45 protein-coding genes, 1 tRNA gene and 1 pseudogene (1 of these 47 running past the window's edge) are annotated in these 57,671 nt (G+C 69.1%); 38 read left to right on the top strand and 9 right to left on the bottom strand.

The genetic code is table 11. The features are described from left to right. Positions 1–7 precede the first annotated feature (7 nt). The 19 genes from ACZZZB_RS19755 (at position 8) to ACZZZB_RS19665 (ending at position 22,299) form a co-directional block, all read left to right on the top strand. Positions 8–1,942 carry a primosomal protein N' family DNA-binding protein gene (locus tag ACZZZB_RS19755; protein ID WP_463530519.1) on the top strand — a complete coding sequence of 645 codons (1,935 nt, stop codon included), beginning with the start codon at positions 8–10 and terminating at the stop codon, positions 1,940–1,942. Between the two features lie 28 nt (positions 1,943–1,970). After that, positions 1,971–2,900 carry a methionyl-tRNA formyltransferase gene (gene fmt / locus ACZZZB_RS19750; protein WP_463530518.1) on the top strand — a complete coding sequence of 310 codons (930 nt, stop codon included), beginning with the start codon at positions 1,971–1,973 and terminating at the stop codon, positions 2,898–2,900. Beyond that, the gene (locus ACZZZB_RS19745) at positions 2,897–4,384 is read left to right on the top strand and encodes an RsmB/NOP family class I SAM-dependent RNA methyltransferase (protein WP_463530517.1); all 1,488 of its coding nucleotides are present in this window, start codon (positions 2,897–2,899) and stop codon (positions 4,382–4,384) included. The genes fmt and ACZZZB_RS19745 overlap by 4 nt, the downstream gene beginning before the upstream one ends. Positions 4,385–4,394: 10 nt before the next feature. Then, positions 4,395–5,063, top strand: coding sequence for a ribulose-phosphate 3-epimerase (gene rpe / locus ACZZZB_RS19740; RefSeq protein WP_121290668.1), 669 nt, complete (start codon positions 4,395–4,397; stop codon positions 5,061–5,063). A gap of 65 nt (positions 5,064–5,128) precedes the next feature. Continuing rightward, positions 5,129–5,392 (top strand): phosphoribosyl-ATP diphosphatase, encoded by a 264-nt coding sequence (locus ACZZZB_RS19735; RefSeq protein ID WP_064293847.1) that lies wholly within the window; start codon positions 5,129–5,131, stop codon positions 5,390–5,392. Between the two features lie 76 nt (positions 5,393–5,468). After that, on the top strand, positions 5,469–6,308 hold the full coding sequence (gene hisG / locus ACZZZB_RS19730; RefSeq protein WP_137241676.1) for an ATP phosphoribosyltransferase: 840 nt from the start codon (positions 5,469–5,471) through the stop codon (positions 6,306–6,308). A gap of 47 nt (positions 6,309–6,355) precedes the next feature. Further along, positions 6,356–7,120: an imidazole glycerol phosphate synthase subunit HisF gene (hisF, locus tag ACZZZB_RS19725; protein ID WP_463530516.1), complete on the top strand. Its 765-nt coding sequence runs from the start codon at positions 6,356–6,358 to the stop codon at positions 7,118–7,120. Then, positions 7,117–7,506 (top strand): phosphoribosyl-AMP cyclohydrolase, encoded by a 390-nt coding sequence (gene hisI, locus ACZZZB_RS19720; RefSeq protein WP_079705938.1) that lies wholly within the window; start codon positions 7,117–7,119, stop codon positions 7,504–7,506. Before hisF ends, hisI begins: the two co-directional genes overlap by 4 nt. Positions 7,507–7,519: 13 nt before the next feature. Further along, positions 7,520–8,212 (top strand): Trp biosynthesis-associated membrane protein, encoded by a 693-nt coding sequence (locus tag ACZZZB_RS19715; protein ID WP_085510892.1) that lies wholly within the window; start codon positions 7,520–7,522, stop codon positions 8,210–8,212. Between the two features lie 115 nt (positions 8,213–8,327). Then, the gene (locus ACZZZB_RS19710) at positions 8,328–8,558 is read left to right on the top strand and encodes a DUF6704 family protein (RefSeq protein WP_079705940.1); all 231 of its coding nucleotides are present in this window, start codon (positions 8,328–8,330) and stop codon (positions 8,556–8,558) included. A 2-nt stretch (positions 8,559–8,560) separates the two neighbouring features. Continuing rightward, positions 8,561–9,337, top strand: a complete 777-nt coding sequence (gene trpC, locus ACZZZB_RS19705; protein ID WP_137241675.1) for an indole-3-glycerol phosphate synthase TrpC — start codon at positions 8,561–8,563, stop codon at positions 9,335–9,337. Beyond that, positions 9,334–10,584 (top strand): tryptophan synthase subunit beta, encoded by a 1,251-nt coding sequence (gene trpB, locus ACZZZB_RS19700; protein WP_463530515.1) that lies wholly within the window; start codon positions 9,334–9,336, stop codon positions 10,582–10,584. The genes trpC and trpB overlap by 4 nt, the downstream gene beginning before the upstream one ends. Continuing rightward, entirely contained in the window at positions 10,581–11,393 is an 813-nt protein-coding gene (gene trpA, locus ACZZZB_RS19695) for a tryptophan synthase subunit alpha (RefSeq protein ID WP_463530514.1), read from the top strand. The genes trpB and trpA overlap by 4 nt, the downstream gene beginning before the upstream one ends. Before the next feature lie 75 nt (positions 11,394–11,468). Beyond that, complete coding sequence (gene lgt, locus ACZZZB_RS19690) at positions 11,469–12,482, top strand: prolipoprotein diacylglyceryl transferase (RefSeq protein WP_079002517.1); 1,014 nt, start codon at positions 11,469–11,471, stop codon at positions 12,480–12,482. 118 nt (positions 12,483–12,600) lie between these two features. Beyond that, positions 12,601–17,163, top strand: coding sequence for a glutamate synthase large subunit (gltB, locus tag ACZZZB_RS19685; RefSeq protein WP_463530513.1), 4,563 nt, complete (start codon positions 12,601–12,603; stop codon positions 17,161–17,163). After that, the gene (locus ACZZZB_RS19680; protein WP_085510898.1) at positions 17,156–18,613 is read left to right on the top strand and encodes a glutamate synthase subunit beta; all 1,458 of its coding nucleotides are present in this window, start codon (positions 17,156–17,158) and stop codon (positions 18,611–18,613) included. The genes gltB and ACZZZB_RS19680 overlap by 8 nt, the downstream gene beginning before the upstream one ends. A gap of 92 nt (positions 18,614–18,705) precedes the next feature. Beyond that, entirely contained in the window at positions 18,706–20,121 is a 1,416-nt protein-coding gene (pyk, locus tag ACZZZB_RS19675; RefSeq protein WP_079705946.1) for a pyruvate kinase, read from the top strand. 114 nt (positions 20,122–20,235) lie between these two features. Continuing rightward, positions 20,236–21,576, top strand: a complete 1,341-nt coding sequence (locus tag ACZZZB_RS19670; RefSeq protein WP_202938421.1) for a CoA transferase — start codon at positions 20,236–20,238, stop codon at positions 21,574–21,576. A gap of 60 nt (positions 21,577–21,636) precedes the next feature. Continuing rightward, a complete protein-coding gene (locus ACZZZB_RS19665) occupies positions 21,637–22,299 on the top strand; it encodes a histidine phosphatase family protein (protein ID WP_137241669.1) in 663 nt (220 codons plus the stop codon). Here the strand turns inward: ACZZZB_RS19665 and ACZZZB_RS19660 are convergent, their stop codons facing one another. Further along, entirely contained in the window at positions 22,300–22,572 is a 273-nt protein-coding gene (locus tag ACZZZB_RS19660) for a hypothetical protein (protein WP_137241668.1), read from the bottom strand. A gap of 223 nt (positions 22,573–22,795) precedes the next feature. Continuing rightward, positions 22,796–22,876, bottom strand: a tRNA-Leu gene (locus ACZZZB_RS19655). Between the two features lie 54 nt (positions 22,877–22,930). On the opposite strand from ACZZZB_RS19655, the gene ACZZZB_RS19650 reads away from it, so the two are divergent. Beyond that, positions 22,931–23,536: an ANTAR domain-containing response regulator gene (locus ACZZZB_RS19650; RefSeq protein ID WP_064296913.1), complete on the top strand. Its 606-nt coding sequence runs from the start codon at positions 22,931–22,933 to the stop codon at positions 23,534–23,536. A 74-nt stretch (positions 23,537–23,610) separates the two neighbouring features. On the opposite strand, the gene ACZZZB_RS19645 is transcribed toward ACZZZB_RS19650, so the two are convergent. Continuing rightward, positions 23,611–24,033, bottom strand: a complete 423-nt coding sequence (locus ACZZZB_RS19645; protein WP_137241667.1) for a hotdog fold thioesterase — start codon at positions 24,031–24,033, stop codon at positions 23,611–23,613. Positions 24,034–24,088: 55 nt separating this feature from the next. Between ACZZZB_RS19645 and polA the strand changes: the two genes are divergently transcribed. The 16 genes from polA to ACZZZB_RS19565 all read left to right on the top strand — a co-directional run bounded on the left by polA (position 24,089) and on the right by ACZZZB_RS19565 (position 45,790). Next, positions 24,089–26,749 (top strand): DNA polymerase I, encoded by a 2,661-nt coding sequence (polA, locus tag ACZZZB_RS19640; RefSeq protein WP_463530512.1) that lies wholly within the window; start codon positions 24,089–24,091, stop codon positions 26,747–26,749. Positions 26,750–26,804: 55 nt separating this feature from the next. Further along, on the top strand, positions 26,805–28,481 hold the full coding sequence (locus ACZZZB_RS19635; RefSeq protein ID WP_463530511.1) for a DUF885 domain-containing protein: 1,677 nt from the start codon (positions 26,805–26,807) through the stop codon (positions 28,479–28,481). Next, a complete protein-coding gene (locus ACZZZB_RS19630) occupies positions 28,478–29,464 on the top strand; it encodes an epimerase (RefSeq protein WP_137241665.1) in 987 nt (328 codons plus the stop codon). Before ACZZZB_RS19635 ends, ACZZZB_RS19630 begins: the two co-directional genes overlap by 4 nt. A 174-nt stretch (positions 29,465–29,638) precedes the next feature. Further along, positions 29,639–31,096 carry a 30S ribosomal protein S1 gene (gene rpsA / locus ACZZZB_RS19625; protein WP_056005690.1) on the top strand — a complete coding sequence of 486 codons (1,458 nt, stop codon included), beginning with the start codon at positions 29,639–29,641 and terminating at the stop codon, positions 31,094–31,096. Positions 31,097–31,217: 121 nt separating this feature from the next. Continuing rightward, positions 31,218–31,847: a dephospho-CoA kinase gene (coaE, locus tag ACZZZB_RS19620; RefSeq protein WP_463530510.1), complete on the top strand. Its 630-nt coding sequence runs from the start codon at positions 31,218–31,220 to the stop codon at positions 31,845–31,847. A 68-nt stretch (positions 31,848–31,915) separates the two neighbouring features. After that, positions 31,916–33,982, top strand: coding sequence for an excinuclease ABC subunit UvrB (gene uvrB, locus ACZZZB_RS19615; RefSeq protein ID WP_463530509.1), 2,067 nt, complete (start codon positions 31,916–31,918; stop codon positions 33,980–33,982). A gap of 79 nt (positions 33,983–34,061) precedes the next feature. Next, positions 34,062–36,953, top strand: a complete 2,892-nt coding sequence (uvrA, locus tag ACZZZB_RS19610; protein ID WP_463530508.1) for an excinuclease ABC subunit UvrA — start codon at positions 34,062–34,064, stop codon at positions 36,951–36,953. A gap of 1 nt (position 36,954) precedes the next feature. After that, positions 36,955–38,880, top strand: coding sequence for an excinuclease ABC subunit UvrC (uvrC, locus tag ACZZZB_RS19605; protein ID WP_290368182.1), 1,926 nt, complete (start codon positions 36,955–36,957; stop codon positions 38,878–38,880). 34 nt (positions 38,881–38,914) lie between these two features. Further along, a complete protein-coding gene (gene rapZ / locus ACZZZB_RS19600) occupies positions 38,915–39,796 on the top strand; it encodes an RNase adapter RapZ (protein WP_064296920.1) in 882 nt (293 codons plus the stop codon). A gap of 124 nt (positions 39,797–39,920) precedes the next feature. Then, a complete protein-coding gene (gene whiA, locus ACZZZB_RS19595; RefSeq protein ID WP_064296921.1) occupies positions 39,921–40,898 on the top strand; it encodes a DNA-binding protein WhiA in 978 nt (325 codons plus the stop codon). A gap of 155 nt (positions 40,899–41,053) precedes the next feature. Next, a complete protein-coding gene (locus tag ACZZZB_RS19590; protein ID WP_064296922.1) occupies positions 41,054–41,680 on the top strand; it encodes a superoxide dismutase in 627 nt (208 codons plus the stop codon). A 124-nt stretch (positions 41,681–41,804) separates the two neighbouring features. Then, entirely contained in the window at positions 41,805–42,812 is a 1,008-nt protein-coding gene (gene gap / locus ACZZZB_RS19585; RefSeq protein WP_064296923.1) for a type I glyceraldehyde-3-phosphate dehydrogenase, read from the top strand. Positions 42,813–42,948: 136 nt separating this feature from the next. Then, complete coding sequence (locus tag ACZZZB_RS19580; RefSeq protein WP_463530507.1) at positions 42,949–44,166, top strand: phosphoglycerate kinase; 1,218 nt, start codon at positions 42,949–42,951, stop codon at positions 44,164–44,166. After that, entirely contained in the window at positions 44,154–44,957 is an 804-nt protein-coding gene (gene tpiA / locus ACZZZB_RS19575; protein WP_194600604.1) for a triose-phosphate isomerase, read from the top strand. Before ACZZZB_RS19580 ends, tpiA begins: the two co-directional genes overlap by 13 nt. Positions 44,958–45,092: 135 nt before the next feature. After that, on the top strand, positions 45,093–45,341 hold the full coding sequence (gene secG / locus ACZZZB_RS19570; protein ID WP_056005661.1) for a preprotein translocase subunit SecG: 249 nt from the start codon (positions 45,093–45,095) through the stop codon (positions 45,339–45,341). A gap of 86 nt (positions 45,342–45,427) precedes the next feature. Beyond that, positions 45,428–45,790: an RNA polymerase-binding protein RbpA gene (locus ACZZZB_RS19565; RefSeq protein ID WP_064296926.1), complete on the top strand. Its 363-nt coding sequence runs from the start codon at positions 45,428–45,430 to the stop codon at positions 45,788–45,790. An 85-nt stretch (positions 45,791–45,875) separates the two neighbouring features. Here ACZZZB_RS19565 and pgl read toward each other — a convergent pair whose 3' ends face one another. The 6 genes from pgl to tkt are packed head-to-tail and all read right to left on the bottom strand — an operon-like array spanning position 45,876 to position 54,025. After that, positions 45,876–46,664, bottom strand: coding sequence for a 6-phosphogluconolactonase (gene pgl / locus ACZZZB_RS19560; RefSeq protein WP_194644628.1), 789 nt, complete (start codon positions 46,662–46,664; stop codon positions 45,876–45,878). Next, complete coding sequence (locus tag ACZZZB_RS19555; RefSeq protein WP_079705959.1) at positions 46,664–47,626, bottom strand: glucose-6-phosphate dehydrogenase assembly protein OpcA; 963 nt, start codon at positions 47,624–47,626, stop codon at positions 46,664–46,666. Before ACZZZB_RS19555 ends, pgl begins: the two co-directional genes overlap by 1 nt. Next, positions 47,623–49,167 (bottom strand): glucose-6-phosphate dehydrogenase, encoded by a 1,545-nt coding sequence (gene zwf / locus ACZZZB_RS19550; RefSeq protein WP_064296929.1) that lies wholly within the window; start codon positions 49,165–49,167, stop codon positions 47,623–47,625. The genes ACZZZB_RS19555 and zwf overlap by 4 nt, the downstream gene beginning before the upstream one ends. Positions 49,168–49,190: 23 nt before the next feature. Further along, on the bottom strand, positions 49,191–50,804 hold the full coding sequence (locus tag ACZZZB_RS19545; protein ID WP_463530506.1) for a glucose-6-phosphate isomerase: 1,614 nt from the start codon (positions 50,802–50,804) through the stop codon (positions 49,191–49,193). Then, complete coding sequence (tal, locus tag ACZZZB_RS19540; RefSeq protein ID WP_159878827.1) at positions 50,801–51,910, bottom strand: transaldolase; 1,110 nt, start codon at positions 51,908–51,910, stop codon at positions 50,801–50,803. The genes ACZZZB_RS19545 and tal overlap by 4 nt, the downstream gene beginning before the upstream one ends. Positions 51,911–51,934: 24 nt before the next feature. Beyond that, positions 51,935–54,025 carry a transketolase gene (gene tkt, locus ACZZZB_RS19535; RefSeq protein ID WP_064296932.1) on the bottom strand — a complete coding sequence of 697 codons (2,091 nt, stop codon included), beginning with the start codon at positions 54,023–54,025 and terminating at the stop codon, positions 51,935–51,937. Between the two features lie 377 nt (positions 54,026–54,402). Here tkt and ACZZZB_RS19530 point away from each other — a divergent pair, with 377 nt between their 5' ends. After that, positions 54,403–55,323 carry a heme o synthase gene (locus ACZZZB_RS19530; protein WP_064296933.1) on the top strand — a complete coding sequence of 307 codons (921 nt, stop codon included), beginning with the start codon at positions 54,403–54,405 and terminating at the stop codon, positions 55,321–55,323. Between the two features lie 4 nt (positions 55,324–55,327). After that, a pseudogene (locus ACZZZB_RS19525) lies at positions 55,328–57,671 on the top strand (DEAD/DEAH box helicase); it runs 205 nt beyond the window's last position.

Below are 57,671 nucleotides of genomic sequence, written 5' to 3'. Positions count from 1 at the left end.
CGCCAGGGTGGTACTCGACTCCCCGTTGCCACAGCTCGACCATCTGTTCGACTACGCCATTCCCGACGAGCTGGCCGATGACGCCGTGCTCGGCGCGCGCGTCTCGGTCCCGTTGCGCTCGGCCGGGCGGTCGGCGAACGGGTTCATCGTGGACCTCGCCGACTCGAGCGAGTTCGGCGGAGCGCTCAGCCCGCTGAGCTCGGTCGTGTCGTCGGTACCGGTCCTGACCCCGACCCTGTGGACGCTCGCACGCCGTATCGCGGATCGCAGCGCCGGCAGCGCGATGGACGTCCTGCGTCTCGCGATCCCGCCGCGACAGGTCCGGGTGGAGAAGACCTGGGCCGCCGCGACCCCGCCGGAGCCTCCGTCGGTCGAGCGGCGCACCGTCCCGGGGTTCGCCCCCGGCACCCTCGACCGCCTCGCGCCGGGGGAGCGGTACGCGATCAGCGCGATCCCCACCCTGACCGCGACGAGCGCAGGCGTCTGGCTCCCGGACTGGTCCTTCACGCTGGCGGCTCTCGCCGTGAACCAGCTGGCCGAGGGCAGGAGCGCGATCCTGTGCGTCCCCGACTACCGGGACGTCGAACACCTCCTTGCGGCGCTCGACGACCTCGGTGTCGGTGCCGCGGTCGCGAGAGCCGACGCCAAGCAGACCCCCGCTGCTCGCTACCGCTCCTACCTGGACGGACTGCATCCGGTGCCGCGGATCGTCGTCGGCAACCGGTCGGCCGTCTATGCACCGGCGCACGACCTCGGACTCATCGCCCTCTGGGACGACGGCGACCCCCTCCACCAGGAGCAGCTCGCCCCCTATGTGCACGCACGCGACGTCGCGCTGACCCGGCAGGAGATGAGCGGATCCGCCCTCGTCTTCGCCGCGCACTCACGCAGTACCGAGACGCAGCGACTCGTCGAACTCGGCTGGCTGCACGAGGTCGCACCGACCCCGCCGATACGACCGAGAGTCGTCGTGTCCCGGGCGAGCGGAGACGACGCCATGACGAGCCAGGCGAGGATCCCGTCGAGCGCGTGGCGCGCGGTCGACGAGGCACTGCATCACGGACCCGTGCTGGTCCAGGTCGCGCGGCCAGGGTACGCGCCGCACCTCGCCTGTCGACGGTGCGGGACGAGGGCCCACTGCTCGGTGTGCCACGGTCCACTCCAACTCGCCACTGCCCGTTCGCAGCCCTCCTGCCGGTGGTGCGGTCACCTCGCGGCAGGGTGGTCGTGCGAGACCTGCCACGACACCGCGTTCCGCGTCACGGCCGCCGGCACCGGCCGGACCGCCGAGGAACTGGGCCGGGCGTTCCCCCGGCACCGGGTCGTGGTGTCGGACGGCGACGCCCCCAAGTTCGAGGTCGGCCCGGAGCCGGCGCTGGTAATCGCGACCCGAGGCGCGGAGCCCGTCGCGGCGGGCGGCTATGCCGCCGTCCTGCTGGTCGACGCCGACCGCATGCTGGCGCGGGAGTCACTCCGTGTCGCCGAGGACTGCCTGCGATGGTGGTCGAACGCCGCAGCCCTGGCCGCTCCACGCGCGCCGGTGCTGCTGATCGGCGTCGAGGCCCCCGTGGCGAACGCCTTCGCCCTCTGGCAGCAACCGCGGTTCGCGAGTGAGGAGCTCGCCGAACGCAGAGAGCTCGGGTTCCCACCCGCGGTCCGGAGCGCGACCCTCACCGGCACCCGCGACGCCGTCGATGCCGCTCTCACCGCGCTGCCCGCCGAGTACCGGAGCCGCGTGCTCGGCCCGACCGTCGACGAAGCGGGCGACAGCGTCGCGATCCTGCGGGTCGACTACGGCCATGCCAGGGCGGTCGCCGAGCAGTTGCGGGCGACCGTCGTCGCGCAGGCGGCGAAGCGTCGACGGCCGACCCCCGGCAGGCGGGCACCGAAAGCCCCGCCTACACTCAGAGTACGATTCGACGATCCGGAGATGCTGTCATGATCCACCCCGTCCACGAAGTCCGAACCGCATGAGGCTGGTCTTCGCCGGCACCCCCGCCGTCGCCGTCCCGACGCTCGACGCCCTCGTCTCGGCCGGGCACGAGATCGCGGCCGTCGTGACTCGACCCGACGCCCCGCTCGGCCGCAAGCGGGTCCTGACCCCGTCGCCGGTGGCAGCGGCCGCCGAACGGCTCGGGCTCCCGGTCATCCGCGCTGCACGTCTCGACGACGACGCGACCGCGCGGATCGTCGCGCTCCGTGCGGAACTCGGCGTGATCGTCGCGTACGGCGGGCTCGTCCGCGAACCCCTCCTGTCCGCGCCGGCGCAGGGTTGGATCAACCTGCACTTCTCGCTGCTGCCGGCCTGGCGCGGCGCGGCTCCCGTCCAGCGCTCTGTGATGGCCGGAGACGCGGTCACCGGTGCGTCGGTCTTCCAGCTCGTGCCGGCTCTCGACGCCGGAGACGTCTTCGCGACGGTCGAGACGCCGCTCGGCGAGGGCGAGACCTCGGGGGAGCTCCTCGACCGCCTCGCCGAGCTCGGCGCACCGCTCACCGCGGAGGTCGTCGCCGCCATCGCCGCCGGCACCGCGGTCGCGGCCCCGCAGCAGGGCGAGGTGTCGCTCGCGCCGAAGCTCGACGGCCAGGACGGTCGGATCGTCTGGGACCGCCCCGTCGCCGACGTGTGGTCGCAGATCCGCGGGGTGACCCCCGAGCCGGGCGCGTTCACCCTCCTCGACGAGGCACGGCTGAAGGTGCACCGCGCCGTCCCCGCGACGACCATGCCGACGGACCCGCCGGCGCCCGGGACGATCGTGTCCGCCGACGGCCTCGTCCTGGTCGGCACGGCGGACACACCGTTGCAACTCCTGCAGGTGCAGCCGGCCGGACGCACGGCGATGCCAGCCGCCGACTGGTGGCGCGGTGCGTCCGCTGGAACCGATCGGCTGGTCACCGCGTGAGCGGCCAGCAGCCCGAGGGCCAGCGCCGCCGCGACCGACGGCCCCGCGACGAGGAACCCCGACGCGGACGCCAGCGTCCCACCCGGCCCCGTGACTCGGCGACCGTGCAGCCGGCACGCCGAGTGGCCTTCGACGTCATCCACGCCGTCAGCACCTCGGACGCCTACGCGAACCTCCTCCTGCCGCACCGGCTGGCCGAGGCGAAGTTGAGTCCGGCGGACGCCGGCCTCGCGACCGAGCTGACGTACGGCACCCTCCGCCGACGCGGGTACTACGACCGCGTCATCGCGCACGCGGCCAAGCGTCCCGTGACCGAGATCGACGACGCGATCCTCGACGTCCTGCGGCTCGGTGCCCATCAGCTGCTCTCCATGCGCGTCGCAGGCCACGCCGCCGTGAACGAGTCGGTCGAGCTCGCCCGGTCCGCCGGGTCGCGGTCCGCGGCCGGCTTCACCAACGGTGTCCTCCGTACCATCTCGCGGACCGAACCGGCCGAGTGGGAGCGGATCCTGCTGGGTGAGGTCACGAACGACACCGATCGCCTGGCCGTGAGCACCGCCCACCCGTCGTGGGTCGTTCGGGCCATCAGGCAGGCGCTCGACCTGCAGGACCGCGGCGACGAACTCGAGGACGCGCTGGCCGCGGACAACCTCGCCCCGCAGGTGAACCTCATCGCACTCCCGGGGCTCGCCGACCGGCCCGAGGACGCCGAACCGAACCGGTTCTCGCCGTACGGCTTCCGCAGCGCCGGCGGCGACCCGGTGCAACTCGTCGGGACCGGCGGCGGGCGCCTCCGCGTCCAGGACGAGGGCTCGCAGCTCGCCGCGCTCGCGCTGACCCGCGCGGTACCGGTCCGGTCCGGCGAGCGATGGCTCGACCTCTGTGCGGGGCCGGGTGGCAAGGCGGCGCTGCTGGCCGCCGAGGCCCTCGCCGGGGGAGCGCGCCTCGACGCGAACGAACTGGTCCCCGCCAGGGCCCGTCTCGTGGAGCGCGCCCTCGCAGGTGTCCCGCTCGACGTGTCGGTCTCGACCGCCGACGGCACGACGCTCGCGGCGGCGCATCCCGGGACCTACGACCGCATCCTCCTCGACGCCCCGTGCACCGGGCTCGGCGCGCTGCGACGACGACCGGAGGCGCGGTGGCGGAAGACGCCGAAGGACGTCTCCGAACTGACCCGACTGCAGGGCTCACTGCTCGATGCAGCCATCACCGCGCTCGCTCCCGGCGGGATCGTGGCGTACGTGACGTGTTCACCACATGTCGGTGAGACGGCACTGATCGTGGAGAGCGCCCTGCGAGCCCATCCCGGGATGGAGCGGCTCGACACCTCCGCGGTGCTCGACCAGGTCACGACCGAACCGCTCGACGCCGCGGCGCCCGGTGGCGCGGTCCAGCTCTGGCCGCACCGCCAGGGCACCGACGCCATGTACATCGCGCTGCTCCGCAAGCCCGCGGAGTCGGCCGGACCCGCTGTCGATCGATAGGCTCGAGCACATGTCCGCGCGCATCAACCCGAGCATCCTGTCCGCCGATTTCGTGAACCTCCAGGCCGACCTGGAGCGGATCGCGAGCGCCGACCTCGTCCACGTCGACGTCATGGACAACCATTTCGTCCCGAACCTCACGTTCGGTCCGCAGATGGTCGGTCGCATCCAGGACGTGTCTCCGGTCCCGCTCGACGTCCACCTCATGATCTCGGACGTCGATCGATGGGCTCCCGGCTACGCCGAGCTCGGGGCGTACTCGGTGACGTTCCACGCCGAAGCCACCAGCGACCCCGTCGCCCTCGCCAGACGCCTGCGTTCCATCGGGGCACGTGCCGGGATCGCCGTGAAGCCCGGCACGCCCATCGAGCCGTACCTGGAACTCCTGCCGGAGTTCGACCAGGTGCTCGTCATGACGGTCGAGCCGGGGTTCGGCGGACAGTCGTTCATGCCGGAGACCATGCCGAAGCTGCAGGCGCTGTCAGCCGAGGTCGCGCGCACCGGTCTCGACGTCTGGCTCCAGGTCGACGGCGGGATCTCCGCGGACACGATCGGGATCGCGGCCGCCGCCGGTGCCGACACCTTCGTCGCGGGGTCGGCCGTCTACAGCGGTTCCGATCCTGCCTCGAACATCGCGCTCCTCCGGGCCGCAGCCGAGGCGTCGACGCACACACACTGACTCGGCTGGCCGGTCGAGCGCCCCCGCGGTGCGCGCCGCCGCCCGGAACCGGTACCCTGGAGCACGTGAAAACCTTCGACGAGCTGTTCGACGAGCTGCGCCTGAAGGCCGAGACCCGGCCGGAGGGTTCCGGCACCGTCCGCGAACTGGACACAGGTGTGCACGGCATCGGGAAGAAGATCGTCGAGGAGGCCGCCGAGGTCTGGATGGCGGCCGAGTACCAGAGCGACACCGAGACGGCCGAGGAGATCTCGCAGCTGCTCTACCACGTGCAGGTGATGATGGTGGCGAAGGGGCTCACCCCCGCCGACGTCTACCGACATCTGTAGGAGCACGTCGCGGCGCATGCGCCGCGCCTCCTGATCACCCTGTCGAGACACCATCGCACAACACGAAAGTCACCCCATGCTGAGAGTCGCCGTGCCCAACAAGGGCTCGCTGTCCGAGACCGCCGTCGAGATGCTGCAGGAGGCCGGCTACGCGACCCGTCGCGACACCAAGGAGCTCCACGTCGTCGACGCACGGAACGACGTCGAGTTCTTCTACCTCCGTCCGCGCGACATCGCGACCTACGTCGGTTCCGGCGCCCTCGACATCGGCATCACGGGGCGCGATCTGCTTCTGGACTCGCACTCCGCCGCGACCGAACTCGCCGAGCTGGGCTTCGGCGGCTCGACGTTCCGCTTCGCCGGTCCGGCCGACGAGTTCTCCGAGCTCTCCGATCTCGCGGGGAAGACGGTCGCCACCAGCTACCCCGGCCTCGTCGGCAACTTCCTCCGCGACGCCGGAGTGGATGCGACGCTCGTCCACCTCGACGGTGCGGTCGAGTCGGCCGTCCAGCTCGGGGTCGCGGACGCGGTGGCCGACGTCGTGTCCACCGGCACCACCCTTCGGAAGGCCGGCCTCGGCATCTTCGGCCCGGTGATCCTCGACTCCACCGCCGTGCTCATCGCGTCGCCGGAGACGAAGCCCACCACGGCCACGCTCATCCGCCGACTGCAGGGCGTGCTCGTCGCGCGGCAGTACGTGCTCGTCGACTACGACCTCCCGGTCCGGCTGCTCGAGCAGGCGACCGCCGTCGCCGGTGGCATCGAGTCGCCGACGGTCTCGCCGCTCCGCGATCCCGAGTGGGTGGCGGTCCGGGTCATGATCCCTCGCGGCGACGCGAACGACGTCATGGACCGCCTCTACGAGCTCGGCGCACGCGCCATCCTCGTCACGGCCATCCACGCCGCCCGACTCTGAGTCGCCCCTCCATCATCACCCGTCCCAGTCGCATTGCGGAGGCCTCCGTGTCACTCGCCACCCGAGTCATCCCCTGTCTCGACGTCGCCGACGGGCGCGTCGTGAAGGGCGTCAACTTCCTCGACCTCCGCGATGCCGGCGATCCGGTCGAGCTCGCGAAGCGCTACGCCGAGCAGGGCGCCGATGAACTGACCTTCCTCGACGTCACGGCCACCGTGGCCGAACGCGACACCACCTACGACCTCGTCAGCCGCACCGCCGAGCAGGTCTTCATCCCGCTCACGGTCGGCGGCGGGGTCCGCTCGACCCAGGACGTCTCGCGGCTGCTGGCCAGCGGAGCGGACAAGGTCGGCGTGAACAGCGCCGCGATCGCCCGGCCGGAGTTGCTGGGGGAGATCGCCGACCGCTTCGGCGCTCAGGTCCTCGTCCTCTCCCTGGACGTGAAGCGACACGCCGGCAGCGCATCCGGATGGATCGTCACGACACACGGCGGCCGACGAGAGACCGAACTCGACGCGCTCGCCTGGGCGACCGAGGCGATCGAACGCGGTGCGGGCGAGCTGTTGGTGAACTCGATCGACGCCGACGGCACCAAGGCCGGGTTCGACACCGAGCTCATCAGCGCCGTGCGCGAGATCAGCCGGGTTCCGGTCATCGCGTCCGGGGGAGCAGGCCGCCTCGCCGACTTCCCACCCGCGATCGCCGCGGGTGCCGACGCCGTCCTCGCCGCGAGCGTCTTCCACAACGGCGAGTTGACGATCGGCCAGGTCAAACAGGAACTCGCCGACGCCGGTTGGACGGTGCGGGCATGAGCGCGGACATCACCATCCCGGTGGGCGCCGACCCGGAGACCGCGATCGGCCAGCTCACCTTCGACGCGCAGGGCCTGCTCCCCGCGATCGTGCAGCAGTGGGACTCACGCGAGGTGCTCATGCTCGGGTGGATGGACGCCGAGGCCGTCCGCCGGACGATGACCGAGGGTCGGGTCACCTACTGGTCCCGGTCACGACAGGAGTACTGGCGCAAGGGCGACACCTCCGGCCACGTGCAGTTCGTCCGGGCGCTCGCCTACGACTGCGACGGGGATACCCTGTTGGTGGAGGTCGATCAGCACGGCGCCGCCTGCCACACGGGCACGCGCAGCTGTTTCGACGGCCGGAGCCTCGACGTCGTCGCAGCGCCATCGCCGACACCATGAATCGAGTTGGAGCATGACCGAGAGCACCGCAGCACCCCAGTCCGGGCCGGTGGAGCCGCCGAGGCCCGACGAACCGTCCGAGGCTGACGAGCTCGAGTCCAGGGCTCTCCGCAGTCGTCAGCGCCGCCTGAAGACCCTGCTCCTCGTCACCGCCGTCCTCGCCGACGCGCTCATCCTCGCAGCGTGGACCCAGACCTGGCTCTCGATCAGCCTCGTGGGCGTCGGCCCGCACTCCGGCGCGCTCGACGTCGTCGGCTCCGTCGCCGCTCCCGCCCTGTCCGCACTCGCGCTCGCCGGTCTCGCCCTCGTCGCGGCGCTGGCCATCGCCGGGCCGGTGTTCCGCATCATCCTCGGCCTGCTGGAGGCCGTGATCGGCGCCTGCGTCATGATCTCGTCGATCGCGGTGCTCGCCTCGCCGGCGACCGCGGGCGCGGCGGCCGTGACCGAGGCTACGGGCGTCGCCGGAAGCCAGTCGACCATCGACCTCGTCGCGGCGACCACGCTCACCGCCTGGCCGGCGATCACCCTGGTGCTCGGCGTCGTGCTCGGACTCGCCGGGCTCGCGACCGTGCTCACCCACCGCCGGTGGCCCGGTCCGTCGAAGAAGTACCAGGCGGTCCGGTTCACGCAGGTCGAGACGGCCCCGAGCGCCGACCCGGTGGGCGCCTGGGACGACCTCAGCCGCGGCGACGACCCGACGCGCTGACCGCTCCGCCGAACCACGACGGCACCCCGGGCCACCTGGGAACTCGTGGCCCACGCACGGAACCGCGCACCGCTTGCCGGTACACTGGAACCCGCACTCGCACAGAAGGAGAACCATGAGCACCGACCCCTCGGACCCCGGCCACGGACACTCGCCCGCCGCCTGGACGGCCGTGATCATCATGTTGGTCGCGTTCGCCGCCGGTACGGTCTTCTTCTGGCTCGACATGCCCGTCCTCGTCTGGGCCTCCGCCGGCGTCCTCCTCCTCGGGTGGATCACGGGCGGTGTCCTCGCCAAGGCGGGATACGGCGTCGGCGGGTCCAAGACCGTGGCGAAAGAGCACTGAACATGCTCGCCGACCTCATGGCCGGCGCGAAGGAGGACGCTCTCGGGCGCCTCGCGGGCCGTCCGGCTGCAGTCGTCGAAGCCGCTGCTGTCGAGGCCCCTCCGGCCATCGACGCCCTTGCTGCGCTCGCCCCGGCCGACCAGGTCAAGATCATCGCCGAGGTCAAGCGGTCCAGTCCGTCCCGCGGCGCGTTGGCCGACATCCCCGACCCTGCGCTCCTCGCCTCGCTCTACGAGCAGGGTGGTGCCAGCGCGGTCAGCGTGCTGACCGAGGGTCGCAAGTTCGGTGGTTCGCTGCAAGACCTCGAGGCCGTCCGGGCCGCGATCCGCATCCCGGTCCTACGCAAGGACTTCATCTCCCTGCCGTACCAGGTGTTCGAAGCCCGGGCATCCGGCGCCGACCTGGTCCTCCTGATCGTCGCCGGACTCGACCAGGCCACGCTGTCGTCGCTGCACGAACTCGTCCTGCAGCTCGGCATGACCCCGCTGGTGGAGACCCACTCCGCCGAGGAGCTGGCCAGAGCGAGCGACATCGGTGCCCGGCTCATCGGCGTCAACGCGCGGAACCTCAGCACCTTCGAACTCGACCCACACCTCTTCGGATCGTTGACCGACCGTTTCCCCGCCGACGCCGTCAAGGTGGCCGAGTCAGCTGTGCTCCGCGCCGCCGACGTCGCCGCCTACCGACGTGACGGCGCCGACGTCGTCCTGGTCGGCGAGGCGCTCGTCACCGGCGACCCCGTCGCCACCCTCGAACAGTTCCTGGGAGCCACCGCATGATCATGTCACCAGCCACCCCCGCCCACGCGGAACCGACGCACCTCCGAGACGAAGCCGGTCCGTTCTTCGGCGACTTCGGCGGACGCTACATGCCGGAGGCGCTCATCGCCGCGGTCGACGAACTCGCGACGGCCTACGAGGCCGCCAAGGCCGACGAGAGCTTCCAAGCCGAGCTGACGACGTTGCTCCGCGACTACGCCGGCCGCCCGTCGATCATCACCGAGGTGCCACGCTTCGCCGCATCGGCGGGTGGTGCACGCATCTTCCTCAAGCGCGAGGACCTCAACCACACCGGCTCGCACAAGATCAACAACGTCCTGGGCCAGGCGCTCCTCACGAAGCGCATCGGCAAGACCCGCGTCATCGCCGAGACGGGGGCCGGTCAGCACGGTGTGGCCACGGCCACCGCGGCCGCACTCTTCGGCCTCGACTGCACGATCTACATGGGCGAGGTCGACACCGAGCGTCAGGCGCTCAATGTCGCCCGCATGCGACTGCTCGGCGCGACCGTCATCCCCGTGACGACGGGCTCGCGGACTCTCAAGGACGCCATCAACGAGGCGTACCGCGACTGGGTCGCGTCGGTCGAGACCACGAACTACATCTTCGGCACCGCGGCGGGCCCACACCCGTTCCCGGTCATGGTCCGCGACTTCCAGAAGATCATCGGAGAAGAGGCCCGCGCACAGCTCCTCGAGCTGAACGGTTCACTTCCCGACGCGGTCGTCGCCTGCGTCGGTGGCGGCTCCAATGCCATCGGCATCTTCCACGCCTTCCTCGACGACGCGGACGTCGCGCTCTACGGAGTCGAGGCTGCCGGCGACGGCGTCGACACCCCACGGCACGCCGCGTCCATCGGCCGCGGTCGTCCGGGTGTCCTGCACGGTGCCCGCACCTTCGTCCTCCAGGACGACGACGGCCAGACCGTCGAGTCCCATTCCATCTCCGCAGGCCTCGACTACCCGGGCGTCGGACCGGAGCACGCCTGGCTCGCCGACACCGGCCGGGCGACGTACGTCCCCGCGACGGACGCCGAGGCGATGGAGGCCTTCCGACTCCTGAGCCGCACCGAGGGGATCATCCCCGCGATCGAGTCCGCCCACGCACTGGCCGGGGCCATCGTCCTCGGCAAGGAGCTGGGCCCCGAGGCGACCATCCTGATCAACCTCTCCGGGCGCGGAGACAAGGACGTCGAGACGGCTGCCACCTACTTCGGGCTCCTCGACGAAGCCGGGCGGAACGCATGACCGCCCCGGCCACCGACCACACGACGGTCTCACCGGTCGCATCGGCGATCGACGCCGCCGCCGTCGACCGTCGCGGCGCCCTCATCGGGTACCTCCCCGTCGGATTCCCCGACCTCCAGACGAGTATCGACGCCGCCATCGCGCTCGCGCAGAACGGCGTCGACGTCCTCGAGCTCGGCGTGCCCTACTCCGACCCCGTCATGGACGGAGCGGTCATCCAGGCCGCGACCATGACCGCCCTCGCGGAGGGGTTCCGGTTGCGCGACGTCTTCACGGCGATCAGCGCCATCCGCGCCGCCGTGGACGTCCCGGTCCTCGTCATGACGTACTGGAACCCGGTGCTGCAGTACGGCGTGGAGCGGTTCGCCTCCGACCTCGCCGCGGCCGGCGGAGCCGGGCTCATCACCCCCGACATCACCCCCGACGCCGCGGCGGACTGGCTGGACGCCAGTGAACGACACGGCCTCGACCGGGTCTTCCTGGCAGCACCGACCTCGAGCGACGACCGCCTGTCGCTCGTGACCGAACGGTCCCGCGGCTTCGTGTACACCGTCTCCACGATGGGCATCACCGGTGCCCGGCAGGACCTCGACGCGGCCGCGAAGACCCTCGTCGGTCGTCTCCGCACGGCGGGGGCACAGCACGCGTGCGTCGGCATCGGCATCTCGACCGCGGAGCAGGTCCGCTCGGTCCTCGAGTACGCCGACGGAGCCATCGTCGGCTCTGTGTTCGTCAAGGCTCTCGCCGACGGCGGCGTCCTGGCGATCACCGAGGTCGCCCGTTCACTCGCGGCCGGCACCGCCCGCTGAGGGTATCCTCACCACGTCCGCGATGCTGAAAGCCGTACACTCGATCAGAGTTCGTAACGAAAGGCGACCACTGCAGTGATTGCACCCCTCAGCATCCCGAGCCCGAACCCGGACATCGCGACCTTCAGCGTGGGCCCGTTCACGGTGCACATGTACGCGCTCTGCATCATCGCCGGGATCATCGCCGCCACCATCCTCACCTCCCGGCGGCTGACGAAGCGCGGTGCCGAGCCGGGCATCGTGCTCGACATCATCCTGTGGGCCATCCCCTTGGGGATCATCGGTGCGCGGATCTTCCACGTCCTGACCCACCCCGGCGACTACTTCTACCCGGGTGCCGACCTCCTGCGGACGCTCTACATCTGGGAGGGCGGCATCGCGATCTTCGGTTCGCTCATCGGCGGAGCGGTCGGCGCCTACATCGGCTGCCGCATGACGGGGATCCGGTTCTGGACCTTCGCCGACGCCCTCGCGCCCGGCCTGCTGCTCGCCCAGGCGTTCGGTCGCCTCGGCAACTACTTCAACCACGAGCTCTACGGGCTCCCCACGGACCTGCCCTGGGGCCTCGAGATCGAGGCCAGCAACCCAGCGTTCCCGATCGGTCTGCCCGCCGGCACGCTGTTCCACCCCACGTTCCTGTACGAGATCATCTGGAACCTGCTGGGGGTGGCCGTCATCCTCTGGATCGGACACCGCTTCAACCCGCAGTGGGGCCGCCTGTTCGGTGTCTACCTCATCTGGTACGGCGCCGGTCGCACGGTCTGGGAGACCATCCGGATCGACCCGAGCGAGTACCTCTTCGGCATCCGCGCCAATGTCTGGGCCGCGATCCTCGCGATCGTCGTCGGACTCGCGATCATCGTCATCCAGTCGCGTCGCCACACGGGTGCCGAGCCGTCGCCGTACGTCCCCGGCCGTTCCTGGGCCGATCCGAAGGCTGCGGTAGACTACTACGACACCGACGCGGAGAACCTGGGGCTGCGCAGTGCCTCCGCCGACGACGATGCCGACGGATCAGACCGCACTGCGTCATCCACTCCGTCGTCCGAAGCCACGGTCGCCACAAGCAAGACCGGCTCTCGCTCCTAGGCTGAACGCACCCTCGTCGGCCCGGTGGATCCCGGCTCAGCAGGGGATCCACCACCCGTTTCGTCCCAGGGCCAGCGACGTCCCCCTTCTGATCCCCTTTCGTGAGGACGGTAATTCCATGGCGCATGCACCGTACGCTTCGTTCAGCTCGGTTCCGCCCAAGCAGGGCATGTACGACCCGGCGAACGAGAAGGACGCCTGTGGCCTGGCGATGGTCGCGACCCTGACGGGCGAGGCCTCGCACAGCATCATCGACGCGGCCCTCGGTTCGCTCCGCAACCTGGAGCACCGCGGCGCGATCGGTTCCGACGCCGGGACCGGCGACGGCGCGGGCATCCTCACCCAGATGCCCGACGCCTTCCTCCGCGGCGTCGCCGGATTCGACCTGCCGCCGCTCGGTTCGTACGCCGTGGGCATCGCCTTCCTGCCCACCGACGCCTCCGAGCGCGCACAGCTCCAGACGCGCATCGCCGCGATCGCCGCCGAGGAGGAACTCACCGTCCTCGGCTGGCGTGAGGTGCCGGTCGACCCCGACGAGCTCGGGAAGCTCGCCCGTGCGGCCATGCCGGCGTTCGAGCAACTGTTCGTCACCGGGTCCGGCGCGTCGACGCCGACCGGGATCGCCCTCGACCGACTCGCCTTCCGACTCCGGAAGCGGGCGGAGCGCGAGCTCGGGGCATACTTCATCTCCCTGTCGAGCCGCACGCTCGTCTACAAGGGCATGGTCACGACGCTCCAGCTCGAACCGTTCTACCCCGACCTGTCCGACGAGCGGTTCGCGACCAAGCTCGCCATCGTCCACTCGCGGTACTCCACCAACACGTTCCCGTCCTGGCCGCTCGCCCAACCGCTGCGCATGATGGCGCACAACGGCGAGATCAACACCGTCGAGGGCAACCGCAACTGGATGCGCGCGCGGCAGTCGCAGCTCGAGTCCGAGCTCATCGGCGACATCCGCCCCCTGCTCCCCATCATCACGCCCGGAGCGAGCGACTCCGCCTCGTTCGACGAGGTCCTCGAGCTGCTGACGCTGACCGGACGGTCCCTCCCGCACGCCATGATGATGATGGTGCCCGAGGCCTGGGAGAAGCAGACCGGGCTGTCGCAGGAGCGACGCGACTTCTACGAGTTCAACTCCATGCAGATGGAGCCGTGGGACGGTCCGGCCGCCCTCACCTTCACGGACGGCTCACTCGTCGGCGCGACCCTGGACCGGAACGGCCTGCGTCCCGGTCGCTGGCTGGAGACGACCGACGGTCTCGTCGTCCTGGGCAGCGAGATCGGCGTCCTCGACGTCGACCCGAGCCGGGTCAAGCGCAAGGGCCGTCTGCGCCCCGGGAAGATGTTCCTCGTCGACACCGAGGCCGGGCGGATCATCGAGGACGACGAGATCAAGGACGAGCTCTCGGCATCGGCACCCTGGGGCGACTGGCTCGACGCCGGACGCATCAACCTGAGCGACCTGCCGGAGCGCGAGCACATCGTGCACACGCCGGCATCCGTCACCCGCCGCCAGCGGACCTTCGGGTACACCGAAGAGGAGGTGCGCATCCTCCTGCAGCCCATGGGCCAGAACGGTGCGGAGCCGCTCGGCGCGATGGGGTCGGACACCCCGATCGCAGTGCTCTCCGACCGCCCTCGGCTCCTGTTCGACTACTTCGTGCAGCAGTTCGCCCAGGTCACCAACCCGCCGCTCGACTCGATCCGCGAGGAGGTCGTCACCTCGCTGAAGCTCGGGCTCGGCCCGGAGCGCAACCTCCTCTCGTGGGGCCCCGAGCACGCCAAGCAGGTCGTCCTCGACTTCCCGGTCATCGACAACGACGAGCTCGCCAAGATCCAGCACATCGACCCGAACCCGGCGAGCCCGCTGACGACGACCGTCAAGGCGCTCTACCGCGTCGAGGACGGCTCGGCCGGACTCGAGACGCGCCTGCGCGAGATGTGTGACGAGGTCGACCAGGCGATCCTCGCCGGCTCGGAGTTCATCGTCCTGAGCGACCGTGACTCGAACTCCGACCTCGCGCCGATCCCGTCGCTGCTCTCGCTCGCCGCCGTGCACCACCACCTCATCCGCGCCGAGAACCGGATGAAGGTCGGGCTCGTCGTCGAGGCCGGCGACGTGCGCGAGGTTCACCACGTCGCGCTGCTCATCGGCTACGGCGCCTCCGCGATCAACCCGTACCTGGCCATGGAGAGCTGCGAGGACCTCGTTCGCAGCGGCCTCATCCAGGGCGTCACCCGCGAGCAGGCCGTCAAGAACGTCATCAAGGCGCTCGGCAAGGGCGTGCTCAAGATCATGTCGAAGATGGGCATCTCCACGGTGTCCTCCTACGCCGGAGCACAGGCCTTCGAGGCCGTCGGCCTGAGCCAGCAGCTCGTCGACAGCTACTTCACCGGTACGGAGACGAAGCTCGGCGGTGTCGGCATCGAGGTGATCGCCGAGGAGAACGCGAAGCGTCACCGGTACGCCTACCCCGAGGACGCCGCATCGACGGCCCACGAGCGCCTGCAGTCCGGCGGCGAGTACCAGTGGCGTCGCGACGGTTCGCCGCACCTCTTCAACCCGGAGACGGTCTTCAAGCTCCAACACGCGACCAAGACGCGCCGGTACGACATCTTCCGCGAGTACACCCACATGGTCGACTCCCAGGCGGCGCAGCTCATGACGCTCCGCGGGATGTTCACGCTCCGCGCCGGTGCCCGCCCACCCGTCCCGCTCGACGAGGTCGAGTCGGTCGCGTCGATCGTGAAGCGGTTCTCGACCGGCGCGATGAGCTACGGTTCCATCTCGCGCGAGGCGCACGAGACGCTGGCGATCGCGATGAACAGCATCGGTGCCAAGTCGAACACGGGTGAGGGCGGCGAGGACGTCGACCGTCTCCTCGACCCGACGCGCCGCAGCGCGATCAAGCAGGTCGCCTCCGGCCGGTTCGGCGTGACGAGCATGTACCTCACGCACGCCGACGACATCCAGATCAAGCTCGCCCAGGGCGCGAAGCCCGGTGAGGGCGGGCAGTTGCCGCCGACGAAGGTCTACCCGTGGGTGGCGCGGACGCGGCACGCCACGGCGGGCGTCGGGCTGATCTCGCCGCCGCCGCACCACGACATCTACTCCATCGAAGACCTCAAGCAGCTCATCTTCGACCTGAAGCGCGCGAACCCGAAAGCCCGGATCCACACCAAGCTGGTGAGCCAGTCCGGCATCGGTGCGGTGGCCGCGGGCGTCGCGAAGGCGCTCTCGGACGTCATCCTCGTCTCCGGTCACGACGGCGGAACCGGCGCGAGCCCGTTGAACTCCCTGAAGCACGCGGGCACACCGTGGGAGCTGGGCCTCGCTGAGACGCAGCAGACCCTCATGCTCAACAACATGCGCGACCGCGTCGTGGTGCAGGTCGACGGTCAGATGAAGACCGGACGCGACGTCGTCATCGGCGCCCTCCTCGGCGCCGAGGAGTTCGGCTTCGCGACGGCACCGCTCGTCGTCTCCGGGTGCGTCATGATGCGCGTGTGCCACCTCGACACCTGCCCGGTCGGCGTCGCGACGCAGAACCCGGTGCTGCGCGAGCGGTTCACCGGCAAGCCGGAGTTCGTCGTGAACTTCTTCGAGTTCATCGCCCAGGAGGTGCGCGAGTACCTCGCCGAGCTCGGGTTCCGGACGCTCGAGGAGGCGATCGGCCACAACGAACTGATCGACGCCGACCGGGCGATCGACCATTGGAAGGCGTCCGGGCTCGACCTGGCCCCGGTCCTCGTGGGTCCCGTCTTCGCCGACGACGAGCCGCGGATCAACCGCCGGCCGCAGGAGCACGAGCTCGAGAAGCACTTCGACCAGCAGCTCATCACGGCCGCCTCGAACGTGCTCGAACACGGCGGCCACTTCTCGGTCGACCTGCCCATCCGCAACACGGAGCGGGCGGTCGGCACCATGCTCGGCCACGAGGTCACCAGACGACACGGCGAGAACGGGCTCCCGGCAGGGAGCATCGACATCACCCTGCGCGGCTCGGCCGGGCAGTCCTTCGGTGCGTTCCTCCCCGGCGGCATCGCCCTGCGGCTCATCGGCGACTCGAACGACTACGTCGGCAAGGGCCTGTCCGGTGGACAGATCGTCGTCCGGCCATCCGAGCGCGCAGCCTTCGCGCCCGAGGAGAACGTGATCGCCGGCAACGTCATCGGCTACGGCGCGACCCAGGGCACCATGTTCCTGAGCGGGATCGTCGGCGAGCGGTTCCTGGTGCGCAACTCCGGCGCCACGGCGGTCGTCGAAGGCGTCGGTGACCACGCGCTCGAGTACATGACGGGTGGTCTCGCCGTCATCCTGGGTCAGACCGGCCGGAACCTCGGCGCGGGCATGTCCGGCGGCACGGCCTACGTGTTCGACCTCGAACGCGACCAGGTCAACCGCGACTCCCTCGCATCGGGGGAGCTCACCCTGTCCGAACTCGACAGTGCCGACGCCGAGATCGTCCGCGACCTCCTCGAGCGGCACGTCGTGGAGACCGGTTCTCCGCTGGCCGGCCGGCTGCTCGCCGACATCGAAGACTCACTCGCCCGGTTCGTCAAGGTCCTCCCGCGTGACTACGCGGCAGTCCTGGCGACCCGACAGACCGCACTCGACGAGGGGCTCGACCCCGACGGCGACATCGTATGGAACCGAATCCTGGAGGTGACCGGTGGCTGATCCCAAGGGATTCCTGAAGGTACCGGAGCGCGAGCTCCCGAAGCGCCGGCCCGTGCCGGTGCGCATCATGGACTGGAAAGAGGTCTACGAGCAGAGCGACCCCGCGACCGTCCGCAAGCAGGCTGGTCGCTGCATGGACTGCGGCATCCCGTTCTGCCATCAGGGCTGCCCGCTGGGCAACCTGATCCCGGAGTGGAACGACCTGATGTGGCGAGGCGAGGGACGCTCGGCCATCGAGCGGCTGCACGCCACGAACAACTTCCCGGAATTCACGGGTCGTCTCTGCCCGGCGCCGTGCGAGAGTTCGTGCGTGCTGGGCATCAACCAGCCCGCCGTGACCATCAAGCAGGTCGAGGTCTCGATCATCGATCAGGCGTTCGCCAACGGATGGGTCGAGTCCCACCCGCCGGAGCGGCTGACCGGCAAGACGGTCGCCGTCGTCGGCTCCGGGCCGGCCGGCCTCGCCGCAGCCCAGCAGCTGACGCGTGCCGGCCACACGGTCGCGGTCTACGAGCGCGACGACCGCATCGGCGGCCTGCTGCGCTACGGCATCCCCGACTTCAAGATGGAGAAGAAGCACCTCGACATCCGGCTGAAGCAGATGCAGGACGAGGGCACCCGGTTCCGCGCCGGCGTGAACATCGGGGTCGACATCAGCTGGGACGAGCTCCGCGCCCGCTACGACGCCGTCGTCATCGCCACCGGTGCCATGGTGCCGCGCGACCTCCCGATCCCCGGTCGTGACTTCTCCGGGGTCCACTTCGCGATGGAGTACCTCGTGCAGGCGAACCGCGTCGGCGCCGGCGACACGGTCTCCGACCAGATCACGGCGGAAGACAAGCACGTGGTGGTCCTCGGCGGCGGCGACACCGGTGCCGACTGCATCGGCACGGCGCACCGTCAGGGTGCCGCCTCCGTCACGAACCTCGCCATCGGCACGCAGCCGGCGGGGGAGCGGCCCGAGCACCAGCCGTGGCCCATGATGCCGACGCTCTTCGAGGTCGCGAGTGCGCACGAAGAGGGCGGCAACCGCGAGTACCTGGTGTCGACCGTCGAGTTCCTCTCCAACGAGGCCGGCGAGGTGCGGGCGATCCGCGTGGCCGAGACGGAGTTCGTCGACGGCCGTCGCGTGCCGAAGAGCGGCACCGAACGGGAGATCCCGGCCGACCTCGTCCTCCTCGCGCTCGGATTCACGGGCCCGGAGGGCGAGACCCTCGAGTCGCAGTTCCAGCTTCCCTTCACGGGGCGCGGCAACGTGGCACGGGAGCACGACTACCAGACCAACCAGCCCGGCGTGTTCGTCGCCGGCGACGCCGGCCGTGGCCAGTCGCTCATCGTCTGGGCGATCGCCGAGGGCCGCGCTGCGGCGTCGGCCGTCGACCAGTACCTCGAGGGCGAGACCCAGCTTCCCTTCCCGGTCCGTCCCACGGACCAGCCCATCTCCCTCTAGGCTTTCAGGCGGACGACAAGCGTCGGACGCATCATGCCGAGCAGTGAGTACCGAAGCGCCTCGTGCGCAGAAACCATGGAGAACACACACACATGAGACGAGCCAAGATCGTCGCAACGCTGGGGCCTGCAGTCTCCAGCTATGAGAACATCCGGGCCATCATCGATGCGGGGGTCGATGTCACCCGGATGAACCTGAGCCACGGCAGCTACGACGTGCACGAGGCCATCTACGCCAACGTGCGCAAGGCCACCGAGGACTCCGGCCGTGCCGTCGCCGTCCTGGTCGACCTGCAGGGCCCGAAGATCCGCCTCGGCAAGTTCGAGGGCGGCCCGTACGACCTCGCCGTCGGCGACATCTTCAAGATCACCATCGAGGACATCCTCGGTACCAAGGAGATCTCCTCGACCACGTTCAAGGGCCTGCCCCAGGACGTCAAGCCGGGCGACTTCCTCCTGATCGACGACGGCAAGGTCAAGGTCGAGGTCGTTGAAGCGGACGACACCGTCGTGACCACTCGCGTCATCGTCGCCGGCCCCGTGTCGAACAACAAGGGCATCAACCTCCCCGGTGTCGCCGTCAACGTCCCCGCGCTCAGCGAGAAGGACGAAGCGGACCTCCGATGGGGACTGCGTCTCGGCGCCGACCTCATCGCCCTGTCCTTCGTGCGCGACGCGGCCGACATCGACCGCGTCCACGAGATCATGGCGGAGGAGGGCCGTAAGGTCCCCGTGATCGCCAAGATCGAGAAGCCGCAGGCCGTCGAGAACCTCGAGAGCATCGTCGAGGCGTTCGACGCGATCATGGTCGCCCGTGGCGACCTCGGTGTCGAGCTCCCGCTCGAGGCCGTCCCGATCGTGCAGAAGCGCGCGGTGGAGCTCGCCCGTCGCATGGCGAAGCCGGTCATCGTCGCGACGCAGATGCTCGAGTCGATGATCTCCAGCCCCATCCCGACCCGCGCGGAGACCTCCGACGTCGCGAACGCGGTGCTCGACGGTGCTGACGCGGTCATGCTCAGTGGCGAGACGAGTGTCGGCGCCTACCCGGTGATCACGGTCCAGACCATGGCCCGGATCGTCGAGTCGACCGAGATCCACGGTCTCGACCGCGTTCCGCCGCTCGGCACGAAGCCGCGCACCCAGGCCGGAGCGATCACGTTGGCGGCCGTCGAGGTGGCGGACTTCGTCGAGGCGAAGTTCCTCTGCGTCTTCACGGAGTCGGGGGAGTCGGTCCGCCGCATGGCCCGTCTCCGCAACCGGATCCCGATCCTGGCGTTCACGCCCGACCCGGCCATCCGTCGTCGGATGGCGCTGAACTGGGGCGTCGAGTCCTTCGTCGTCGAGCGCGTGACGCACACCGACCAGATGGTCGCCCAGGTGGACGAGGTCCTCGTCGCCACGGGCAAGGCCGCCGTCGGTGAGCCGGTCATCATCATCTCCGGTTCCCCTCCCGGCATCCCCGGGACGACGAACGACATCCGCGTCCACAAGGTGGGCGACGTCCTCTAGTCGTCGACAGCAGCGAAGGCCGTGGTCCTCCCGTACGGGGACCACGGCCTTCGTCGTCCGCCGGGGGTGCGGTGGCACCGCGATTCCGGACGCCGTGGGTCTAGCCTGATCCCCATGAACCGTTCCGTCCTCGTCGACGACACACTCCGCAGCGCAGTGGGCCTGGAGCCGGGAGGCGTCGACCGTGAGGCGACCGGTGCGGCGGGACTCCTGGCCTCCCGATTCGCCGTCCTGGAGCTCGCCGCGGTCGCCGTCGGCGCCGTGGAGGATGCCGCCGACCGACTCCGCATCGCCCTCGGGTACGAGCCGTTGCACACGGCTCTCGACCTCGAGCGGATCGCCGCGGCCTACCAGAGCGACCGCCTGTTGCGGATCGACGGAGCAGCCGTGGACGCGTTCGCGCCACTGTCCGGCTTCTTCGCCGCGGCAGACGGCTGGGTGCGCACGCACGCGAACTACCCGCACCATCGCCGCCGCCTGAGCGCCATGCTCGGGATCGGCGACGAGGCCACCCGCGCAGAGCTCGCCTCGGCGATCGCCTCCCGCTCGGCTCTCGACTTGGAATCGGAGGCCGCGGGAGTCGGCGCACTCCTCGTCGCCGTCCGGAGCGCTGCCGAGTGGTCGTCCACACCACAGGCCGCCGTCGGTGATGGACCGCTCGTCAGGCGTCATGGCGGCTCCGTCGGCTCGGCGATCGCCTCGTGGGTGCGGCCGACGAGGAGACACCCCTTGCGCGGCCTCCGCGTCCTCGACCTGACGCGGGTGATCGCCGGTCCGGTGTCCACGAGGACCCTCGCGCTCCTCGGCGCGGACGTCCTGCGCGTGGATCCACCGCAGGTCCCCGAGATCCCGTGGCAGCACACCGACAGCGGCCAGGGGAAGCGGACGGCGACCCTCGACGCGTCGACACCGCGCGGCCTCGCGACACTGCAGACGCTGAGCGACGAGGCCGACATCCTGGTGACGGGATACCGGCCACACGCCCTCGAGCGCCTCGGTCTGCGAGGTCGCGACGGTCTGGTCACCGGCTCCGTCGACGCCTGGGGGACGACGGGGCCCTGGGGTGATCGACGCGGTTTCGACAGCCTGGTCCAGGCCGCCACGGGCATCGCGCTGGTCGAAGGGGAGGACGGCGCCCCGGGTGCCCTGCCGGCTCAGGCGCTCGACCACAGCGCGGGATACCTGCTGGCGGCGGCCATCGTCGACGACGTGGCGGCGGTCGTCGGCGGCGGTGATGCCGGCCGGTCGTCGGTGTCGCTCGCGCGCGTCGGTGCGGCGCTCCAGCGACTGCCACGATCCGGGGAACGCCCGCCGTCCGATCTCCCGGGAGCGCGGTGCCTGGTGACCCACGGTGCGGTGACGACGGCCCGCCCCGCGCTCAGCGCCTTCGACGACCACGCGTCCCCGGCGGCGGTCCTGGGGAGCGCCGAACCGCAGTGGACCCCGCGCAGCTGATCCCGGCACACTCCGCACCGGGAGATGACCGCCGTCCGGTCGCTCGCCTACCCTGGAGGTATGCGCCTCATCCTCATCAGACACGGTCAGACCTCGTCCAACGTCGCCGGCCTGCTCGACACCGCGATCCCCGGGGCCGTCCTCACCGAACTCGGCGAGACGCAGGCGGCCGCCCTCCCCAAAGCGCTCGTGGGGGAGCGGATCGACGCGGTCTACGCCTCCACCGCGGTGCGGGCGCAACAGACCGCCGCACCCGTCGCCGAAGTCAGTGGGCTTCCCGTGACCGTCCGTGACGGACTCCGGGAGATCAGCGCCGGCGACAACGAGATGCTCGGGTCGCCCGAGGCCGTCCAGGTCTACATCGACACCATCGTGGCGTGGGCGATGGGCGACCTCGACACCCGGATGCCGGGCGGCGAGAACGGCCACGAGGTGTTCGCGCGCTTCGACGCCGTGATCGAGGAGCTCGAGGGCTTCGGACTGGAGAGCGTGGTGGTCGTGAGCCACGGAGCGATGCTCCGGTCCTGGCTCGGGCTGCGCGGGGCGAACGTCGACGGACACTTCATCGGCACGCACCCCATCACGAACACGGGCGTCATCATCGTCGACGGGGACACGACGACCGGTTGGCGGGTCGACACCTGGACGGGCGACGCCGTCGGCGGACCGGAGCTGACGACGGAGGCCGACGGTCCGGCCGCCGCCGTCGAGCGCGGCTTCTGATCAGTTCGCGCCGTCAGCCGAGGTCGCGCCGTCCGTGAGGAACGGTCCGGGCTCTTCGCCGGGCTGACCCGGCAGTGAGCCGACGAGACGGTCGAGCTCAGCGGCGTCGACGTCGATGCCCTGGTCGCTGAGACGGTCCGCCAGCGCTGCCCGGACGTCGAGGTCCGGGGTGAGGGACCGGTCTGCTGCGACCTGCACCAGGATGCCCTGGAGCCGGTCGTCGGTGCTGGCGTCGTGGACGTCCTGGCGCGGGTCGGTGTGCTCTGCGGTCATGGTGTCGGGTCCCATCGTGTCGGACGACGTGAGGTACGCCGTGCTCTCGACGGTACGCTACGGCGTCGCCGACACCTCCCGCAGGGGCTTGACGATCGAGGGCGATTCACGAATCGTCGGAGCCTGAACTGGCTGGGGAGAGTACCGGTGGTGGGACTCGAACCCACACGTCTTTCGACAAAGCATGTTGAGTGCGCCCGGAGGGCTTTCTCACTCATCGCGGTACCGGTGGTGGGACTCGAACCCACACGTCTTTCGACAAAGCATTTTGAGTGCTCCGCGTCTGCCATTCCGCCACACCGGCGCGTCCGCCGCACGGCGAACAGCAACCTGCATCAGAGTACCGTAGGATTTGAGGGTGACCGAGCAAGAGACCCCTCCCGCAGCCCCACGGCGCGTCGTCGTCGCTGAGGACGAATCCCTCATCCGCCTCGACATCGTCGAGATCCTCCGCGACAACGGTTTCGAGGTCGTCGGCGAGGCCGGCGACGGCGAGACCGCTGTCGCCCTCGCGACGGAACTCCGTCCGGATCTCGTGATCATGGACGTCAAGATGCCTCAGCTCGACGGCATCTCCGCGGCCGAGCGCATCGGTAAGGCGCACATCGCCCCGGTGGTCCTCCTCACGGCCTTCAGCCAGAAGGAGCTCGTCGAGCGGGCGAGCGAGGCAGGCGCCCTCGCCTACGTCGTGAAGCCGTTCACGCCGAACGACCTGCTTCCCGCGATCGAGATCGCCCTCTCGCGCTACCAGCAGATCATCACCCTCGAGGCCGAGGTCGCCGACATGGTCGAGCGCTTCGAGACCCGCAAGCTCGTCGACCGGGCGAAGGGCCTCCTCAACGAGAAGATGGGCCTCACCGAGCCCGAGGCGTTCCGCTGGATCCAGAAGGCCTCCATGGACCGTCGCCTCACCATGCACGATGTCGCGCAGGCCATCATCGAGCAGCTCAGCGCCAAGAAGTAGCGCTCCTCCCTCGTCGCAAGAGCGGCCCGTCCCCTCGGGGGCGGGCCGCTCTGCTGTGTCCGGTGCCGGGCTCGTCAGCCGGTCGGTGCGTCCTTGATGAGGTTCGTGATGCGGATCGTGGAGCACCGTCGTCCCTGCTCGTCGCTGACGGCGATCTCGTGCACGGTGAGCGAGCGACCGAGGTGGATCGGGGTGCAGACACCCGTCACGAGGCCCTCGGTGGCGGACCTGGTGTGCGTCGCGTTGATGTCGATGCCGACCGCGAGTTTGCCCGGGCCCGCGAAGAGGTTGGCGGCCATCGAGCCGAGGGACTCGCCGAGCACGACGTACGCCCCACCGTGCAGCAGCATCGCGGGTTGGGTGTTGCCCTCGACGGGCATGGTGGCGACGGATCGCTGCACCGTGAACTCCGTGAACTCGATGCCCATCTTGGCGGCGAGTGCGCCGCTGCCCCTCGTCCGCAGGAACTCGAGTGCGTCGTCGGTCTCGTTCGTCATGTCCACCTTCGGATCGGGCCTGAGCCGTGTCGGCACCGGCTTGTAGGCTGGGCGCGTGTCGGAATCAGAAAAGCCTACCCTCCTCGTCGTCGACGGCCACTCGCTCGCATTCCGGGCGTTCTACGCCCTGCCGGTCGACAGCTTCCAAACCCGCGACGGTCAGCACACGAACGCCATCCACGGCTTCATCTCCATGCTGATCAGCCTGCTCAAGAACGAGAACCCGAGCCACATCGCCGTGGCGTTCGACATCTCGCGCCGTTCCTTCCGCACCCGCGAGTACCCCGAGTACAAGGGCACGCGCGGTGAGACCCCGGTGGAGTTCAAGGGGCAGGTGCCGCTGCTCGAAGAAGCGCTCAAGGCGATGAACATCACGACGATCAGCAAAGAGGACTACGAGGCCGACGACATCCTCGCCACCCTCGCCAAGCAGGGCGCTGAGGACGGCTTCCGCGTGCTCGTCGTCTCCGGCGACCGCGACACCATCCAGCTCGTCACCGACGACGTCACCCTGCTGTACCCGTCGAGCCAGGGCGTCTCCGCGCTCACCCGGTACGACGGAGCCAAGGTCTTCGAGCGCTACGGCATCCGGCCGGAGCAGTACCCGGAGATCGCGGCGCTCGTCGGTGAGACGAGCGACAACCTCCCGGGCATCCCGAAGGTCGGCGAGAAGACCGCCGTGAAGTGGCTCAACCAGTTCGGCTCCCTCGAGCAGATCCTCGAGCGCGCCGACGAGATCACCGGCAAGGTGGGGGAGAGCCTCCGCGAGCACAAGGAGAACGCGGTCCGCAACCGCCGCCTCAACCGGCTCCTCACCGACGTCGAACTGCCTGTCGGACCGAAGGACCTCGAACGCCGACCGATCGACGCGGACGCGGTGGCGGCCGTCTTCGGGCGGCTCGAGTTCCGCACGCTGCTCGATCGGGTCCTCAAACTCGACGGACTCGAGGCCAACACGGATGTGTCCGCACCGCAGGCGGGCGGCGTGGTCATGCCGCCGCAGAAGGAGCTGCTCGACGAAGAGCTCGAGGCGTGGATCACCCGTGCCGTCGCCGCACATCCCGCCGGGATCGGTCTCCACCTCGACCTCGACGGAGGCCTGCCGGTCGCAGCCGGCCTCGCGACGCCCACGGAGATCGTCTCGCTCGCCTGGCGTCCCGGCGAAGCCGACTACGCCCCGCTCGATGCGTGGTTGGCGAGCGACGCCCCGAAGATCATGCACGACGCCAAGCCACAGCTCCAGGCGGTCACGCGCGCCGGCCTGACGGTCGGCGGACTCGGCTACGACACCGCGGTCGCCGGCTGGCTCCTGCGTCCGAGCGGCGGCGACAAGACCATCGCCGACCTCATCACGCGCTATCTCGACGAGACGATGCCCGTCGCCGACCCGAACCAGCTCGTCCCCGAGACCGACCCCGTGGGTGCCGGCGGCACCGCCTGGTACGCCCTCCGGGTCGCCGAGGCGACCCGCAGGGCGCTCGACGCCGGGTCGCTCGGCGTACTGCTCGACATGGAACTGCCGGTCCTCCAGGTGCTGGCCCACATGGAGCTGACCGGCGTGACGGTCGACCACGACATCCTGAGCGGCCTGTCCGAGCAGCTCGGGAACCGGGCAGCAGAGCTCGCGAGCAACGCGTATGAGCAGATCGGCCGCGAGGTCAACCTCGGATCACCGAAGCAGCTGCAGGAGGTCCTCTTCGACCAGCTCGCCATGCCGAAGACACGCGCCAACAAGACGGGCTTCTCGACGGACGCCGGCGCCCTGGCCGATCTCCAGGAGAAGAGCCCGCACCCGTTCCTGGGGCTCCTCCTCGAGCACCGTGATGCGACGAAGCTCCGCCAGATCGTCGAGACGCTCGACAAGGCGATCACGCCCGACGGCCGTATCCACACGACGTACGTGCAGATCGGGACCAGCACCGGTCGGATCTCCTCGACCGACCCGAACCTGCAGAACATCCCCGTGCGCACCGAGGAAGGACGCCGCATCCGCGCCGCCTTCCAAGCCGGCTCCGGGTACGAGACCCTGCTGACCGCCGACTACTCGCAGATCGAGATGCGGATCATGGCGCACCTCTCCGGCGATGCCGGCCTCATCGAGGCGTTCAAGTCCGGCGAGGATCTCCACCGCTTCGTCGGCGCGCGCATCTTCGGCGTCGCCGCCGAGGACGTGACCCCCGCGATGCGCAACAAGGTCAAGGCGATGTCGTACGGACTCGCCTACGGTCTGAGCGCGTTCGGGCTCTCGAAGCAGCTGCGGATCTCGAGCGCTGAGGCGAAGCAGCTCATGGTCGACTACTTCGAGCGCTTCGGTGCGGTCCGTGACTACCTGCGCAACGTCGTCGAGCAGGCGAAACTCGACGGCTACACCGAGACGATCTTCGGTCGTCGCAGGCTCTTCCCCGAGCTCTCGAGCCCCAACCGACTGGTCAGGGAGAACGCCGAACGCCAGGCGCTGAACGCCCCGATCCAGGGTTCGGCCGCCGACATCATGAAACGCGCCATGATCGGCATCGAGTCCGAGCTGCGCTCTGAATCCCTCAGCTCGCAGATGATGCTGCAGGTGCACGACGAACTGATCTTCGAGGTCGCCGAGGGGGAGTGGGACGCCCTGGAGCGCATCGTCCGAGCGCAGATGGCCGGTGCCGCCGAGCTGTCGGTACCCCTGGAGGTCCAGATCGGCCGCGGGCACGATTGGGACGCCGCAGCCCACTGAGCGCCCTGCGGGTCCGCACCCGGGCGTCGGGCGGGTGCGGACTAGGCTCGACGTCATGTCCCACGAAGAACCTCGTCAGAGCACACCGATCGACGCCATCGCCGAGAGCTGGGTGGAGACCCTCGTCCAGCTGAAACCGGAGGTCGGCACCTACATCGGCCGCACGGACGTCGGCGGGCGGTACGGCGATTACTCGCCTGCCGGCCACGAGGCCTACATCGAAGCGGCATCGCGCACGCTTCGCGAGCTGCGGTCGGCCGCACCGGTCGACGCTGTCGACCGCGTCACCCAGACCGACCTCTCGGCGGAGCTGGAACTCGACCTCGCCTCGTCGGAGGCCGGTCTCCAGTACCGCGACCTCAACGTGATCGCGTCGCCGTCGCAGGAGCTGCGCGACGTCTTCGACCTGATGCCGACCGCGACGGTCGAGGACTGGAGCACCATCCGGACCCGCCTCGGCGCGTTGCCGGACGCGGTCGACGGGTACATCGAGACCCTGCGCGAGGGCATCGCCCGGGGGATCACCCCGGCACGCCGCCAGGTGGCCGAGGTGTACGAGCAGGTCCTCCGCACCGGCGCCGACGACGGGTTCTTCATCGGCTTCGCCGCCAACGCCGGACCGGCGGACGGTCAGCTCCCGGCGTCCCTCGCCGCCGAACTCTCGACGGGTGCCGGCGCCGCAGCCGTCGCCTACAACCGTCTGGCGGACTTCCTCGCGCACGAACTGCTGCCTGCTGCGACCCAGGAGGACGCCATCGGCCGCGAGCTCTACGCACTGCAGTCCCGCCGATTCCTCGGCGCGACGGTCGACCTCGACGAGAGCTACGAATGGGGCATCGAGGAGCTGGCGCGCATGGTGTCGGAGCAGGAGGCGATCGCGAATGAGATCCTCCCCGGCGCGTCCGTCGAGGAGGCGGTCGCCTTCCTCGAACAGGATCCGGCGCGCAAGCTGCACGGCACCGACGCGCTCCAGCGATGGATGCAGGAGACGAGTGACCGTGCGGTCGAGGAGCTGGGGCGCACGCACTTCGACATCCCGCAGGAGATCCGCGCGCTCGAGTGCATGATCGCGCCGACGCAGGAGGGCGGGATCTACTACACCGGCCCGACGGACGACTTCTCACGCCCTGGCCGCATGTGGTGGTCCGTCCCCGCCGGCGTCACCGAGTTCGACACGTGGCGCGAGCTCACGACCGTCTACCACGAGGGTGTGCCAGGACATCACCTGCAGATCGGGCAGGCCGTCGTCAACCGGAACACGCTCAACCTCTGGCGTCGACAGCTCGCCGGTACCTCCGGCCACGCCGAGGGCTGGGCCCTCTACGCCGAGCGCCTGATGGAGCAGCTCGGATACCTCGACGACCCGGCGGACCGTCTGGGCATGCTCGACGGTCAGCGGATGCGCGCGGCCCGCGTCGTCCTCGACATCGGTGTGCACCTCGGCAAGCCGCTGCCGGACGGCAGCGGGACCTGGACCGCCGAGTACGCCTTCGACTTCATGGGTCGCAACGTCAACATGTCGCCGGAGTTCGTCCGGTTCGAGGTCAACCGGTACCTCGGTTGGCCCGGCCAGGCGCCGTCGTACAAGATCGGCCAGCGCATCTGGGAACAGCTCCGCGACGACGCGGCCCGCCGCGCCGGGGACGCCTTCGACATCAAAGACTTCCACCGTCGGGCACTGGACCTCGGTGGCGTCGGGCTCGACACGCTGCGGTCGGCGATGCTCGGATGACGGCCGAACGGATCGTCGTCGCCGGCGCGTCCGGGTTCATCGGGCGTCGTCTGGTCGAGTCGTTCCGGGCCGACGGCGCCACCGTCTCCGTCATCGGGCGCGGTGCCGCCGACGCGCGGTGGGGTGACCACGCGGGCATCGCCCGGCTGGTCGACGGCGCGGACCTCTTGGTCAACCTCGCCGGGAAGAGCGTGAACTGTCGCTACACCCCGTCGAATCGTGCCGAGATCCTTCGGTCCCGCGTGGACACGACGACCGAGCTGGCGCGGGCGGTGCGTGCAGCCGCTGCGCCTCCGCCGCTCTGGATCAATTCGTCGACCGCCACGATCTACCGCCATGCCGACGACCGCCCGATGACGGAGGCCGACGGTGAGATCGGTTCCGGGTTCTCCGTCGACGTCGCGACCGCCTGGGAGCAGGCGTTCTTCGCGGACGAGCTGCCCGGGACACGACGGGTCGCCCTCCGCATCGCGATCGTCCTGGGCGACGGCGGAGCACTCACCCCGCTCAAGTGGTTGGCGCGCCTCGGCCTCGGCGGACCCCAACTGGACGGTCACTGGCCCCGTTCCCGATCGCGTCGTGCCGCCGGCACGGATCACCGCTTCGGGACGCCGGGCGGGCGGCAGCGGTTCAGCTGGATCCATCTGGACGACGTCGTCGGCATCGTCCGGTTCCTCCGTGGCCATCCCGAACTCGACGGCGTCGTCAACGTGACGTCCCCGAACCCCACCGACAACCGCGGATTCATGCGGACCGTGCGGTACGTGCTCGGGATGCCGGTCGGCCTCCCCGCACCCCGCTGGTTGCTGGAGATCGGGATGTCCATCCTGCGTACCGAGAGCGAGCTGGTCCTGAAGAGTCGCTGGGCGATGCCGGAGCGGTTGCTGCAGGCGGGCTACCGGTTCGAGCACCCGACGCTCGATCCAGCGCTGCGGGACATCCTCTCCGACCGTGGCTTGCCTGCACACCCGGAAAATCGCTAGACTGGACTGTCACAATTGTGACGTCCTATCCGCCTGCCCGTCTCGCAGAGCGACACCGATCCCCGGATCGGTTCACACAACAGCATCGCTTCGATCAACGTCCGTGGTCATCCACGGGTCCGGGGCCGTGCGCGAGGCCGGCCTGAATCATTGTCCACCTGGAGCAATTACTACATGACAAGCGCAACGACCGCCCCCAAGCAGGTCGCAATCAACGACATCGGATCTGCTGAGGACTTCCTCGCAGCGGTCGAAAAGACTCTGAAGTTCTTCAACGACGGCGACCTCATCGAGGGCACCGTCGTGAAGATCGACCGCGACGAGGTCCTCCTCGACGTCGGCTACAAGACCGAGGGTGTCATCCCCTCGCGTGAACTCTCCATCAAGCACGACGTCGACCCCTCCGAGGTCGTCAACGTCGGCGACACGATCGAGGCTCTCGTTCTCCAGAAGGAGGACAAGGAAGGCCGTCTGATCCTGTCGAAGAAGCGCGCGCAGTACGAGCGTGCTTGGGGCGACGTGGAGAAGATCAAGGAATCCGACGGCGTCGTCACCGGTTCGGTCATCGAGGTCGTCAAGGGCGGCCTCATCGTCGACATCGGCCTCCGTGGCTTCCTCCCGGCTTCGCTCATCGAGCTGCGCCGCGTCCGCGACCTCACGCCGTACCTCGGCCAGGAGATCGAGGCGAAGATCCTCGAGCTCGACAAGAACCGCAACAACGTGGTCCTGTCGCGCCGTGCGCTCCTCGAGCAGACGCAGTCCGAGAGCCGCACCACCTTCCTCAACAACCTCCAGAAGGGACAGGTCCGCAAGGGCGTCGTCTCCTCGATCGTCAACTTCGGCGCGTTCGTCGACCTCGGCGGCGTCGACGGTCTCGTCCACGTCTCCGAGCTCAGCTGGAAGCACATCGAGCACGCCAGCGAGGTCGTCGAGGTCGGTCAGGAAGTCACCGTCGAGATCCTCGAGGTCGACCTGGACCGCGAGCGCGTCTCGCTGTCGCTCAAGGCGACCCAGGAGGACCCGTGGCAGGTCTTCGCCCGCACCCACGCCATCGGCCAGGTTGCACCAGGTAAGGTCACCAAGCTCGTCCCGTTCGGTGCGTTCGTCCGCGTCGCAGACGGCATCGAGGGCCTCGTGCACATCTCGGAGCTCTCCGGCAAGCACGTCGAGCTCGCCGAGCAGGTCGTGTCGGTCGGCGAAGAGGTCTTCGTCAAGGTCATCGACATCGACCTCGAGCGTCGCCGCATCTCGCTGAGCCTCAAGCAGGCCAACGAGGGTGTCGACCCCGAGGGCACCGAGTTCGACCCGGCCCTCTACGGCATGCTCACGGAGTACGACGAACTCGGGAACTACAAGTACCCCGAGGGCTTCGACGCCGAGACGCAGGAGTGGAAGGAAGGCTTCGACGCCGAGCGCGAGAAGTGGGAGCAGGACTACGCTGCCGCCCAGGCTCGTTGGGAAGCGCACAAGAAGCAGGTCGCTGCCGCAGCCGTCGAAGAGGCCAACCAGGCTTCCTCCTCGACCGCGTCCTCGTCGGCCGGTTCCTCGTTCTCGAGCGACTCCGCCGGCGGCGGCACGCTCGCTGACGACGAGTCCCTCGCGGCCCTCCGCGAGAAGCTCTCGAGCAACTAGTCCCACCAGCACCGACCAGCGTCGGTGTCCAGCAGGGGGTCGCCTTCGGGCGGCCCCCTGCTGCGTTGTGCGAGGGGCGCTCGTCGAAGGCGCTGCACGCTCCGCGGGTACGCTGGCTGACATGTACCTCATCGGCCTCACCGGCGGGATCGCCTCCGGCAAATCGACCATCGCGGCCCGGCTCGCTGAACACGGCGCCGTCGTCATCGACGCGGACGTCCTCTCACGAGAGGCCGTCGAGCCGGGGACCCCGGGACTGGCCGCCATCGCGAAGCGCTTCGGTGCCGACGTGATCGGGCCCGACGGAGCACTCGACCGCGCTGCGCTCGGCTCCATCGTCTTCGCCGACGACCAGGCGCGGGCCGACCTCAACGCCATCGTGCACCCGGAGGTCAAGCGGCGTTCACAGGCCCGGATCGCCGAAGCCTCGAGCGACCCCGGTGCCGTCGTCGTCTACGACGTCCCGCTGCTCGTCGAGACCGGCCGCGCAGACGAGTTCGACCTCGTGGTCGTCGCCGCAGCTCCGGAGGGGGAGCGCGCCCGTCGGCTCGTCGACATCCGCGGGCTCGACCGGGGCGAGGCGGAACGACGGATCGCGGCCCAGGCGACCGAGGAGCAGCGCGCCGCCGTCGCCGACGTGGTGATCGACACCGCCGGCTCGCTCGAGTACACCCTCAGCCAGGTCGACGCGGTCTGGCACCGCGCCGCCGCGGCCGCTGTACCGGCGCCCGACCGTCAGGACGGCGTCTGAGCGCTTCGCCCGCTCCGCTGTGGGCGAAGCGGGGCAGTGGTGTCGGTGGTCCTCCGTAGACTCGGAGCATGGAACCAACACGCGCCGTCCGCCCCTTCGAGGTGATCAGCGAGTACGAGCCGAGCGGCGATCAGCCCGCCGCCATCGAGCAGCTGTCCGGGCGCATCAACGCCGGCGAGACCGACGTCGTCCTGTTGGGCGCCACGGGTACCGGTAAGTCCGCGACGACCGCCTGGCTCATCGAAGCCGTCCAGCGCCCGACGCTCGTCCTGGCGCACAACAAGACGCTCGCGGCCCAGCTGGCGAACGAGTTCCGCGAGCTCATGCCGAACAACGCGGTCGAGTACTTCGTCTCCTACTACGACTACTACCAGCCCGAGGCGTACGTCCCACAGACCGACACCTTCATCGAGAAGGACTCGTCGATCAACGCCGAGGTCGAGCGACTGCGGCACTCGACCACCAACTCGCTGCTGAGCCGTCGCGACGTCATCGTCGTGTCGACCGTGTCGTGCATCTACGGTCTCGGTGCGGCGGAGGAGTACCTGGAGGCGATGGCCGCGCTGCAGATCGGTCAGAACATCGGGCGCGACCGCCTCATCCGCAAGTTCGTCGGCATGCAGTACAACCGCAACGACGTCGACTTCTCGCGCGGCAACTTCCGTGTGCGCGGCGACACCATCGAGATCATCCCGGTCTACGAGGAGCTCGCGATCCGCATCGAATTCTTCGGCGACGAGATCGAGGCCCTCTACGCCCTGCACCCGCTCACCGGCGACGTCGTGAAGAAGCTCGACGCGGTGTCGGTGTTCCCGGCCTCCCACTACGCCGCCAGCCCGCAGACGATCCAGCGCGCCATCGGCACCATCCAGGAGGAGCTGGCGGAGCGGCTCCAGTCGCTCGAACGCGAGGGCAAGCTCCTCGAGGCGCAGCGGCTCCGCATGCGGACCACTTTCGACCTCGAGATGATGCAGCAGATCGGCTTCTGCTCCGGCATCGAGAACTACTCGCGCCACATCGACGGTCGCTCGGCCGGTGAGGCACCGAACTGCCTCCTCGACTACTTCCCCGACGACTTCCTCACCGTCATCGACGAGTCGCATGTCACCGTCCCGCAGATCGGCGCGATGTTCGAGGGCGACGCCTCCCGCAAGCGCACCCTCGTCGAGCACGGGTTCCGACTCCCGAGCGCGATGGACAACCGCCCGCTCCGGTGGGACGAGTTCAAGAACCGCGTCGGCCAGACGGTGTACCTCTCGGCGACGCCGGGCAAGTACGAGATGGGCATCGCGGACGGCATCGTCGAGCAGATCATCCGCCCGACCGGCCTCGTCGACCCGGCGATCATCGTCAAGCCCTCCAACGGCCAGATCGACGACCTCCTCGAGGAGATCCGGGTCCGCGCCGAGCGCGACGAACGCGTCCTCGTCACCACCCTCACCAAGAAGATGGCGGAGGAGCTCACCGACTTCCTGACCGAGGCCGGCGTGCGCGTCCGCTACCTGCACTCCGACGTCGACACCCTCCGGCGGGTCGAGCTGTTGAGCGAACTCCGGCAGGGCGTCTACGACGTCCTCATCGGCATCAACCTGCTGCGCGAGGGGCTCGACCTCCCGGAGGTCTCGCTCGTGGCGATCCTCGACGCCGACAAGGAGGGCTTCCTCCGCTCGTCGACCTCGCTCATCCAGACCATCGGTCGTGCCGCCCGCAACGTGTCCGGCGAGGTCCACATGTACGCCGACGTCCTGACCGACTCGATGAAGCGCGCGATCGAGGAGACGGACCGTCGCCGCGAGAAGCAGGTCGCCTACAACGAGGAGCGCGGGATCGATCCGCAGCCGCTGCGCAAGCGGATCGCCGACATCACCGAGGCGCTCGCCCGTGAGGGCGCAGACACCGCGGCGCTGCTCGCCGGACGCGACAACGGCAAGAAGAAGAGCCCGACGCCGAACCTGCGTCGGGAGGGCATCGCCGCCGAGGGCGCGAACGACCTCGAGTCGATCATCGCGGACCTCAACGCCCAGATGCTGGCCGCCGCGGCGGAGCTCAAGTTCGAACTCGCCGGCCGTCTCCGCGACGAGGTCTCCGAACTCAAGCAGGAACTTCGACAGATGGCCAAGGCCGGGCACATCTAGTCCGGCGCTTCGCTGAGAGCGCAGTACCACAGACACCGCTCGGGAGTCCGGTGTCGGTGGTGCTGCGTAGACTCGAAGGGTGTCAATTGCCAAGGTAGATCACCACTCCACGCTCAGCGTCCGCGGTGCCCGCGTCCACAATCTTCAGAACGTCGACCTCGAGATCCCGCGCGACTCGCTCGTCGTCTTCACGGGTCTCTCGGGCTCGGGGAAGTCCTCACTCGCCTTCGACACGATCTTCGCCGAGGGCCAGCGACGCTACGTCGAGTCGCTCTCGGCGTACGCCCGCCAGTTCCTCGGTCAGGTCGACCGCCCGGACGTCGACTTCATCGAGGGCCTGAGCCCCGCGGTCTCGATCGACCAGAAGTCCACGAACCGCAACCCCCGGTCGACCGTCGGGACGATCACCGAGGTCTACGACTACATGCGGCTGCTCTGGGCGCGCATCGGCGTCCCGCACTGCCCGGTCTGCGGCGAGGTCATCCAGCGCCAGACGGTGCAGCAGATCGCCGACCAGCTGATGGAGCTCGAGGAGCGACGCCGCTACCAGATCGTCGCCCCCGTCGTGAGCCAGAAGAAGGGCGAGTTCGTCGACCTCTTCAAGGAGCTCTCGGCCAAGGGCTTCGCGCGCGCCATCGTCGACGGCGAGGCGATCCAGCTCGCGGAACCGCCGACCCTCAAGAAGCAGGTCAAGCACGACATCGCGGTCGTCGTCGACCGCCTCATCGCCGGGCCCGAGATCCTCGGTCGCCTGACCGACTCCCTCGAGACGGCACTGCAGCTCACCGACGGCCTCGTGACGATCAACTTCGTCGACGAAGAGGGCGACGACGCCTGGCGCACCTTCTCCGAGAAGCTCTCCTGCCCGAACAACCACCCGTTGCAGCTGACCGAGATCGAGCCGCGGACGTTCTCGTTCAACGCACCGTTCGGTGCCTGCCCGGAGTGCTCGGGCCTCGGCACGCGCATGTCGGTCGACGCGGAGCTGCTCCTCGGCGACGAGGAACTCAGCATCAACGAGGGCGTCATCGTCCCGTGGACCACCCAGGGCAAGGGGCTCTACCAGTACTACGAGAAGCTGCTCGACGGGCTGGCCCGCGACCTCGACTTCTCGCTCGACACCCCCTGGCGAGACCTGCCTTCCAAGGTCCAGGAGGCGGTGCTCCGCGGCGACAACTTCAAGGTCAAGGTCAAGTGGAAGAACCGCTTCGGCCGCGAGATGAGCTACTCCTCGGGCTTCGAGGGCGTCATCCCGTACATCGAGCGTCAGTACCTCCAGGCCGACACCGACAGCCAGCGCGTGCGCTGGTCCGAGTACCTGCGCGAAGTCCCGTGCCAGGTCTGCGGCGGTCGTCGCCTGAAGCCGGAGGTCCTCTCCGTCCTGATCCACGACCACAACATCGCCGAGGTCGCCGAGCTGAGCCTCTCCGACGCCCGCGCGTTCATGGACCGCCTCGAGCTGAGCGACCGCGAGGCCCACATCGCCGCGCAGGTGCTGCGCGAGATCAAGGTCCGACTCGACTTCCTCATCCAGGTCGGACTCAACTACCTCGATCTGGCCCGGACCGCCGGCTCCCTCTCGGGCGGCGAGGCGCAGCGCATCCGCCTCGCGACGCAGATCGGCTCGGGACTCACCGGCGTGCTCTACGTCCTCGACGAACCGAGCATCGGCCTGCACCAGCGCGACAACCGCCGCCTCATCGAGACCCTCGTGGCCCTGCGCGACCTCGGCAACACGCTGATCGTCGTTGAACACGACGAGGACACCATCCGCACCGCCGACTGGATCGTCGACATCGGTCCCGGCGCGGGCGTCAACGGCGGCCGCGTCGTGCACTCCGGGTCGTACGAGGCGCTCGAGGCCAACACCGAGTCCCTCACCGGCGACTACCTCTCCGGCCGCAAGGCCATCGAGATCCCGGCGAAGCGTCGTCCGATCGACACGAAGCGTCAGATCCAGGTGATCGGAGCGCAGGCCAACAACCTGAAGAAGGTCAGCGCGGACTTCCCGCTCGGAGTCCTCACCGCCGTCACCGGCGTGAGCGGTTCCGGGAAGTCCTCGCTCGTCAACGACGTCCTGTACCGGGTCCTGGCGAACAAGCTGAACGGCGCGCGCAAGCTGCCCGGCAAGCACACCAGGGTCACGGGTCTGGAGCACCTCGACAAGGTGGTCCACGTCGACCAGGCGCCCATCGGCCGCACCCCTCGCTCGAACCCCGCCACGTACACCGGCGTCTTCGACAAGATCCGCAACCTCTTCGCGGAGACGCAGGAGGCCAAGGTCCGCGGCTACCTCGCCGGACGGTTCAGCTTCAACGTCAAGGGCGGCCGCTGTGAGGCCTGCTCGGGTGACGGCACGATCAAGATCGAGATGAACTTCCTGCCCGACGTCTACGTCGCCTGCGAGGTGTGCGGGGGAGCGCGATACAACCGCGACACCCTGACCATCCACTACAAGGGCAAGAACATCGCCGAGGTCCTCGACATGCCGATCGCCGAGGCTGCCGACTTCTTCGAGCCGATCTCCTCGATCCACCGGTTCCTGAAGACGCTCGTCGAGGTCGGCCTGGGCTACGTCCGTCTCGGCCAGAGCGCCACGACGCTGTCCGGCGGCGAGGCTCAGCGCGTCAAGCTCGCGACGGAGCTGCAGCGGCGGAGCAACGGGCGCAGTGTCTACGTCCTCGACGAGCCGACCACGGGTCTGCACTTCGAAGACGTCCGGAAGCTGCTGCTCGTTCTCGGCGGGCTCGTCGACAAGGGCAACACGGTCATCGTGATCGAGCACAACCTCGACGTCATCAAGTCCGCCGACTGGCTCATCGACATGGGCCCCGAGGGTGGAGCCGGTGGCGGGACGGTCCTCGCCACGGGAACACCCGAGCACCTCGCGACGGTCCCCGGCAGCCACACGGGCTTCTTCCTGAACGAACTGTTCGAGGCAGAGGCCGGCGGCAGCCGCAAGGCGGGCTGACGTGGTGGCCGTCCGCGGCGGAAGTGGTCTGGCGTACCGGCCGAAGGCGGGGGAGATCCCCACCATGCCCGGCGTGTACCGCTTCAGCGACGACTCGGGCCGGGTGCTCTACGTCGGCAAGGCGATGAACCTCCGGGCGAGGCTCAGCAACTACTTCGCGCCCCTGCACACGCTGCACGAGCGAACGCGCCGCATGGTGACGACCGCGACCGGGGTCACCTGGACGACGGTCGGCAGCGACGTCGAGGCGCTGCAGCTCGAGTACACGTGGATCAAGGAGTACGACCCGCCGTTCAACGTCAAGTTCCGCGACGACAAGTCGTACCCGTACCTCGCGGTCACCCTCGGTGACGAGGCGCCGCGCGTCATGGTCACCCGGAACACCCGGATCCCGGGGGCCAAGTACTTCGGCCCGTACCCGAAGATCTGGGCCGTCCACGACACGGTCGACCTCATGATCAAGGTCTTCCCGATCCGCACCTGCTCCGACTCGGCGTACAAGCGGGCCATGGCCTCGGGGAAGCCCTGTTTCCCCGGACAGATCGGGCGGTGCGGCGGCCCGTGCTCCGGCAAGGTCACCATCGAGGAACACCGCGCGATCGTCGACGACTTCGTCTCGTTCATGGTCGGCAACGACCGCCGGTTCACGACGCGCATCACCGCCGACATGAAGGCCGCCGCGGCCCGCCAGGACTACGAGTCCGCGGCCGTCTACCGGGATCAGCTCCAGGCGCTCGACCAGGTGCTCGCGAAGAGCGCGGTCGTCCTGCGCGACGCCGTGGACGCCGACCTGTTCGGCATCGACCACGACGAGCTCGCCGCGTCGGTGCAGCAGTTCATCGTCCGTGGCGGCCGCATCCGCGGTGTACGGTCGTGGACCGTCGACAAGGAGCTCGACATGTCGACCGCCGAGCTCGTCGACAGCGTCGTCCAACGGGTGTACGCCGCCGCGAGCGGGACCGAGGTCCCGCGAGAGGTGCTCGTCCCGGAACTGCCGGACGACGCCGAGAGCCTCGAGGACTGGCTGGCCGAACGCCGCGGCTCGAAGGTCGCCCTCCGCGTCGCCCAGCGCGGCGAGAAGGCGACGCTCATGGAGACCGCGGTCGTCAACGCCAAGCAGGCCCTCATGCTCTACAAGACCCGGCGCAGCTCCGACTTCGTCGCCCGGACACAGGCACTCGAGGACATCCGCGATGCGCTCGGGATGCCCGAGGCGCCGCTGCGGATCGAGTGCTTCGACGTGTCACACCTGAGCGGTACCAACATCGTGGCGTCGATGGTGGTCTTCGAGGACGGGCTGTCCCGCAAGGACGAGTACCGTCGCTTCGGCGTCGCCGAGTCCACCGACGACACCGACTCGATCTACCAGGTCGTCTCCCGGCGACTCGCACACCTCACGTCGTCCGAGCCCGTCGAGACGGTCGACGAGACCACGGGGGAGCGCAAGCGCCGGAAGTTCACCTATCCGCCGCAGCTCCTCATCGTCGACGGCGGGCAACCGCAGGTCGCCGCTGCCGCGCGTGCGCTGGAGGAGTCCGGCCTGACCGGGATCACCCTGTGCGGACTGGCGAAGCGACTGGAGGAGATCTGGTTGCCTGAGGACCCGTATCCGGTGATCCTGCCGCGGGGGAGCGAAGCGCTGTTCCTCCTCCAGCGGGTCCGCGACGAGGCGCACCGGTTCGCCATCAGTTTCCAGCGACAGAAGCGGAAGCGCGACATCTCGACCGTCCTCGGTGAGATCCCCGGGCTCGGTCCGGCGAAGGTCCGCGAGCTGCTCAAGCACTTCGGATCCGTCGCCCGCTTGAAGACCGCGACGCCGGCCGAGATCACCGAGGTCAAGGGCATCGGCGACAAACTGGCGGCCACGGTGCACGAGGCGTTGACCTCCGGCTCCGCACAGCCCTCGCAGGCCTCGCGGAATGGGTAGGCTGGGACTTCAGACCTTCGAGGAAAGCGTGTCGATGACCCCGGGCCAGCCGCAGCACCAGCAGGAAGTCCTCATCGTCACGGGGATGTCCGGCGCCGGACGCTCCACCGTCGCGAACGCGCTCGAGGATCTCGGCTGGTACGTCGTCGACAACCTGCCCCCGCAGATGCTCCGCCCCCTCGTCGACCTCGCCGAGCGCGCCGGATCACGTCTGCCGCGGATCGCCGCGGTGGTCGACGTCCGCGGCCGCGACTTCTTCAGCGAGCTGCAGGAGATCGTGCCGGCGCTCCGGGGCGGGACGCACCTCCGCATGATCTTCCTGGAGGCGACCGACGCGGCGCTCGTCCGCCGGTTCGAAGCCGTCCGCAGGCCGCACCCGCTGCAGGGCGAGGGAACGATCCTCGACGGCATCGTGGCGGAGCGTCACCGACTGAGCGAGATCCGTGAGTCGAGCGACGTCATCATCGACACGAGCGACCTCAACATCCACCAGCTCGCCACGACCACGCGTGAGCTCTTCGCCGGCGCGGAGACACCGGGTGTCCAGGTCACCGTGCTGAGCTTCGGGTTCAAATACGGCCTGCCCCCTGATGCGGACCTCGTCGCCGACATGCGGTTCCTCCCGAACCCGTTCTGGGTTCCGGAGCTGCGTGCGTTGAGCGGTCAGGACCCCGAGGTCAGTGAGTACGTGCTCTCGCAGACCGGAGCCGCCGAGTTCCTCGAGAGCTACGCCCACGCCCTCGAACCCGTCCTCGCCGGGTACCAGCGTGAGAACAAGCGTCACGTCACCATCGCCGTCGGCTGCACGGGGGGCAAGCACCGCTCGGTCGCGGTCGCCCTCGAACTCGCCGACCGGCTGCGGAACCAGTCCGGCGTCGCCGTACACGTCCGGCACCGAGACCTCGGGCGCGAATGACGCCCACGGGCCCGACGCAGCCGCGGCGGAGCCCGAACGGTCCGAGGCACCACGCCTCCGGATCGCGAACATGCAGGATCGACGCCGCACTCCGACGGCGCGATCACGACAGATAGGAACCACCGTGGCCCTCACCGCCGACGTCAAGAACGAACTGGCGCTCGTCCGCGAGACCCGCAACTCGGTCCGAGCGGCCGAACTCGCGTCCCTGCTCCGCTTCTCCGGCGGACTCCACACGATCTCCGGACGCGTGGCGATCGAAGCCGAACTCGACAGTCCGACCCTCGCGCAGCGGGTGCGGCGCGACATCGGCGAGCTCTACGGGATCCGCAGCGAGATCCTCGTGCAGAACCCCGGCAGCTCGGGCAAGCCGAGCCTGTTCGTGGTGCGCGTCATCGAGGGTGGCGAGACCCTCGCCCGGCAGACCGGACTCCTCGACGCCCGGCGGCGTGCGGTCCGCGGGCTGCCGAACCGGCTGACCACCGGGTCGCGCGACGAACTCGCCGCCGTCTGGCGGGGCGCGTTCCTCGCCACCGGGTCCCTCACCGACCCCGGCCGATCCGCGTCACTGGACGTCGTGTGCCCCGGTAACGAGTCCGCGATGGCGCTCGTCGGTGCCGCCGGCCGCATCGGTGTCTCCGCGAAGGCGCGGGAGGTCCGCGGCATCCATCGTGTCGTCATCCGCGAGGGCGACGCAATCAGCGGCATGCTGTCGCTCATGGGTGCCACCGGCACCGTCACCTCCTGGGAGGAGATGCGGCAGCGCAAGGAGGTCCGGGCGACCGCGAACCGCCTCGTCAACTTCGACGACGCCAACCTGCGCCGCTCCGCCCAGGCGGCCGTGGCGGCCTGCGCGCGCGTCGAGCGCGCCCTCGAGATCCTGGGCGACGAGGTGCCCGACCACCTGCAGTACGCCGGTGCCCTGCGCCTCGACCACCGTGAGGCCAGCCTCGACGAACTGGGCCACTTCGCCGACCCTCCGATGACGAAGGACGCCATCGCCGGCCGCATCCGGCGCCTGCTCGCCATGGCGGACAAGCACGCGAGCGATCTCGGCATCCCGGGCACCGACGCCAACCTCCCGGCGGATTACGAGGACTGAAACAGCTCGTGAATCCTCGCCGACCCGCCATCGTCGCGGTTCGTCATGCTGGGAACAAGCCCCGACTCCCGACGGTTGCCGCTCACTAGACTGGGTGATGACGCTCAGAGCCGTGTGCAGACAGCGCACGGGACAACACGAGGAGATCACGAAGAATGGCTGTTTACTCACTGCCCGAATTGCCGTACGACTACAGTGCGCTCGAACCGCACATCAGTGCGACCATCACCGAGCTCCACCACGACAAGCACCACGCCACCTACGTGGCCGGCGCGAACACGGCCCTCGAGAAGCTCGCTGAGGCCCGCGACGCCAACGACTTCACGAACGTCAACAAGCTCGAGAAGGACCTCGCGTTCAACCTCGGCGGTCACGTCAACCACACCATCTGGTGGAACAACCTCTCCCCGGACGGCGGCGACAAGCCGACCGGCGAGCTCGAGTCGGCCGTCGACGAGTACTTCGGCAGCTTCGACAAGTTCCAGGCGCACTTCACCGCCGCGGCGCTCGGCGTCCAGGGATCCGGTTGGGCCGCGCTCACCTGGGACACCCTCGGTCAGCGCATCAACATCCAGCAGTTCTTCGACCAGCAGGGCAACTTCCCGGCCGGCACCGTCCCGCTGCTGCTGCTCGACGTCTGGGAGCACGCCTACTACCTCGACTACAAGAACGTCCGTGCCGACTACGTCAAGGCGTTCTGGAACATCGTCAACTGGGCCGACGTCCAGGCACGCTTCGAGGTCGCGCGCAAGCAGACCAACGGCCTGCTGGTACTGTCGTAGTTGACCGGTCCGTCCCGGTCCCACGGGCCGGGACGGACCACCTTCCTCCTCACTCGGGGAGGGCGCTCACTCCGAGCAGACCGTACAATCGCGCCGTCTGGCGCCTCAGTATCAGGAGTCATCTGTGTCCGTCAAGATCGGCATCAACGGCTTCGGCCGCATCGGCCGCAACTTCTTCCGCGCCGCCCTCGCCAAGGGCAGCGACCTCGAGATCGTCGCTGTCAACGACCTCACCGACAACAAGGCGCTCGCCCACCTCCTGAAGTACGACTCCATCACGGGTCGTCTGGACGCGACGGTCGAGCTCGACGGCGACAAGATCATCGTCAACGGCAAGCCCATCATCGTGCTCGCGGAGCGCGACCCCGCCGACCTCCCCTGGGGCGAGCTCGGCGTCGACATCGTCATCGAGTCGACCGGTCGCTTCACGAAGTCCGACGACGCCCGCAAGCACATCACCGCCGGCGCCAAGAAGGTCCTCGTCTCGGCTCCCGCCACCGGCAGCGACGTCGCCACGATCGTCCTCGGCGTCAACGAGGGCACCTACGACGCCGCGACGCACGACATCATCTCGAACGCGTCCTGCACGACGAACTGCCTCGCGCCGCTCGCCAAGGTCCTGCTCGACAACTTCGGCATCGAGCGTGGCCTCATGACCACGGTCCACGCCTACACCGCCGACCAGAACCTGCAGGACGGCCCGCACAGCGACCTCCGTCGTGCACGCGCCGCCGCCGTCAACATCATCCCGACCTCCACCGGTGCAGCCAAGGCACTCGGCCTGGTCATCCCGGAGCTCGTCGGCAAGCTCGACGGCTACGCCCTGCGCGTCCCGGTCCCGACCGGTTCGATCACCGACCTCACGGTCGAGCTGACCAACCCGGCCACGGTCGAGGAGATCAACGCCGCGTACAAGGCTGCCGCAGAGGGCCCCCTCAAGGGCATCCTGAAGTACACCGAGGACCCGATCGTCTCGAGCGACATCGTGACCGACCCGCACTCCTCGATCTTCGACGCCGGCCTCACCAAGGTCATCGGCTCGCAGGTCAAGGTCGCCTCGTGGTACGACAACGAGTGGGGCTACTCGAACCGCCTCGTCGACCTCACCGAGTACGTCGCGGACCGCCTCTAACCAACCGGCTGTCTGCCGCACTCCTCACCCGAGCAGCCAGACACCGCATGGTCCGAACGGGCGTCCTGAATCATCTTCAGGGCGCCCGTTCGGCTTCGTCGGTGGTCGTGGCTCAGCGCAGAGAAAGACCCTCCTCATGACCCTCCGCACCCTCGACTCGCTGGGCGACCTCAGCGGTCGCAGAGCCGTCGTCCGCCTCGACCTCAACGTTCCGCTCAAGGACGGCGTCATCACCGACGACGGCCGCATCCGCGCGGCACTCCCCACCCTCAACGCGCTCATCAACCAGGGTGCGCGTGTCGTCATCGTCTCGCACCTCGGCCGCCCCGACGGCACACCCGACGCGAAGTACAGCCTTGCGCCCGTTGCGCAGCGGTTGTCCGAACTCCTCGGCAAGCCCGTGACCTTCGCCGCCGACACCGTCGGCAGTGCCGCGACCGACGCCGTCGCCGCGCAGACCGACGGCGACGTCGTGCTGCTCGAGAACCTGCGCTTCAACTCGGCCGAGACCAGCAAGGACGCCGACGAACGCGAGGCGTTCGCCGCCAAGCTCGCAGTCTTCGGCGACGTCGTCGTCTCGGACGGCTTCGGTGTCGTCCACCGGAAGCAGGCGAGCGTGTACGAGCTCGCCAAGCTGCTCCCGAGCGCTGCCGGGCTGCTCATCGCCGCCGAGCTCGAGGTCCTCGACCGTCTCACCGAGACCCCGGAGCGCCCCTACACGGTCGTCCTCGGCGGCTCGAAGGTCTCCGACAAGCTGGGCGTCATCGGCCACCTGCTGCCGCGCGTCGACTCGCTGCTCATCGGCGGTGGCATGCTGTTCACCTTCCTCGCCGCCCAGGGGCACGCCGTCGGTTCGAGCCTGCTCGAAGCGGACCAGATCGAGACCGTCCGCGGGTACCTCACGAAGGCCGACGAGCTCGGCGTGACGATCGTCCTGCCGACCGACGTCGTCGTCGCCTCGGCGTTCGGTGCCGACGCCGAGCACGTCGTGCGCCCGGCCGACGCCATCGAGGACACCCCGTTCGGTGCCTCCGGACTCGGACTCGACATCGGACCGGACACGGCTGCAGCGTTCGCCGAGATCGTCGCCGCGTCCAAGACGGTGTTCTGGAACGGCCCGATGGGCGTGTTCGAACTCGCGCCCTTCGCCGCCGGTACGCGCGCGGTCGCTGAAGCACTCACTCGCACGGACGGCCTGAGCGTCGTCGGTGGCGGTGACTCGGCCGCAGCGGTTCGTGCGCTCGGCTTCGATGATGACCAGTTCGGTCACATCTCAACTGGTGGCGGCGCCAGCCTCGAGTTCCTCGAGGGCAAGCGTCTGCCTGGACTGGAGGTCCTCGGATGGCAGCAGTAACCCCCGGGCGCACGCGTGTGCCCCTGATCGCCGGCAACTGGAAGCTCAACCTGGACCACCTCCAGGCGATCGCCCTCGTCCAGAAGCTCGATTGGACGCTCAAGGACGGCAAGCACGACTACGCCGACGCCGAGGTGGCCATCTTCCCGCCGTTCACCGACCTCCGCTCGGTCCAGACGATCGTCGCCGCAGACAAGCTCAAGCTGGCCTACGGCGCGCAGGACCTGTCGCAGCACGACTCGGGCGCCTACACCGGTGAGATCTCCGGAGCGTTCCTCGCGAAGCTCGACTGCCGCTACGTGCTCGTCGGACACTCCGAGCGCCGCACCCTCCACAACGAGACCGACGAGGTCGTCCAGGCGAAGACGGCCGCAGCCGTGCGACACGGCCTCGTCCCCGTCATCTGCATCGGCGAGACCGCCGAAGACCTCGAGGAACACGGCCCGTCGGCCGTCCCCGTGGCGCAGCTCAAGGCGGCCATCGACGGGCTCGCGCCGGACGCGGACATCGTCGTGGCCTACGAGCCGGTGTGGGCCATCGGTTCCGGTCAGGCGGCGACGCCCGACCAGGCGCAGCAGGTCGCAGCCGCTCTCCGCAGCACGCTCGCCGAGGTCCTCGGCGACGAGGCGGCGCAGCGCACGCGGATCCTCTACGGCGGTTCGGTGAAGGCCTCGAACATCGCCGGCTTCATGCGCGAACCCGACGTCGACGGCGCCCTCGTCGGCGGCGCGAGCCTGCTCGCCGAGGAGTTCGCCGGGATCGCCCGCTTCTCGCAGCACGTCGGGCTCTGACCGACCTGCTGCACCAGCAGCACCGACACGGCTCGGCCCGCGGCACCAGCCGCGGGCCGAGCCGTGTCCGCTGAACCGTCGAGGTATACTGGACGGCGGTTCAGCCCCTCTGAACGCGAATGCGAAAGGTCTCACGTGGAGATTCTCCAGGTCATCCTGCAGGTGCTGCTCGGCATCACCAGCCTCCTGCTCACCTTCCTGATCCTGCTGCACAAGGGCCGCGGCGGCGGTCTCTCCGACATGTTCGGCGGCGGCTCCTCCAGCAACCTCGGTTCGTCAGGGGTCGCCGAGCGCAACCTCAACCGCTTCACCGTCATCCTCGGCCTGACCTGGGGTGCCTGCATCGTCGTGATCGGGCTCCTGACGAAGTTCGCCGCCGCCTAGACCGGCCGCGAAGCCCCGTTCCCGGGGACGCAACTCGACGCACCACACCCGAACCACTCTCGACAGTACGAGAAAGAGGAAACACCATGGCATCAGGCGGAAGCGCTATCAGGGGATCACGCGTCGGCGCCGGTCCCATGGGCGAGCAGGACCACGGCTACCACGCGGACCGCATCGCCATCTCCTACTGGGACGCCCTCGGCAACGAGACCGTCCGCCACTTCGCGGCGAACGTCCCCGACGAGGAGATCCCGGAGACGATCGACTGCCCGACGTCCGGTCTGCCGGCCGGTCGCGACAAGGCGAACCCGCCGGAGGTCGCGAAGCTCGAGCCGTACAAGACCCACCTCGCCTACGTGAAGGAACGACGCACGGAGGAAGAGGCCGAGCAGCTGCTCGAAGAAGCACTCCAGCAGCTCCGCGCACGACGCGGTACGGCAGCGAAGTAGCCGGACAGCACCACATGCAGAAAGGCCGTTCCCCTCGGGGAACGGCCTTTCTGCATGCTGGCACCGGCTCGGCGGCCGGCCTCCGCTAGTACTCCGGGAGGATCAATGAATCCGGGACCTCGGCGGCGGCATCCTGGTCGACGAAGAACACCGTCCGTTTACGTCCCTTGGCCCCGGCGGCGGGGACCTCGTTGTAGCTGGCACCCGCGAGGGCGAGGCCGAGTGCCGACGCCTTGTCGGTGCCGGCGAGGACGAGCCAGACCCGCACGGAGGAGTTGATGGCCGGCCGCGTCAGGCTGAGTCGTTCCGACGGCGGCTTGGGGGAGTTCCGCACCGGCACGACCGAGGTGTCGGTGATCGAGACCTCGGCCCGCTCCGGGAAGAGCGACGCCACGTGACCGTCGGGACCGACACCCAGGAACGTGATGTCGAACCGCGGGTGGTCCTCGCCGGGCCGCGCGAACCGTCGGAGCTCGTCCGCGTACCGCACCGCGGCGGCGTCGAGGTCGATGCCGTCCTCCGGCGCCGGGTATCCGTGCACGTGTTCGGCGACGAGGCCACGCTCCGGAAGCGCCAGCAGGGTCTCCAGCAAGGCCTCGCGTGCCTGCAACTCGTTCCGATCGGCGTCGTCCCGAGCGACCCAGCGCTCGTCTCCCCACCAGAGGTGCACCCGGGACCAGTCCACCCGGTCGCGGTCCTTGGACGCGGCCACGGCGGCGAGCGTCCCCGTGCCGACGGTACCGCCGGTCAGGACGACGTGGACCGTCTCCTGCGACTCGAGCAGTTCGCGGGTTCGGGAGAGGAACCGCTTGGCGACCGAGGTCGTCAGTTGGTCGCGGTCCTGGTAGACGAGGACGCGTCGCTCGGTCGGCATCAGCTGGTCCGAGCGCGGAGCGTGACCGGCTCGCCGAGGCCGGGGAGGCCCACGGTGATGACCTGTCCGTACAGGACGTCCGGGTCGAGCGTGCGCAGCTCCTCGGCGAGGCAGTCGCGCAGACTGCGACGGGGGAGCGAGAGGTCGTGCGTCGGCTGTCCGGGCTGGATCAGCGTCGCGATGTCGGGAACGGGACGTTCGAGGACGACGTTGCCGGACGCCCGCGTGAGGCGGACACCGTGGATGCCGCTCGACCCGTGCGCCATGCTGAGCTCGTGGGTCACGTCGACCTGCAACTGCAGCTGGAGCCAGGCGGCGAGCAGCTCGGTCGACGGGGAGTCCGATGCTCCGGAGACCTCGATCGCCGTGACGGGCTCGTACGGCGGCTGGTCGAGCACCGCCGCGAGCTGTGCACGCCAGAGCGTGAGCCTGGTCCACGCGAAGTCCGTGTCTCCGGGGGCGTAGTTCGCCGCGCGACCGCGGAGGGCGGCGTGGGTGTCCGCCGCCGCGGACGCGTCGGTGATGCGACGCTGGGCGATGCGGCCGATCGGAGACGTCGAGACGCGTTCGGGTGCCTCACCGGGCCACCAGGCGACCACGGGTGCGTCGGGCAGGAGCAGCCCGGTCACGAGGCTCTCCTCGTTCTCGGCGACCGCACCGTAGGCGCGGAGGATGACCACCTCGCTCGCTCCGGCGTCGCCGCCGACGCGGATCTGGGCATCGAGCCGGTCTCCGATGGAGGAGTGCTGGTCGTCGTGCTCGGTGGAGAGGACGATGACCCGCATGGGGTGCTCGCGGGAAGCCTCGTTGGCGGCCTCGATGGCCTCCTCCTCGGCTCCGAGCCGCGTCGAGATCACCAGGGTGAGCACGCGTCCCAGGGCGACGGCGCCGCCGTCCTCGCGGATGGTCACGAGCGCCTTCGAGAGCTTGCTCGTGGTCGTGTCTGGCAGGTCTACGATCATGGTCGTCTCCAGGTGCGTCCGTCGCGGTTCATGAGGTCGTCGGCCGAGGACGGGCCCCAGGTGCCGGGAGCGTATTGCTCGAGCGGCGTGTCCTGAGCGGCCCAGTACTCCTCGATCGGGTCGAGGATCTTCCAGGAGAGCTCGACCTCCTCGTGACGGGGGAAGAGGGGCGGGTCGCCGAGCAGGACGTCGAGGATGAGACGTTCGTACGCCTCGGGGCTCGCCTCGGTGAAGGCGTGGCCGTAGCCGAAGTCCATCGTGACGTCGCGGACCTGGGTGCCGGCACCCGGGACCTTCGAACCGAAGCGGATGGTGACACCCTCGTCGGGCTGGACGCGGATGACCAAAGCGTTCTGGCCGAGCGCCGAGGTCTGGCTCTCCGCGAACAGGTACTGCGGAGCACGCTTGAAGACGACCGCGATCTCGGTGACGCGGCGTCCGAGGCGCTTCCCAGCACGCAGGTAGAACGGCACACCGGCCCACCGACGCGTGTTGATGTCGAGCCTCATGGCCGCGTAGGTCTCGGTCGTCGACTCCGGGTTCATCCCGTCCTCGTCGAGGAAGCCCAGCACGTGCTCGCCGCCCTGCCAACCACCGGCGTACTGCCCACGGGCCGTCGCGGCCCCGAGGTCGTCGGGGAGGCGGACGGCCGCGAGGACCTTCTCCTTCTCCGCGCGCAGGTCTGCGGCGTTGAAGGAGATCGGCTCCTCCATCGCCGTGAGGGCGAGGAGCTGCAGCAGGTGGTTCTGGATGACGTCGCGCGCCGCTCCGATGCCGTCGTAGTACCCGGCACGACCACCGACGCCGATGTCCTCGGCCATGGTGATCTGCACGTGGTCGACGTAGTTGGCGTTCCAGATGGGCTCGTACAGCTGGTTCGCGAACCGGAGCGCCAGGATGTTCTGGACGGTCTCCTTGCCGAGGTAGTGGTCGATCCGGAAGATCGAGTCCGACGGGAAGACCGACTGCACGATGTCGTTCAGCTCGCGAGCCGTCTTGAGGTCGCTGCCGAACGGCTTCTCGATGACCACCCGGCGCCACTGACCGTCGGCGGGTTCCGCGAGTCCCGAGCGACGGAGCTGCTCGGTAACCTGCGGGAACGCCTTCGGGGGGATCGAGAGGTAGAACGCGTGGTTGCCCATCGTCCCGCGATCCGCATCGAGCTCCTCGATGGTCTCCTTCAGCTTCTCGAACGCCGCGTCGTCACCGAATTCACCGGGGACGAACCGGATGCCCTGTGCGAGCTGGTTCCAGACGTCCTCGCGGAACTCGGTCCGGGCGTACTGCTTCACGGATTCGTGGACGACCTCCATGAAGTCCTGGTCCTCCCAGTCCCGTCGGGCGAACCCGACGAGTGAGAAGCCAGGGGGTAGGAGGCCCCGGTTTGCGAGGTCGTACACGGCCGGCATCAGCTTCTTGCGCGACAGGTCGCCTGTCACGCCGAAGATGATGAGGCCGCTCGGACCGGCGATCCGATTGAGGCGTCGGTCGGTGTCCACCCGCAGCGGGTTGGACTCCGGGGTGATTTCCACCGGGGACATGAAGCTCCTTGTGCAGTGACGCGCTAGTCGTTGACGGCGTCGAAGAGGGTGACGATGTTCTGGTCCGGCGCCGTGAGGGTCAGCGTGAGGACCGGACGACCGTGCTCGGCGAGGACGCGGGCGTCGCCGCCAGCCTGGGCCTCGATGAGCTGGCCGAAGGTGAACGGGCGCTCGGGGATCTCCAGGTCGACGGGGGCCGTCTCGGTGATCTGCAGGAACACGCCGTTCGCGGGTCCGCCCTTGTGGTACTGACCCGTCGAGTGCAGGAAGCGCGGACCCCACCCGAAGGTCGTGGGTCGTGCCGCCTTCGCCGCGACGAGGTCGCGGATGCTCTCGAGCTGCGGGGAGGCGAGACGGTCGACGTAGCCCTGGATCGCGACGTAGCCGTCGGAGGGGAGCTGCGCGAGCAGTGCCTCGACGGCGCCGGACAGGGTGGTCACGCCGTCGAGCAGACCGGCCGAGCCGCGGACCTCGACACCGTCGGCGACGAAGGAGGGTGCCTCAGGCTCCGGACGGATGTCGAGCAGACCACGGGTGGCGACCTTCGCGGACTCGACGTCCGGCTGGTCGAACGGGTCGATGCCGATGAGGCGCCCGGCGACGACGGTCGCGTACTCCCACACCAGCATCATCGCGCCGAGGCTGCCGCTGACGAGGATCTCGCCCTCGTGGCGGTCGTGGCGCAGCAGGTGGAACTCGTGGGCGTCGTCGACGATGCGGACGATCTGGAGGTCGGCCGGCTTCGACTCGAGCTCGGGAGCGAGCGGGTTGAGCACGACGGGCAGCAGGCCGCGACCGGACTTACCGGTCGATTCGGCGATCAGCTGTTCGGCCCAGTCCGGGAATCCGACGATGTGCGTCCCGTCGGTGATGAGACCGACCTTGTCGCGCAGCGGAACGGTGCCGCCGATCGCCGCACCCAGGATGAGTCCCGGGTTCGACGCGTCGTCGATCGCGAGTTCTCCGAGCACCGCGTCGGCCTCGTCGAGCAGCGCGCCGATGTCGACACCGGCGAGACCGGACGGCACGAGACCGAAGGCGGTGAGCGCACTGTAGCGACCGCCGACGTTGGGGTCGGCGTTGAAGACCCGGTAGCCGGCCTCGTTCGCCGCCGCCTCGAGCGGGGATCCCGGGTCGGTGACGATGACGATGCGACCGGCGGGGTCGATCCCCGCAGCCGTGAACGCGGCCTCGTAGGCGCGGCGCTGACTGTCGGTCTCGACCGTGGAGCCGGACTTCGAGGAGACGACGAGCACCGAGGTCTCGAGCCGGTCCGCCAGGGCCGCGAGGACCTGACCGGGAGCGGTCGAGTCGAGGACGGTGAGGTTGCCACCCAGCGTGTTCGTGATGACCTCGGGTGCGAGCGAGGAACCGCCCATGCCCGCGAGCACGATGTGGTCGATGCCCTCGTCGTTGAACTGCTCACGGAGCGCGAGGATCGGCTCGACCAGCGGGCGGGAGATGGAGACCGCCTGGACCCAGCCGAGGCGCTTGGACGCCTCTGCCTCGGCCGCGGGACCCCACAGCGTGGGGTCCTGGTCCGTGATGCGCGACGCGACGAGGTCGCTGACGAGCGTCGGGACCACCGATGCGACAGCGGCTTCCGCCGCGCCGCTCACGCGGATCTTGAAGCTCACTTGGAGGCCTCCAGAGCCGTCTTCACGGTCTCGAGCAGCTCGTCCCAGGACACGATGAACTTCTCGACGCCCTCACGCTCGAGCAGCGCCGTCACCTCGTCGTAGGACACGCCGAGTGCGGCGATGGCGTCGAGGACCTCGTTCGCAGCCGCGTAGGAGCCGGTGACGGTGTCGCCGGTGATGACGCCGTGGTCGAAGGTCGCCTCGAGGGTCTTCTCCGGCATGGTGTTGACCACGCCGTCGGCGACGAGCTCGGTCACGTAGAGCGTGTCGGGGAGGTCGGCGGACTTGACGCCCGTCGAGGCCCAGAGCGGACGCTGCTTGTTGGCGCCGGCCTCGAGGAGCGCGGTGGCACGCTCGCTCGCGAACTCCTGCTCGAAGACCTGGTAGGCGAGCTGGGCGTTGGCGACGCCGGCCTTGCTCTTCAGCGCGGTCGCCTCGGGGCTGCCGATCGCGTCGAGACGCTTGTCGATCTCGGTGTCGACCCGCGACACGAAGAACGAGGCGACCGAGTGGATCGTCGAGAGGTCGTGTCCCGCGGCCTTGGCCTGCTCGAGACCGGTGAGGAACGCGTTGATGACCTCGCGGTAGCGGGTGAGGCTGAAGATCAACGTGACGTTGACGCTGATGCCGGCGCCGATGACCGCGGTGATGGCCTCGAGACCCTCGACCGTAGCGGGGATCTTGATCATCGCGTTGGGCTGGTTGACCTTGGCCCAGAGCTGCTTGGCCTGGTCGATCGTCGAGGCTGCGTCGTGCGCGAAGCCCGGCTCGACCTCGATCGACACGCGGCCGTCGTACCCGTTCGAGGAGTCGTAGACCCCACGGAAGATCTTCGATGCCGCGGCCACGTCGTCGGTGGTGATCTCGAAGACCGCCTCGGTGACGTCCTTGCCTTCGGCGGCGAGCTGGGCGACCTGCTCGGCGTAGACGTCGCCGTTGCTGAGCGCGGACGCGAAGATCGTCGGGTTCGTCGTGACGCCGACGACGTTGCGGTCGGCGATGAGCTGCTCCAGCCCACCGGACTGGATGCGTCCGCGGGAGAGGTCGTCGAGCCAGATGCTGACGCCGGCGGCGGACAGCTGGGCGGTTGGGGTTTCAGTCATGTTCTTCTGTCTCCTTCGCCCGGGCTACTTGCCGAGCGTCTCGTGTGCTGCGGAGACGACTGCCTCCGTGGTGATGCCGAACTCACGGAACAGCGTCTTGTAGTCGGCGGACGCACCGAAGTGCTCGATCGACACGGTCCGGCCGGCGTCGCCGACGATGCTCTTCCATGTCAGGCCGAGACCCGCCTCGACGGAGACGCGTGCGGTGACGGCCTTCGGGAGGACGGACTCGCGGTACTCGGCGGACTGCTCCTCGAACCACTCGAGTGCGGGCACCGAGACGACGCGGGCGTTGACGCCCTCGCCGCGCAGGACCTCGCGGGCCTCGACGGCGAGCTGGAGCTCGGAGCCCGTCGCGATGAGGATGACGTCCGGCGTGCCGCCGGGCGCCTCGGCGAGGATGTACGCACCCTTGGCGACGTTCGACGCTGCAGCGAAGGTCTCGCCGGTGGCGTCGCCCGTGCCGCGCTCGAACACCGGGATGTTCTGACGGGTCAGCGCGATGCCGGTCGGGCCGCCGCGACGCTTGAGGATCTCGAGCCAGGCATAGGCCACCTCGTTCGCGTCACCCGGTCGCACGACGGCGAGGTTCGGGATGGCACGGAGCGAGGCGAGCTGCTCGATCGGCTGGTGCGTGGGGCCGTCCTCACCGAGGGCGACGGAGTCGTGGGTCCACACGAAGATGGACGGCACGTTCATGAGCGCGGCGAGACGGACGGCCGGACGCATGTAGTCGCTGAAGATGAGGAAGGTGCCACCGAACGCGCGGGTCGGGCCGTGCAGGACGATGCCGTTGAGGATCGCGGCCATGGCGTGCTCGCGGATGCCGAAGTGCAGGACGCGACCGTAGGGGTTCCCGGTCCACTCGTGGGTGGAGTGCTCGCTCGGGATGAACGACGCACCGCCCTCGATCGTCGTGTTGTTCGACTCGGCGAGGTCGGCCGAACCGCCCCAGAGCTCCGGGATGACCGGGCCGAGGGCGTTGAGCACCTTGCCGGATGCGGCGCGGGTCGAGACGTCCTTGCCGGCCTCGAACACGGGCAGCGCCGACTCGACACCCTCGGGGAGTTCGCCGGCCTCGAGACGCTCGAGCAGCGCAGCGCGCTCCGGGTTGGCCGCGGCCCAGGCGTCGAACGTCTGCTGCCACTCGGCGCGTGCCTCGGCACCGCGGTCGATCGCCTTGCGGGTGTGCTCGATGACCTCGTCGGCGACGAAGAAGTTCTGCTCGGGGTCGAAGCCGAGCACCTCCTTGACGGCCGCGAGCTCCTCGGCGCCCAGCGCCGAACCGTGGATCTTGCCGGAGTTCTGCTTCTTGGGAGCCGGCCAACCGATGATGGTCTTGAGGATGATGAGCGACGGCTTGTCGGTCTCGGCCTTCGCGGCCTCGATCGCGTCGTTGAGCGCGTGGACGTCCTCGACGTACTCGCCCGTCTTCTTCCAGTCGACGACCTGGACGTGCCAGTGGTAGGCCTCGTAGCGGGCCTTGACGTCCTCGGTGAAGGCGATGTTGGTGTCGTCCTCGATCGAGATCTGGTTGGAGTCGTAGATCGCGATGAGGTTGCCGAGCTGCTGGTGACCGGCGAGCGAGGAGGCCTCGCTCGTGACGCCTTCCTGCAGGTCGCCGTCACCGGCGATGACGTAGACGAAGTGGTCGAACGGGCTCGTGCCCGCCTCGGCCTCGGGGTCGAACAGGCCACGCTCGAAGCGGGACGCGTACGCGAAGCCCACGGCGGAGGCGAGCCCCTGGCCGAGGGGACCGGTGGTGATCTCGACGCCGTCGGTGTGGCCGTACTCCGGGTGACCCGGCGTGAGCGAGCCCCAGGTGCGGAGCGCCTCGAGGTCGGAGAGTTCCAGACCGTAGCCGCCCAGGTAGAGCTGGACGTACTGGGTCAGCGAGCTGTGCCCGACCGACAGGACGAAGCGGTCGCGTCCGAGCCAGTCCTGGTCCTTCGGATCGCGTCGCATGACCTTCTGGAACAGCAGGTAGGCGGCGGGGGCGAGACTCATCGCCGTTCCCGGGTGGCCGTTGCCGACCTTCTCCACCGCGTCGGCGGCGAGGATGCGCGCCGTGTCGACTGCTTTGCTGTCAATGCTTTCCCACTGCAGATCTGCCACTGAATACTGACCCTTCTCATCGGAACAGGAGGCCGACGAGCGGTCGAGCCTTCTTCTGTGCGTTCGCGGCCCACGTCGTCTTCGGCGTCCGAGCACACGACACCGCTCTTCGAACTGGGTGAAGGGGGGCGCACGCGTGCACAGTGGCTGGCGAGCACTTCCCAGCATAGCGAACCCCTGCAGCCGAGGGTCGATGTTCGACGAGCGCGAACACGCGACGTCACGGATGGTCGCAGAGCTTGCAGGACAGGCGTCACCCGGTGAGGGACCGCGCGCCTGCGCACCGTGAGTAGGGAGCCGCCCGCGCGTGTCGTAGAATCGTCTGCGGACCGCGCACCGGGCGAGCAGTGCGTGGTGAACCGAACGTTAGAGGAGCAATGGACGTCGCTGTAGCAGAACGTGTGTCGAGCCCCAAGCTCGGTTTCCGACGCAAGGCGAAGGCGTACATCGCCCTCACCAAGCCGCGGGTCATGGAACTGCTGCTCGTGACGACGATCCCCGTCATGATCCTCGCGAAGGGCGGTCTGCCCGACTGGTGGCTCGTCATCGCGACCGTCATCGGCGGGTCGTTGAGCGCCGGCTCCGCGGCGGCGTTCAACTGCTACATCGACCGCGACATCGACGCGGTCATGGACCGCACGAAGAAGCGCCCCCTCGTGACCGGCGAGCTCACGCCGCGCGAGGCACTCGTGTTCGCGTGGACGCTCGGCGTCGTCTCGACGGTCTGGCTCCTCGCCACCACCAACTGGCTCGCGGCCGCACTGTCCGTCGGCGCGATCCTCTTTTACGTCTTCGTGTACACGCTGTGGCTGAAGCGACGCACCCAGCAGAACATCATCTGGGGTGGCATCGCGGGCTGCTTCCCCGTCGTCATCGGCTGGGCCGCCGTCACCGGTTCGCTCTCGTGGGCACCGATCATCCTCTTCGCGGTCGTGTTCCTCTGGACGCCGCCCCACTACTGGCCGCTGTCCATGAAGTACCGCAGTGATTACCAGGCCGTCGGCGTGCCGATGCTCGCCGTCGTCCGCGGTCGCGCGCAGGTCGGCCTCCAGGTCATCCTGTACGCGTGGGCGACGGTCGTCTGCTCGCTCCTGCTCATCCCGGTGGCCGACATGGGGCTGCTGTACAGCGCCGTCGCCCTCCTGTCCGGCGGCTGGTTCGTCTACGAGACCCACCGCCTGTACAACCTCGCGATCCGCCACGAGCACGTCTCGCCGATGCGCGTCTTCCACGGTTCGATCACCTACCTGACCCTCCTGTTCCTCGCCGTCGGCATCGACCCGCTGCTCCCGTTCTGACCCGGTGGCTGACGCAGCGGAACGCGGCCGGCTGATCGCTGCGGCGGGGGAGAGCCCCGACATCGTCTTCGACCGGTTCGTCTCCTGGGCCGAGGCCGGCGGACTCAGCCTGTACCCGGCGCAGGAGGAGGCGCTCATCGGCATCGTCGACGGCGCCAACGTCATCCTCTCCACCCCGACGGGGACCGGCAAGAGCCTCGTCGCCGCCGGCGCACACTTCGCGGCGCTGAGCTCCGGTCGCCGCAGCTACTACACGGCCCCGATCAAGGCGCTCGTCAGCGAGAAGTTCTTCGCACTCGTCGAGATGTTCGGCGCGGAGAACGTCGGGATGGTCACCGGGGACTCCTCGGTGAACGCCGACGCGCCGATCGTCTGCTGCACCGCGGAGATCGTCGCCAACCTGGCGCTCCGGCACGGCGAGGACGCCGGCATCGACCAGGTCGTGATGGACGAGTTCCACTTCTACGCCGACCCCGACCGCGGGTGGGCGTGGCAGGTGCCGCTCCTCACCCTCCCGGACACGCAGTTCATCCTCATGTCCGCGACCCTCGGCGACGTCGGCGATCTCGCGCGCGACCTCGAGCGCCGGACCGGCCGCGAGACCGCCATCGTGACCGGTGTCGAACGACCGGTCCCGCTCCATTTCTCCTACGCGACCACACCGATCCACGAGACCGTGGAAGACCTCCTCCACACGGGACAGGCTCCGATCTACATCGTCCACTTCGCGCAGGCGGCGGCGCTCGAGCGGGCACAGGCGTTGACCAGCCTCAAGGTCGTCACCCGCGAGCAACGCGACGAGATCGCCGACGCCATCGGCGACTTCCGGTTCAGCACCGCGTTCGGCACGACGCTGTCCCGACTCGTCCGCAGCGGGATCGGCGTGCACCACGCCGGCATGCTGCCGAAGTACCGACGCCTCGTGGAGCAGCTGGCCCAACGTGGTCTCCTCCGCATCATCTGCGGGACGGACACCCTCGGCGTCGGGATCAACGTCCCGATCCGCACCGTCCTGTTCACGGCGCTCACGAAGTACGACGGCACGAAGATGCGGCAGGTGAACGCCCGGGAGTTCCACCAGATCGCCGGTCGTGCGGGTCGGGCCGGCTACGACACTGCGGGCACCGTCGTCGTCCAGGCCCCCGAGCACGAGACCGAGAACCTCAAGCTCATCGAGAAGGCCGGCGACGACCCGAAGAAGCGCCGGAAGATCATCCGGAAGAAGGCGCCGGAGGGGTTCGTGTCCTGGGGGAGCCGAGCTTCCAGCGTCTCGTCGCGGCCGAGCCTGAGACACTGACCAGCCACATGCAGCTCACCCACGCGATGATGCTCAGCGTCATCGCACGCGGCGGTGACAGTTTCGGCACCATCCGCTCCCTCGTCTTCGACAACCACGAGCCTCGGGCGAGACGCTTCGCCCTGGCCAGGCGCGCGCTCGAGATCTACCGCACCCTCCGCACGGCAGGCGTCATCACCCAGACGATCGACCCCGAGACGGGTGAGGTCGTCATCGGCCTCACGGTCGAGCTGCAGCCGAACTTCGCGCTCAACGCTCCGCTGTCGCCGTTCGCCCTCGCCGCGTTCGAGCTCTTGGACCCCGCGGAGCCCGGCTTCGCCCTCGACGTCATCTCGGTCGTCGAGTCGACGCTCGACGATCCGCGCCAGATCGTCATGGCCCAGCAGCACCTCGCCAGGGGCGAGGCCGTGCAGGCGATGAAGGCCGAGGGGATCGAATACGACCAGCGCATGGAGCTCCTCGAGGCGGTCACCCATCCGAGGCCGCTGGCGGAACTCCTCGAGGCGGCGTTCACGAGCTACACCGCTGCGCAGCCGTGGGCACTCGACCTCGAGCTCCGCCCGAAGGCGGTCGTGCGCGACTTCATCGAGCGTGCACTGAACTTCAGCGAGTTCGTCTCGTTCTACAGTCTCTCGAGGTCCGAGGGACTCGTCTTGCGGTACCTCTCCGACGCCTTCCGTGCGATCCGGCAGAGCGTGCCGGACGAGTTCAAGGACGAGGAGCTCCAGGACCTCATCGAGTGGCTCGGCGAACTCGTCCGACAGGTCGACTCGAGTCTGCTCGACGAGTGGGAGGAACTGTCCCACCCGGACCCCGAACGCCATGCGGAGGCGAGTCGGTCACTCCCGCCCACGCCACGGAGTGTCCTCGCCAACCGCCGGGCGTTCACCGTCCTCGTCCGGAACGAACTCTTCCGCCGGGTCCAGCTCGCGTCGCTGGAGCACTACGACGCGCTCGGCGAGCTCGACGCGTCGGCCGGATTCGACGCCGACACCTGGGCCGATGCCATGGATCCGTACTTCGAGGAGCACGGTGAACTCCCGACCGGTGC

The sequence above is a fragment of the Plantibacter sp. AC185 genome, from assembly GCF_979258065.1.
This window is presented reverse-complemented; position numbering and strand designations above follow the sequence as displayed.

Bases quoted from the DNA above. Each gene is read 5' to 3' on its own strand.
- ACZZZB_RS19555 (WP_079705959.1), bottom strand. From the start codon at position 47,626: ATGATCGTAGACCTGCCAGACACGACCACGAGCAAGCTCTCGAAGGCG.
- hisG (WP_137241676.1), top strand. From the start codon at position 5,469: ATGCTGAGAGTCGCCGTGCCCAACAAGGGCTCGCTGTCCGAGACCGCC.
- ACZZZB_RS19710 (WP_079705940.1), top strand. From the start codon at position 8,328: ATGAGCACCGACCCCTCGGACCCCGGCCACGGACACTCGCCCGCCGCC.
- fmt (WP_463530518.1), top strand. From the start codon at position 1,971: ATGAGGCTGGTCTTCGCCGGCACCCCCGCCGTCGCCGTCCCGACGCTC.
- hisI (WP_079705938.1), top strand. From the start codon at position 7,117: ATGAGCGCGGACATCACCATCCCGGTGGGCGCCGACCCGGAGACCGCG.
- ACZZZB_RS19590 (WP_064296922.1), top strand. From the start codon at position 41,054: ATGGCTGTTTACTCACTGCCCGAATTGCCGTACGACTACAGTGCGCTC.
- ACZZZB_RS19530 (WP_064296933.1), top strand. From the start codon at position 54,403: ATGGACGTCGCTGTAGCAGAACGTGTGTCGAGCCCCAAGCTCGGTTTC.
- tal (WP_159878827.1), bottom strand. From the start codon at position 51,910: ATGACTGAAACCCCAACCGCCCAGCTGTCCGCCGCCGGCGTCAGCATC.
- trpC (WP_137241675.1), top strand. From the start codon at position 8,561: ATGCTCGCCGACCTCATGGCCGGCGCGAAGGAGGACGCTCTCGGGCGC.
- uvrB (WP_463530509.1), top strand. From the start codon at position 31,916: ATGGAACCAACACGCGCCGTCCGCCCCTTCGAGGTGATCAGCGAGTAC.
- coaE (WP_463530510.1), top strand. From the start codon at position 31,218: ATGTACCTCATCGGCCTCACCGGCGGGATCGCCTCCGGCAAATCGACC.
- ACZZZB_RS19715 (WP_085510892.1), top strand. From the start codon at position 7,520: ATGACCGAGAGCACCGCAGCACCCCAGTCCGGGCCGGTGGAGCCGCCG.
- rapZ (WP_064296920.1), top strand. From the start codon at position 38,915: ATGACCCCGGGCCAGCCGCAGCACCAGCAGGAAGTCCTCATCGTCACG.
- ACZZZB_RS19660 (WP_137241668.1), bottom strand. From the start codon at position 22,572: ATGACCGCAGAGCACACCGACCCGCGCCAGGACGTCCACGACGCCAGC.
- ACZZZB_RS19580 (WP_463530507.1), top strand. From the start codon at position 42,949: ATGACCCTCCGCACCCTCGACTCGCTGGGCGACCTCAGCGGTCGCAGA.
- zwf (WP_064296929.1), bottom strand. From the start codon at position 49,167: ATGTCCCCGGTGGAAATCACCCCGGAGTCCAACCCGCTGCGGGTGGAC.
- rpsA (WP_056005690.1), top strand. From the start codon at position 29,639: ATGACAAGCGCAACGACCGCCCCCAAGCAGGTCGCAATCAACGACATC.
- tpiA (WP_194600604.1), top strand. From the start codon at position 44,154: ATGGCAGCAGTAACCCCCGGGCGCACGCGTGTGCCCCTGATCGCCGGC.
- ACZZZB_RS19630 (WP_137241665.1), top strand. From the start codon at position 28,478: ATGACGGCCGAACGGATCGTCGTCGCCGGCGCGTCCGGGTTCATCGGG.
- ACZZZB_RS19635 (WP_463530511.1), top strand. From the start codon at position 26,805: ATGTCCCACGAAGAACCTCGTCAGAGCACACCGATCGACGCCATCGCC.
- ACZZZB_RS19565 (WP_064296926.1), top strand. From the start codon at position 45,428: ATGGCATCAGGCGGAAGCGCTATCAGGGGATCACGCGTCGGCGCCGGT.
- trpA (WP_463530514.1), top strand. From the start codon at position 10,581: ATGACCGCCCCGGCCACCGACCACACGACGGTCTCACCGGTCGCATCG.
- pyk (WP_079705946.1), top strand. From the start codon at position 18,706: ATGAGACGAGCCAAGATCGTCGCAACGCTGGGGCCTGCAGTCTCCAGC.
- ACZZZB_RS19665 (WP_137241669.1), top strand. From the start codon at position 21,637: ATGCGCCTCATCCTCATCAGACACGGTCAGACCTCGTCCAACGTCGCC.
- trpB (WP_463530515.1), top strand. From the start codon at position 9,334: ATGATCATGTCACCAGCCACCCCCGCCCACGCGGAACCGACGCACCTC.
- ACZZZB_RS19670 (WP_202938421.1), top strand. From the start codon at position 20,236: ATGAACCGTTCCGTCCTCGTCGACGACACACTCCGCAGCGCAGTGGGC.
- pgl (WP_194644628.1), bottom strand. From the start codon at position 46,664: ATGCCGACCGAGCGACGCGTCCTCGTCTACCAGGACCGCGACCAACTG.
- gltB (WP_463530513.1), top strand. From the start codon at position 12,601: ATGGCGCATGCACCGTACGCTTCGTTCAGCTCGGTTCCGCCCAAGCAG.
- ACZZZB_RS19645 (WP_137241667.1), bottom strand. From the start codon at position 24,033: ATGACGAACGAGACCGACGACGCACTCGAGTTCCTGCGGACGAGGGGC.
- rpe (WP_121290668.1), top strand. From the start codon at position 4,395: ATGTCCGCGCGCATCAACCCGAGCATCCTGTCCGCCGATTTCGTGAAC.